General features: G+C 38.2%; 44 protein-coding genes and 3 pseudogenes. 25 read left to right on the plus strand and 22 right to left on the minus strand.

Going from position 1 to position 41,393, the window contains the following annotated elements; all coding sequences use genetic code 11:
- Positions 1 to 143: 143 nt before the first annotated feature.
- Positions 144 to 923, minus strand: coding sequence for an APH(3')-VI family aminoglycoside O-phosphotransferase (locus GA693_RS00205; RefSeq protein ID WP_002011642.1), 780 nt, complete (start codon positions 921 to 923; stop codon positions 144 to 146).
- 104 nt (positions 924 to 1,027) lie between these two features.
- Positions 1,028 to 2,160, minus strand: a protein-coding gene (locus tag GA693_RS00210; protein WP_223155595.1) for an IS3-like element ISAba14 family transposase whose coding sequence is annotated in 2 segments (ribosomal slippage) — positions 1,028 to 1,908 and positions 1,908 to 2,160 — 1,134 coding nt in all. Because the reading frame shifts where the segments join, the coding sequence is not laid out codon by codon here.
- Between the two features lie 107 nt (positions 2,161 to 2,267).
- Between GA693_RS00210 and GA693_RS00215 the strand changes: the two genes are divergently transcribed.
- On the plus strand, positions 2,268 to 2,705 hold the full coding sequence (locus tag GA693_RS00215; protein WP_017480454.1) for a hypothetical protein: 438 nt from the start codon (positions 2,268 to 2,270) through the stop codon (positions 2,703 to 2,705).
- Between the two features lie 61 nt (positions 2,706 to 2,766).
- Here GA693_RS00215 and GA693_RS00220 read toward each other — a convergent pair whose 3' ends face one another.
- The 3 genes from GA693_RS00220 to GA693_RS00230 are packed head-to-tail and all read right to left on the minus strand — an operon-like array spanning position 2,767 to position 7,401.
- Positions 2,767 to 3,219 carry a hypothetical protein gene (locus GA693_RS00220; protein ID WP_004993232.1) on the minus strand — a complete coding sequence of 151 codons (453 nt, stop codon included), beginning with the start codon at positions 3,217 to 3,219 and terminating at the stop codon, positions 2,767 to 2,769.
- Between the two features lie 10 nt (positions 3,220 to 3,229).
- On the minus strand, positions 3,230 to 4,474 hold the full coding sequence (locus GA693_RS00225; RefSeq protein WP_015060702.1) for a DUF1173 family protein: 1,245 nt from the start codon (positions 4,472 to 4,474) through the stop codon (positions 3,230 to 3,232).
- A gap of 14 nt (positions 4,475 to 4,488) precedes the next feature.
- Positions 4,489 to 7,401 carry an AAA family ATPase gene (locus GA693_RS00230; RefSeq protein WP_017480453.1) on the minus strand — a complete coding sequence of 971 codons (2,913 nt, stop codon included), beginning with the start codon at positions 7,399 to 7,401 and terminating at the stop codon, positions 4,489 to 4,491.
- Positions 7,402 to 7,932: 531 nt separating this feature from the next.
- Between GA693_RS00230 and GA693_RS00235 the strand changes: the two genes are divergently transcribed.
- The gene (locus tag GA693_RS00235; RefSeq protein WP_015060720.1) at positions 7,933 to 8,469 is read left to right on the plus strand and encodes a conjugal transfer protein TraD; all 537 of its coding nucleotides are present in this window, start codon (positions 7,933 to 7,935) and stop codon (positions 8,467 to 8,469) included.
- A gap of 223 nt (positions 8,470 to 8,692) precedes the next feature.
- Here the strand turns inward: GA693_RS00235 and GA693_RS00240 are convergent, their stop codons facing one another.
- The 8 genes from GA693_RS00240 to GA693_RS00275 form a co-directional block, all read right to left on the minus strand.
- Positions 8,693 to 8,923 (minus strand): hypothetical protein, encoded by a 231-nt coding sequence (locus tag GA693_RS00240; protein ID WP_017480467.1) that lies wholly within the window; start codon positions 8,921 to 8,923, stop codon positions 8,693 to 8,695.
- Complete coding sequence (locus GA693_RS00245; RefSeq protein WP_015060719.1) at positions 8,910 to 9,332, minus strand: hypothetical protein; 423 nt, start codon at positions 9,330 to 9,332, stop codon at positions 8,910 to 8,912. Before GA693_RS00245 ends, GA693_RS00240 begins: the two co-directional genes overlap by 14 nt.
- A gap of 160 nt (positions 9,333 to 9,492) precedes the next feature.
- Positions 9,493 to 9,729 carry a hypothetical protein gene (locus GA693_RS00250; RefSeq protein WP_015060718.1) on the minus strand — a complete coding sequence of 79 codons (237 nt, stop codon included), beginning with the start codon at positions 9,727 to 9,729 and terminating at the stop codon, positions 9,493 to 9,495.
- Between the two features lie 61 nt (positions 9,730 to 9,790).
- A complete protein-coding gene (locus GA693_RS00255) occupies positions 9,791 to 10,618 on the minus strand; it encodes a DUF3560 domain-containing protein (protein ID WP_015060717.1) in 828 nt (275 codons plus the stop codon).
- Between the two features lie 233 nt (positions 10,619 to 10,851).
- A complete protein-coding gene (locus tag GA693_RS00260) occupies positions 10,852 to 11,325 on the minus strand; it encodes a hypothetical protein (RefSeq protein ID WP_015060716.1) in 474 nt (157 codons plus the stop codon).
- A gap of 230 nt (positions 11,326 to 11,555) precedes the next feature.
- On the minus strand, positions 11,556 to 12,149 hold the full coding sequence (locus GA693_RS00265; RefSeq protein ID WP_017480466.1) for a hypothetical protein: 594 nt from the start codon (positions 12,147 to 12,149) through the stop codon (positions 11,556 to 11,558).
- A gap of 310 nt (positions 12,150 to 12,459) precedes the next feature.
- A complete protein-coding gene (locus tag GA693_RS00270) occupies positions 12,460 to 12,855 on the minus strand; it encodes a hypothetical protein (protein WP_005000189.1) in 396 nt (131 codons plus the stop codon).
- A gap of 225 nt (positions 12,856 to 13,080) precedes the next feature.
- Positions 13,081 to 13,386 (minus strand): hypothetical protein, encoded by a 306-nt coding sequence (locus tag GA693_RS00275; protein WP_005000193.1) that lies wholly within the window; start codon positions 13,384 to 13,386, stop codon positions 13,081 to 13,083.
- Between the two features lie 387 nt (positions 13,387 to 13,773).
- Between GA693_RS00275 and GA693_RS00280 the strand changes: the two genes are divergently transcribed.
- The gene (locus GA693_RS00280) at positions 13,774 to 14,802 is read left to right on the plus strand and encodes a hypothetical protein (protein ID WP_005000195.1); all 1,029 of its coding nucleotides are present in this window, start codon (positions 13,774 to 13,776) and stop codon (positions 14,800 to 14,802) included.
- Positions 14,803 to 15,442: 640 nt separating this feature from the next.
- On the opposite strand, the gene GA693_RS00290 is transcribed toward GA693_RS00280, so the two are convergent.
- From GA693_RS00290 to GA693_RS00300, 3 genes are read right to left on the minus strand one after another with little or no spacing between them, the layout of a single operon-like run.
- Positions 15,443 to 15,847, minus strand: a complete 405-nt coding sequence (locus tag GA693_RS00290; protein WP_005000449.1) for a hypothetical protein — start codon at positions 15,845 to 15,847, stop codon at positions 15,443 to 15,445.
- A complete protein-coding gene (gene parA / locus GA693_RS00295; RefSeq protein ID WP_005000446.1) occupies positions 15,844 to 16,533 on the minus strand; it encodes a ParA family partition ATPase in 690 nt (229 codons plus the stop codon). The genes GA693_RS00290 and parA overlap by 4 nt, the downstream gene beginning before the upstream one ends.
- A gap of 16 nt (positions 16,534 to 16,549) precedes the next feature.
- Complete coding sequence (locus tag GA693_RS00300) at positions 16,550 to 16,789, minus strand: hypothetical protein (protein WP_005000443.1); 240 nt, start codon at positions 16,787 to 16,789, stop codon at positions 16,550 to 16,552.
- Positions 16,790 to 18,410: 1,621 nt separating this feature from the next.
- Here GA693_RS00300 and GA693_RS00305 point away from each other — a divergent pair.
- The 18 genes from GA693_RS00305 (at position 18,411) to GA693_RS00390 (ending at position 33,697) form a co-directional block, all read left to right on the plus strand.
- Positions 18,411 to 18,782: a hypothetical protein gene (locus tag GA693_RS00305; RefSeq protein ID WP_005000442.1), complete on the plus strand. Its 372-nt coding sequence runs from the start codon at positions 18,411 to 18,413 to the stop codon at positions 18,780 to 18,782.
- The gene (locus GA693_RS00310; RefSeq protein WP_005000439.1) at positions 18,769 to 19,188 is read left to right on the plus strand and encodes a hypothetical protein; all 420 of its coding nucleotides are present in this window, start codon (positions 18,769 to 18,771) and stop codon (positions 19,186 to 19,188) included. The genes GA693_RS00305 and GA693_RS00310 overlap by 14 nt, the downstream gene beginning before the upstream one ends.
- Positions 19,189 to 19,195: 7 nt before the next feature.
- The gene (locus tag GA693_RS00315; RefSeq protein WP_005000437.1) at positions 19,196 to 20,281 is read left to right on the plus strand and encodes a type IV secretion system protein; all 1,086 of its coding nucleotides are present in this window, start codon (positions 19,196 to 19,198) and stop codon (positions 20,279 to 20,281) included.
- Positions 20,281 to 21,069, plus strand: a complete 789-nt coding sequence (locus GA693_RS00320) for a VirB8/TrbF family protein (RefSeq protein WP_005000436.1) — start codon at positions 20,281 to 20,283, stop codon at positions 21,067 to 21,069. The genes GA693_RS00315 and GA693_RS00320 overlap by 1 nt, the downstream gene beginning before the upstream one ends.
- 14 nt (positions 21,070 to 21,083) lie before the next feature.
- On the plus strand, positions 21,084 to 21,821 hold the full coding sequence (locus GA693_RS00325; RefSeq protein ID WP_005000435.1) for a TrbG/VirB9 family P-type conjugative transfer protein: 738 nt from the start codon (positions 21,084 to 21,086) through the stop codon (positions 21,819 to 21,821).
- Between the two features lies 1 nt (position 21,822).
- On the plus strand, positions 21,823 to 23,202 hold the full coding sequence (locus GA693_RS00330) for a TrbI/VirB10 family protein (protein ID WP_005000433.1): 1,380 nt from the start codon (positions 21,823 to 21,825) through the stop codon (positions 23,200 to 23,202).
- Positions 23,203 to 23,217: 15 nt separating this feature from the next.
- On the plus strand, positions 23,218 to 24,255 hold the full coding sequence (gene virB11, locus GA693_RS00335) for a P-type DNA transfer ATPase VirB11 (RefSeq protein WP_015060713.1): 1,038 nt from the start codon (positions 23,218 to 23,220) through the stop codon (positions 24,253 to 24,255).
- Complete coding sequence (locus tag GA693_RS00340; protein ID WP_004999338.1) at positions 24,224 to 24,553, plus strand: hypothetical protein; 330 nt, start codon at positions 24,224 to 24,226, stop codon at positions 24,551 to 24,553. The genes virB11 and GA693_RS00340 overlap by 32 nt, the downstream gene beginning before the upstream one ends.
- A gap of 3 nt (positions 24,554 to 24,556) precedes the next feature.
- Entirely contained in the window at positions 24,557 to 25,009 is a 453-nt protein-coding gene (locus tag GA693_RS00345; protein WP_004999340.1) for a hypothetical protein, read from the plus strand.
- Positions 25,010 to 25,090: 81 nt separating this feature from the next.
- The gene (locus tag GA693_RS00350) at positions 25,091 to 26,338 is read left to right on the plus strand and encodes a lytic transglycosylase domain-containing protein (protein ID WP_017480463.1); all 1,248 of its coding nucleotides are present in this window, start codon (positions 25,091 to 25,093) and stop codon (positions 26,336 to 26,338) included.
- Entirely contained in the window at positions 26,335 to 27,852 is a 1,518-nt protein-coding gene (locus tag GA693_RS00355; RefSeq protein WP_015060710.1) for a type IV secretion system DNA-binding domain-containing protein, read from the plus strand. Before GA693_RS00350 ends, GA693_RS00355 begins: the two co-directional genes overlap by 4 nt.
- A gap of 18 nt (positions 27,853 to 27,870) precedes the next feature.
- Positions 27,871 to 28,071 (plus strand): hypothetical protein, encoded by a 201-nt coding sequence (locus GA693_RS00360; protein WP_004999346.1) that lies wholly within the window; start codon positions 27,871 to 27,873, stop codon positions 28,069 to 28,071.
- 44 nt (positions 28,072 to 28,115) lie between these two features.
- Positions 28,116 to 28,826 carry a lytic transglycosylase domain-containing protein gene (locus GA693_RS00365; protein WP_017480462.1) on the plus strand — a complete coding sequence of 237 codons (711 nt, stop codon included), beginning with the start codon at positions 28,116 to 28,118 and terminating at the stop codon, positions 28,824 to 28,826.
- A 10-nt stretch (positions 28,827 to 28,836) separates the two neighbouring features.
- Positions 28,837 to 29,130, plus strand: coding sequence for a TrbC/VirB2 family protein (locus GA693_RS00370; RefSeq protein WP_017480461.1), 294 nt, complete (start codon positions 28,837 to 28,839; stop codon positions 29,128 to 29,130).
- An 11-nt stretch (positions 29,131 to 29,141) separates the two neighbouring features.
- On the plus strand, positions 29,142 to 31,853 hold the full coding sequence (locus GA693_RS00375) for a VirB4 family type IV secretion/conjugal transfer ATPase (RefSeq protein ID WP_015060708.1): 2,712 nt from the start codon (positions 29,142 to 29,144) through the stop codon (positions 31,851 to 31,853).
- Positions 31,850 to 32,491, plus strand: coding sequence for a type IV secretion system protein (locus GA693_RS00380; protein ID WP_004999358.1), 642 nt, complete (start codon positions 31,850 to 31,852; stop codon positions 32,489 to 32,491). Before GA693_RS00375 ends, GA693_RS00380 begins: the two co-directional genes overlap by 4 nt.
- Before the next feature lie 62 nt (positions 32,492 to 32,553).
- Positions 32,554 to 33,015: a hypothetical protein gene (locus GA693_RS00385; RefSeq protein ID WP_015060707.1), complete on the plus strand. Its 462-nt coding sequence runs from the start codon at positions 32,554 to 32,556 to the stop codon at positions 33,013 to 33,015.
- 199 nt (positions 33,016 to 33,214) lie between these two features.
- On the plus strand, positions 33,215 to 33,697 hold the full coding sequence (locus GA693_RS00390) for a thermonuclease family protein (RefSeq protein WP_015060706.1): 483 nt from the start codon (positions 33,215 to 33,217) through the stop codon (positions 33,695 to 33,697).
- On the opposite strand, the gene GA693_RS00395 is transcribed toward GA693_RS00390, so the two are convergent.
- Both GA693_RS00395 and GA693_RS00400 read right to left on the minus strand, forming a co-directional pair.
- Positions 33,694 to 35,406: a zeta toxin family protein gene (locus GA693_RS00395; protein ID WP_015060705.1), complete on the minus strand. Its 1,713-nt coding sequence runs from the start codon at positions 35,404 to 35,406 to the stop codon at positions 33,694 to 33,696. The genes GA693_RS00390 and GA693_RS00395 overlap by 4 nt on opposite strands.
- Before the next feature lie 183 nt (positions 35,407 to 35,589).
- A complete protein-coding gene (locus GA693_RS00400) occupies positions 35,590 to 35,814 on the minus strand; it encodes a hypothetical protein (RefSeq protein ID WP_015056389.1) in 225 nt (74 codons plus the stop codon).
- Between the two features lie 151 nt (positions 35,815 to 35,965).
- On the opposite strand from GA693_RS00400, the gene GA693_RS00405 reads away from it, so the two are divergent.
- From GA693_RS00405 to GA693_RS14850, 4 genes and pseudogenes are all read left to right on the plus strand, one after another.
- The gene (locus GA693_RS00405; RefSeq protein ID WP_004993315.1) at positions 35,966 to 36,613 is read left to right on the plus strand and encodes a recombinase family protein; all 648 of its coding nucleotides are present in this window, start codon (positions 35,966 to 35,968) and stop codon (positions 36,611 to 36,613) included.
- A 390-nt stretch (positions 36,614 to 37,003) separates the two neighbouring features.
- Positions 37,004 to 37,081, plus strand: coding sequence for a hypothetical protein (locus GA693_RS14980; RefSeq protein ID WP_233148753.1), 78 nt, complete (start codon positions 37,004 to 37,006; stop codon positions 37,079 to 37,081).
- A 4-nt stretch (positions 37,082 to 37,085) separates the two neighbouring features.
- Positions 37,086 to 37,460 (plus strand): annotated as a pseudogene (locus tag GA693_RS14845) (protein-disulfide reductase DsbD domain-containing protein); the annotation flags it as partial.
- A 90-nt stretch (positions 37,461 to 37,550) separates the two neighbouring features.
- Positions 37,551 to 38,117, plus strand: a pseudogene (locus tag GA693_RS14850) (hypothetical protein); the annotation flags it as partial.
- A 10-nt stretch (positions 38,118 to 38,127) separates the two neighbouring features.
- Here the strand turns inward: GA693_RS14850 and GA693_RS00415 are convergent.
- From GA693_RS00415 to GA693_RS00430, 4 genes and pseudogenes are all read right to left on the minus strand, one after another.
- Entirely contained in the window at positions 38,128 to 38,766 is a 639-nt protein-coding gene (locus GA693_RS00415; protein WP_004201168.1) for a phosphoribosylanthranilate isomerase, read from the minus strand.
- A 4-nt stretch (positions 38,767 to 38,770) separates the two neighbouring features.
- A complete protein-coding gene (gene ble / locus GA693_RS00420; protein WP_004201167.1) occupies positions 38,771 to 39,136 on the minus strand; it encodes a bleomycin binding protein Ble-MBL in 366 nt (121 codons plus the stop codon).
- Positions 39,137 to 39,139: 3 nt separating this feature from the next.
- Positions 39,140 to 39,952, minus strand: a complete 813-nt coding sequence (locus GA693_RS00425) for a subclass B1 metallo-beta-lactamase NDM-1 (protein WP_004201164.1) — start codon at positions 39,950 to 39,952, stop codon at positions 39,140 to 39,142.
- A gap of 99 nt (positions 39,953 to 40,051) precedes the next feature.
- A pseudogene (locus GA693_RS00430) lies at positions 40,052 to 41,076 on the minus strand (IS30-like element ISAba125 family transposase).
- Positions 41,077 to 41,393 lie beyond the last annotated feature (317 nt).

Consider the following 41,393-nt stretch of genomic DNA (forward strand, 5'->3'; position numbering starts at 1 on the left):
ATAAGCTCATTTTAAAAACCAAAATTTAGATTTATTGGTGATATAAAACTTTAAATCAATAGCTCCACTAACGCTCTTCACTTATTTATTTAAAATTTAGCGACGTAAAAAGACAATTAAGTATTTTTAGATAATGCTTGGAATCAATTCAATTCATCAAGTTTTAAAAAATAATTCCTTTTGTCAGGTCTATCATTTTTTAAATGCTTTAAAAATATTTTAGCAGTTTCCTCCGATGCATCCTCTCTTAGGCAACGTTCAACAAAGGATATATCTACAAATTCATCTGCTAACCCAGCACGGCCAAGATCTAAAAAATAAATTTCATTGAATTTATCTATAAAAATATTACTATCCGTGATATCGCCATGAGAAAAAACCAATCTTTCTTCAACACGAGTCTCAGTTAACTCATTCCATAGACTTAGGTAAGTTTTATGGTCTCCCCATAATTCAGCGTCAAAATCATCTTGATCTATATCGTCAAGGAGTTGGTTATCAATAAAAAATTTTGACTCTTTTAACCGATGATCAATGTTTGAAATAAATGGACAATCAATAATAGCAACTGAATTTAACAGATTGAGTGCCTCCTTATAGATAGCAAGCAATTCTTGGTCTGTTAAAAAAAGCGCTGAAATTGGTTTTGCATTGATCGCTTTAGTGATCATGAATTCAAACTGCTCATCCTGAAAAGTCATGATGAGTTCAGGCACCTTTAATTTCTCAGAGAGCCAACTCAACATTTTCGCTTCGCGAGAGACACTGTATGTGGTCTCTGTATATAAAGTGCTAGATCGCTTAAGAAAAAAAGTTTCATTATTTCGATTAAAAGAATAAACATCCGATGGCGACTGACCAATTTTATTTGGCTCTAAAACACTGTTTCCAATAAATTGTTGAATAATATTGGGCAATTCCATCAAGTTTTCCTTTTATTCAGCATTAAAACCCCGCAAATGCGAGAGAGGTGGTCCCACTTGTTTGAACAACTAAAAGCGTATTTATAAGTGATATTCCGCTCTAGTTAAGCCACCTTGTTTTGTTGGGGTAGCTGATCATAGTAAAACTCATTTGGTGTCATTTTGTCTAGACTCGAATGAGGTCGTTTCAAATTATAAAACTCAAAATATGCACTTAATTGCTTTTTCGCATCTGTGACACTGCTATAAGCTTTGAGATACACCTCTTCATATTTAACGCTCCGCCATAATCGTTCAACCATCACATTATCTACCCATCGACCTTTACCATCCATACTGATTTGAATGCCATTTGATTTCAATACATCAATAAATGCATCACTGGTAAACTGGCTGCCTTGGTCTGTATTAAATATTTCAGGTCGACCATATTTTTCAATCGCTTCATTTAAAGCCGAAATACAAAAATCCACCTCCATACTAATCGATACTCTATGCGCAAGTACCTTGCGGCTATGCCAATCAATCACAGCACATAAATAAACAAAGCCTTTTGCCATAGGGATATACGTTATATCCGTAGACCACACTTGATTACTGCGCTGAATAGCCAATCCTTTGAGCAGATATGGATATTTACGGTGAGCTTGATTAGCCTGGCTTAAATTTGGTTTGCAATATAACGCCTGAATACCCATTTTCTTCATTAAAGTACGTGTATGACGTCGTCCTATATGATGTCCTTGACGATTCAACAAATCACGCATCATACGACTGCCTGCAAAAGGATATTGCATATGTAATTCATCAATACATCGCATCAGCTTCAGATCTGATGCACTCACAGGTTTTGGGCGATAGTAATAACAACCACGGGAGACTTTCAGCAGCTTAGCTTGCTTAGATACTGAAATCTGAAGTGAGTCGTCGATTAACTTTTGTGGTTGAAGCGGCCCAGTTTCTTCAACACACCTTCTAAAAAATCAATTTCTAATGCCTGCTCACCGATTTTTGCATGTAGTTTTTTTAGATCGATGGGTGGTTCTGTTGGAGCTTTTGATTGATCGAAAGCTTGCGAGGAAGCTGAGATCAATTGATTTTTCCAGTCAATAATTTGGTTTTGATGAACATCAAACTCAGCACTCAATTCAGCAAGTGTTTTTTCTGCTTTAATCGCAGCAAGTGCTACCTTAGCTTTAAAATCATTTGAATGATTTCTTCTTGGTCTACGTGCCATAAAATACTCCATATATTGATGTTTATAACATCATTTGAGGAGCAGAATATCACTTATAGGAGTTGTTCAAATTTACGGATCCATCTCTTCTAAACATACTGAAAATTTTGATTTTCGTTGTAGCTTTAGTTATTTTTATTAAATTCATTATAAGTGAATACTTAGGTGTAATTTTTAGCAAAGAAATTACAGTTTTTGCGGGGATGTTTTTAGCACTCGCAATTCTTGTTTATGAAATTATTTCAATTTGTATATCTAGACTAATTAATAAAATTCACTATGACGCAGATCAACGTGAAGCTATTGAAACATTTGAAAAGCATCAACTTAATGTTGGCTTTATCGTAGCTGACTTGCCAAAAGATCAAAAAAACAATGAGTTAAAAGATTGTGTTGAAGCTTATATCACTCTAGCGAAACAAAATTTACCATTTGTTTTGATTAATTCAGACAATGTATCTACTTCAGGAATATATTTTTCAGGGCAACGTGGAAAGCGTGACCATAATAAATACAAAATCATCATTAAAAGAAACTTAGACTAAAAACAACCTTTTAGAAAAATAAAAAAGCCAGTATAGAACTGGCTTTTTTTGCTTAGTACGCTTAAAAATAATTTTCTTCAGGATACCTAATTCTTTGTAGAACAACTCCAATTAAGCCCGCTACAAGCATGTAAACCGCTTTCATATACCACATGCCCCACATAACGGTAATTGTGGTCGCTGAAAATTCTTGTACTGGCTGACCAAGAAAATTAGTTGTTTGATTAAATGATTTTTCTGAAGCTTCAAGCGCATAATAATTTAATGCAGGGAATAAGCAGACAACCAATAAAACAGCTACCGTAGGGTAAAGCATAGCTTTAGGTATATCCCATTTGATAGCAAAGTACAGCGCCACTACCAAAGCAATTAAGCCAACACTAGACTTCATTCCAGTGGCAAAATCTAAACCTACGGCACTTGAGCCTTTCCATACTAGAAAGCAAAAAACAGCTATCAGAAAAGCGACAAAGCCCGCAAAAATTTTAAATTGTTCCTGTTCTTGGTAATCCATATATGAATCCTTAACTATTAACTGCGGTGTCAGTATGATTGTTATAGCCTAACAACGGTTTATTTTCAGGTGGTGGAATGTCTACAACGTCCCGATCGACATTGACCAGAATTGATGTGAACTCACTTGAAGCAATCAATTCCTTTGCTTCAGTAATATAAGAATCTTCAGTCTGATCATTGATTAAGTAAAATGCCGTTGGTGGGTTGGTGTCTGTAAGCAATACGTTTGCAATTGGACTTTTAGGGCTTAGATTATATCGCAAGCACTTAATGAATGACCTATTCTGCATTGTAAGCGTGTCTAAGAGTTCTTTTTCACCCAAGCTCTCAAATGGTAGCCAAGTTTGATTTAAAGGCACTAGAGCAATTTCTTCAATCTTTGCGATACCACTATCCGCAAATCCAAAAGTCCCAATTGCTAATAGGTTTACATCGTCTTGATAATGCGCCTGCTCAAGCTCGGCTTCAAAGCGTTTATTAACTCGGCTATACATTTTTGCATCCATAAATAAATGCAAGGTTGGGGCATGTTTTAGAATGATTCTGCCCCCATCAAAACGTGCATCTTCAATAGACTTAATCACACCAATAAATATTTTTAATGGGCGTTTATTGCCTTTAACTTTCAGGTCTGCCAACTCTGCTTTTCTTCGGGCTTCAATCTCATTGTGTTTGGTTTGGTCGTAATATTCAGGGATATAAACCAATCCACTTAAATCATCTTTTTTATTCTTTTTATCATTCAAAGCTACTTTTAATGCCTTGCGAAATTGAAACCAATTATGCTTCATGTTCGGTTGGTGGCGGTTTAACAAAGCTTCTTCAAGCAAGTAATCTAACGTCCCTTTTAAGGTCAATTTTGTTGTTTCAGCTTTTACAGTATCTTTAGGTGTATCACTTGGCGTAGGCGCTTGTTTGGATACATTGCTTTTTGACAAACTGAACTCAAACTTTAAAACACTTGCCCCTGTTTCATCTGTCTTGATAGCTTCCCCAATAACCTCGCCTAGTCCTGAAATTTCAGTAGGTGGCTCATAGCTTAGGCAACTAAAGTCGTGCTGATCTGCGCTGTTAGGCATACGCTTTAAAACAAAGTTTTCGCCAATTTTAGCGATATACATTTCAATGTTTTTTTGTGGCAGACAAGCGCAAATAGGTCTAATCCCTTTTTGATAACACTCTTGCAAAATTGCCTGTGTTAATACTTCATCATCAGGACTAACAATTTTTCCATTATGTATAAAATTATTCATAAAACCGCCCTCATTTAATATTTAGGTGTGTTTCGATTAGGCGTATTTGGGTTTTTAATACGCTGATTAGGTGCATTCAAATTGTCTTTTGGTGCATTCGCTTTTTGCTTTAAAAGCTGTTCTCTAAACTCTGTATAGACTTCAGTTTTATGCCGTGAATCGAATCTAGCTTTTGACTGGTCTTTAAACTCATTAAAGTATTTATCTGAATATTCAAGATTCAATTTATTGAAAGGAATCTCGTATTCTTCATTTTTAATTCGTGCTTTCATTACTGGCTTATCTTTAACTTTATAAGCATCAATAACTTTTAATTCAGTACCTTTTTCAAAAGTTACCTTTTTAAATAGTCCTGTTTTAATCTCAAGATCATTAGTAAGTTTTACAAGCTCACCTTTTGCTATATTCATATTGCCGTTAAACTTAACGATCTCGTCACCAAGTAAGGCTTTAGATTTCAAACTTGCTCTAACTTCAGAAACGATTTCTTCTTTAGTGAATGTTTTATTTTCACTGGTCAATGAATACAGCTTGCTATTTATTCCAAACAATTCACGCTTATTCTCTAAATGCAATCTATGATCATTTAAATAAGACTTCATTAAATTATCTTTAGATTCTACAAGTGTGAAGTCTGTAGAGAACTCTTTAGTTTCTGAACGTCCAAGTACCTTTTTGAAGTTTTCAAAAGCCGTTACTTCTCTTTCTACTGGTTTGTAATTATGGTCATAAGAAACTTTACCGTCAGGGGTCTTAACAGTTTCTTTTTCATTAGTTGCAAAAGTTAAAGCACTATAATTGATTTGAATATTTTGCTTATGTCGAGTTAAAGCAACATAAGTTAAATTAGCATTCATATTTTCACTAGCTACAATATAAGCACTATCTACAGTCATACCTTGTGATGAGTGAATAGTATTTGCATAGCCATGTTTGAACTGGTCATATTCCTTTAAATCAACTCTAACAATTCTGCTATCACTTTCCATTTGAACCATCATAGCTTTAGGATTATTGAATTTATCCTTTTCAAAACCTATTACTTTAGCCAGTTCACCATTACTAACTTTCATCTGTGAATTATTTTGTTTGAATACAATTTTCTCACCGATGGAAATATCTAAATCACCTTGATAGTTTTTCACAGAAACACTTTCAGGATTAAGCTTACCTTGTTTGATAAGCAATGCTCTAGCCATTCGATTTAGTTCATTCACATCACTATTTGAATGAGCAAGCATTAATTTACTTTCGCTAGAATCTTCACTCCATGACTTAACAGTTTTAGCTAAAGCTAGATCATGAGATTCGTATTCATTAACCATATTAATAGATTTATAAATATCTATTGCTTTACCTACTTCATGCTTAGAAAGATATTTAGATGCTTGAATCATCTTGTCAGATTCTTTGGCATGTTTCTGACGTTGAATATCCTCTAGTGAAGCAATATTTTTCTTATCTAAGTTTTCTTGAATATTTGCAAATACATGACCCGCACTTACTGCACTTAACTGGTAACTATCACCAACTAATTTTATTTGTGCATCGTGTTTTTCTACAAGCATAAGCAAGCGTTGCATATCTCTTGAACCGACCATGCCTGCTTCATCCAAGATCAATACAGTTTTATTATTTATTTCTAAATTACCGCTATCATACTTAGACAAGAAAGAAGCAATTGTACTACTTGGAATATCACAATCATTCGCTATAGCCTTAGCTGTAATTGCCTGTAATGCGATTCCATATACTTGATAATCAGATTCTTTATAGGCTTCAGAAACGGCACTTAGAACGTATGATTTACCTGTGCCCGCAGAACCATTCAACAATGTAATCCGATCGGTAGAAGTTAAGGTATAGAATGCTTTTTCTTGCTCACTATTAAATGTTCTTGTTTCAGCAACACGTACCGCATTTAAAGGTAATTTCTCAACTAGATTAAATGGTTTTTGAATACGGCTTTCCTCATTAGCATTATAGATAAATGTTGAGATTGATTCCTCAATACCTACAAGCTCTTTAGAAGAAAATACGACTTTATCTTTACCATATAAAGTAGCCATATCAGGGCAAGTTATTACCGATTCATAAGCTTTTAAATATTGTTCTTCACCATCTGTATGAGCCATTAAAAAACGCTCTAGCTCACGCACTGAAAAAACAGATTGATTAGAAGTTAATGCTTTAATTGCTTCGCTTGGGCGCTCAATTATTATTTCACCATTTTGATGACGTACTTGCTTAATATTTTCATTGATATGGTATTTGTGACTGCTAACGTAATCAGCTCTAAAGTTTTGGCTAGACAATTCAATACCTTGCTCTTTAAAACTTCTATGATCAATACGTGCATCAATACCTAAGTTTTCACAAAAATCATTTACATGGTTAGCCCATTCTAGGCGGGTATCAACCACAAACATTTTAGAAGAAAAATAACGATCTTTACCCGCACCGCCCTTTTCAGGGTTTACTGGATTATAACGCTTAAAATGCTTTACTTCGTCACGCTCTATACCGTCTAATTTTCTTTCAGAAAACATAAGGTGAACATGCGGGTTTTGCTGACCATCACTAGCTAGAGGACTATGAATTGCATAAGAATAAGTGAAGTTTTCACCTAAAGTTTTTTCAACAAATTTCTCTACTAATTCTTCTCTTTGTTCTTTATTAAGTTCTCTAGGTAATGAAATTTCTAATTCAGTATAAACACGCCCATTAATACGCTCATTCTTATCTGCTGACTTCCAAAAGTGTTTTGCATCAGTAGCCCATGACGGTAAATTTCCAGATTTAATATTTTCTAAATCATCTCTTTTATACTTTCCATCACGGTTAATGTAGGCGTAATGATTTGCGCCACGAGTTCCTGTAGAACCGTATTGCCTGCCTGTCTTAACTGATAAGTGATAGATCGCCATTTTATGCCTTTTTTGCTTTTGCTTTTTCTGTTTCTCGGAGAGAAACGCGGAAGCGTGCATTCCTACTGCTATAGTCATGATAACCTCTCTATATATTCGCTACAAGTGACAAAACAAATGCTTGCATTTGTCCGATTTTGAAGCAATGCAAGGCATTGATTTTAAAAGCGGTTTTTGGGGCTGATTTTTGGCTTTTTTTGTAATTTATTTTTATATAGATATGGGGTTTCACCCCAAGCCCCACATAAGGGAATAATTCCCTTATGAATCCCTACACTTCGCCAGTGGGTCATCGGGGGTAGACACTTCGTTTACACCCCCTTTAGGATTAGTGTGTTTTTTTGATTTTTGCTGATCAATATGTTTTCAGATGAGCCGTGAGCCTATGGCTTCCGTTCAGTCTGAAAAATATTGACAGTGCTATTGCCTTTGCGAACTCTTATAGTTTTTTGTTGCTTTGTATTTTTTTGGGATTTTTTAATTTTTCATTGTGATATTATTTGATCACCTTATAACTTTTGGATTAAGAAAATGAATATTGAGGATTTTAAATTTACTGAAGATCAAAAAAAATTCGTCACTGAAGAAATTGATCGTTTAAAAAAACTTGAGAACAAAAGTCAAACTGAAGAAATTATCTTAACTTTAGTTTCTAACATTGAATCAGGTACGCCAACGAAACAGCAAATTAGTTCTTTTGAACGGATTATGAAAAATGAGTTTAAAAAATATAAAGCTCGTTTAGAACTGGAAAAAATCAAGGAGGATGAAAAAAAACTTCTTGCAGGTTTAAAAAAAGAAGTCCAAGTTGCACAAGCTAAAGATCGAAAAAAACGTGAACACAAGCTTATTACAATTGGCGCTCTTTTTGAAATGGTAGACTTCCCATCTGAAGATAAAGGCATTATCACTGGGATGCTTTTAAGTGCTATTGAAAATGCAAAAAATAACCCAAGTTATTTTGATAGTTTGAAAGCTTCAGGTGACAAATTTATTAATGATCGTGAACAAGCAAAAAAATCAAAAAGCACTTTAGTTGATAATTCAGGAAGTGTTACTGCTGAATGACTAAAATTGAAATATCTTATATTTTGTCGCAACCCTGCGGGATTGCTTTGTAAGTCCCGCTTAGGGGCAAAGGGGAGTAGTTGCGGTTCTGCGGTCAGCTCGACAAAATCACAGATTTTGTCGGCTTCGCTTGAACCTTGCAACGGTAATCAGGGAGGGAAGAATTTTTATATTTCTTCAGTTCGCAAAGTAGACACTTTGCTCTATTGATACCGCCTAGAGTTTAGTTTTTAATATCATCTTTAAAAATATATAAGCAGGCAGTACCAAATAGCAAAGTTGTAGCTAGATTAAAAAATATTTTAATCATTTCGTAAAAATCTTGATTTGGTTGTCCAAGATCATTGTACCAGTGGCTACTTATAAAATTCCCAATGTTATACCCTGCCAACATTCCTACAAGTGTATAAATAATTATCATCAGAATTTTAGATTTATACTTAGTGTTTTTCATTAAAATTTTCCATTTGCTCTATGTTCTCATAGTAATCTAATTCAGTTACTTTCAACTCTAACAATATTGAGTGATAAAAGTTTAATGGTAGATTCAAAAGTTCATTGTGTACCGCCCATAAATCAACTTCAGATTTAAAAAGCTTAGTGTATCTTGGTTTGCCTTTTTGGATTCTTTCGCTTTCTTCTGCAATTAGTTCGGCTCTAATTTTATTTAACATATTGATCATATCTATAGCTGTTTGATCTATTGTATAGATATATGAAGTTTTGCCATTCATCCATAATTGAGCATCACGCTTATTGAACTTTGTATTTTCTTCATAGACTACATTATAAAAATCTATAACCTGTTCCCGACTGTATAAGCCATTCTTAAAGCATTCTATTTTGAACTGTGCATTATTCATATTAGTGACCTCAATAACTTTATGTTAGCTCTTACCTGTTAAGACTATGCTTTTTTGCATATCCATAAATTTGATTCGCAATGAACCGCAATTTTTTTGCTTCATTGGAATATCACCCGCAAAAAAATTGCGGGCGACTTTATCACCACTTTTTTGGTTTCTATATTTGATTTAAAACCAGTAATGTTGATTCTAAATCTTCAATATGTACACCTAGTTTTTGGGCTAGTCTGTGCATGTTTTTATCATCAAGTATTCTTAGCGCTTTGTGTAATGATGCATAATTATTTAATGTAGAAAACTCCTCTATTTTATCATCAATGTAAACTTGATCTAACCCAGCATCTTTAAAACACTCGATCACCTTTAGCCCAACAAAAGATAATTTTTCAATCATTTTAACCTTTCCTTAAATTGCTTCATTGATTAGTAAAGAAAGCCCCGCAGGGCTTACTTTATTATATTTGATCTATAAGGCTTATTACTCGTTTAGATGCGTATATCCCATTTGCATTTAACTGGCGTACCCAAGCGCCCCGACTTGGCGACCATTTAAAACCATTACTTTTTAAAATTTGGCGTATTTCTTCCGTAGGTTTACCATCAAATATAAACATGCAACGGTTTTCTATTTTGCATTCTGTATATTTATAAAGATCGTTCTCAACTTCATTTGAAGTTCTATTTTCAAGTGTTTGCAATTCTGCAATACGCTTTTTCAAGCGGTTAATTTCAGCATTATTATTCTGAAGTGAATAGCTTGCAAAACCAATTGAGCCATATTTAGGATTTAATACGTCTATAGCTTTTTCTTCAGAGAATCCAAGTTCAATTAATCCCTCTAAACGTGCATTGTGTTCGGGAAATTTTTTAATTAACTTGTTAGCCTTTTTCATTAACTCTTGCGCCTGCTGTAACTTCTCAAGCTTGCTTTTAAGTTTTTCTATTGCATTAGGGTCGTCACTTGAAATACCGCCCTTGCCTACGCTATCAGCTTTATTTTGATAGTATTCGGCTTTCTTCATTTCCTGAACTGATTTACCCATAATAGAGTGAATTTTAGAACGAAAGTTTCTATCTCGTTTTTCACTATGATGACCAACTAAAACTGGCTGTCCAAACGGTATACATTCAACCATTTGATTTGAACGTGTCGCCAATACTGTGCTTTTTACTGTTGCTTTATCAGCTAAAGCTTCATAACGATCTAAGCGGTTTTGTTGGCGTTCTTCATAACGGTTTAAGCGTTCTGCTTTGATTGCATCATTGTTATTTTGGTCGTTCATAATTCAATACCTTTTTAATTTAAGTCGCCAATCGACTTAATAAAAACATTATACCTAAATTGATTTGTTAGTACAAAACAATATATGTAAACAAGTGTAATTTTTATTGTGTGTCTTGAATGCTTCAGATTTGCGCTGTAGCGGGTTGTTTCTCTTTCCTGTGGTTTTGGTCACTCCCGATCTGAACCAAGCCCGCAGGCATTAAAAAAGCCCCTTGCGGGGCTTCTTTTCTTTTAATAAATCAATTTATAAATTGCTGTAGTATCTAAAACATTCCTATTTTTATGTATAACGTCTTTTATGTAATCACTAAAAAAAACGGCTCTGCGATTGATTGCAGGTTTTGAGCTGTATGTCATCATTGCAATTTTAGACAATGCAAATAAATTTACCACAATTGAAAATTCTAGGGCATTCAGGTTAAACGCTTCGTCCCATCCATTTTCCATATAAAAAATTGAATCAGATTGCAAAGTCCAAAAGCCGTTTTTAGTTTCCCATACTCCCCCGTCATAGCTTTCACATAATCGGCTTGCTTCTTGATATAAGATATTTTCCCATACATAAATTGTATGAGCCATTGCAACTGTATAGCGTGGAAATTCGCTTTCTTGCATTGACTGCATAGCAACTAGGTCGGTTTTATTAAAGCTGTCATAGCTCATGTCTGCGATTTCTTCATCAGTCAACAAAACTAAATCAGTCATTTTTTAATTCCTTTGTATGAGGTCGCCAATCGACCTGATAAATACATTATACCTAAATTGATTTGTGAGTACAAAACAATATATGTAAACAAGTGTAATTATTATTGTGTGTCTTGAATGCTTCAGATTTGCGCTGTAGCGGGTTGTTTCTCTTTCCTGTGGTTTTGGTCACTCCCGATCTGAACCAAGCCCGCAGGCATTAAAAAAGCCCCTTGCGGGGCTTCTTTTAATTATGCGTATGATGAAACATAACTGCGCTTATAAACCTTTGTGCCTGTTGCTAGTGTTTCGTATTCGTGCGGTGTCGCTCTGATATAGCTTGTGATCATGATATAGCCGTCTAAAATTTTCTTTTTAATTGGTTCTCCAATAAATTCGTTTTGCTTTGGTGATACTTCACTTTGCATAAAAGCCGTATCATGTGAGCGTTTAGCAATTTCCCGAACTTCACAAAATGCGCCTTTCTTAGATACCACTTGATAAAATTCTACGTTGGTTTGTTCATAGCCCCAGCATGTAGATAAAATATCGCCTACCTGTAGTTCTTCACGGAATTTTTTTAAACGCTCTGCGGTTTTTTCTTTGTTCTGTAATTTTTGCTCATATCTTGCATTACATGATTGGATACTTTCCCCAACGGCTTGTTTTAAACGCTCAATTGTTCTGTAGTGAGTATTGATAAATGGTTTTTTTGCTTTTGCTCGATACGCCTTACATACAAGCATTTCAGTTGATACAAAAAAAACCGAACCGTCTTTAGCAGTTAAAACCAAACTGCCCTCATAGAACATTTGACCTTTTTCATTTTGAGTAAAATTTTTCATTTTCGAGTACCTTTTGTATGAGGTCGCCAATCGACCTGATAAATACATTATACCTAAATTGATTTGTGAGTACAAAACAATATATGTAAACAAGTGTAAAACTCTAGGCGGTATCAATAGAGCAAAGTGTCTACTTTGCGAACTGAAGAAATATAAAAATTCTTCCCTCCCTGATTACCGTTGCAAGGTTCAAGCGAAGCCGACAAAATCTGTGATTTTGTCGAGCTGACCGCAGAACCGCAACTACTCCCCTTTGCCCCTAAGCGGGACTTACAAAGCAATCCCGCAGGGTTGCGACTAGGGCAGGGGGTTAATAATCCCAACGGCTTGCAACTGATCTAAAGTAAATTGATTTTTCATAGCCTAGTTTTCTTTCTACTGAAAACTTCCAACGGTTTACCGATGGCTTATCTATTCCTGAAAAATAAATAGGGTTAAAATTTGGTACTCGATAAACCTTTCTTTTTTTACAGCTCGGAATGCAATTTAAAATTTCATCTGCAATCATTTCATTATCACATTCAAAAATTGCATCACTGCCCGCTTTAATCACTTTGCTTTTTTCTAGTACCCCATACCAATTAAGGAGAATATAAAAGCGGTATATATGGGAAATATCAACGCTATATAGCCCTTTCATATCTTTGTATGATTGAGCTGTTTCAACTATAGGCAACTCTAACGAAAGTTGTTCTTTACTGGTCATAACTCAAAGCCTTTTTTATTAGATCGCCAATCGACCTGACAAATATATTATACCTATATTGATTTGTGAGTACAAAACAATATAGGTAAATTAATGTAATAGCGTTATGCGCCCTGATTGCTCTTATTTTTCGCTGTAGTGGGTTGTTTCCCTTTCCTGTGGTTTTGGTCACTCCCGATCTGAACCAAGCCCGCAGGCATTAAAAAAGCCCCTTGCGGGGCTTACTTATGTTTGCTTTAGATAGGTAAAGTAAAAGTCTAAAATTTGTTTAAATAGATTAATTGCTTCGTGATGTGCTTCAGCAATATTGGAATGTTCATGGGTGAAATAAAACTCATGTGGTGCTTTATCTATGTAGATAGTAATAATGTTTGCATCTTGCATTTGACAGTTTCCAAAGGACACGCAAAATGTACCTTTTGGACTTTCAAGATAGGCTCTTGAGTAGTAATCGAAGTTTGCTTTTTCAAAAGCATTTAGTAGTTCAATAACTATTTTTTTAGTATCCAACTTTGTGAAAATATTGTTCATAATTAATCACCTATTATTTAAGTCGCCAATCGACTTAATAAATACATTATACATATAATGATTTGTGAGTACAAAACAATATATGTAAACTTTTGAAATTATTATTACTGCTATACTAATTAACATTAATACGCATAATATGATTTGTGAGTACAATACAACTTAGGTATAATATTAGCTCGAAAGTTTACGCACGTATTGGGAATGCTTCAGCATACCCAATGCTAAGTAAAGCTTTGAGCAATCAACCGACTGTAGGCAAGGGCTACCGTTCTCGCAGGCATAGAGGGCGATAGTAGAAACACTATATATAGTGGCTAGTAGGTATGAGATCCGCACTAGATATAGTGTTATAGAATTACTTAATTAAAAGCAGGGCAGGGCTTCATGGCGAACTTATCTAATGAATTTGCAATACCTTTAAAGGTCGTTACTGCACGTTGCCAACACTTGAAAGCAAGTTTTAAGGGTATCTTTAATAAGATTGAATCAAAGGCTATCAAGTATAAAAACGATGATAAAAAAATTAGTTCTTTGGTCACTTGGGATGATTGGATATATGCAGGCTTAGACTGCTATGCTCCAGACTGGCAGAAAGGTTTAAATGTTGGTGATGCAATTCCCGATCATCTAATCAATAATTTGCCTTGTCCTACTGGTGAACTGGTCACGCTCGGTTCTTGGATGCTGACAAAGAATATTTATAGATTTGAAAATGAGGTAGCAACTGAACTAACAAAAAGTAAATTTGAGGGCAATTTGCCAAACTTTTTGATCAATGTTCCTGAGCTGTGCATTTACGTTCAAACTGATAATTTTGATTTGCACTTTCAGCAATCTAAAATTTATGGAGTGATATTTACCTTAACTGAACTTTGCTATCAAAAAGTTTTAGTATCTACGATTTTTCTTGATACTGGTTTAACTCGAACAATCGTCTTATTAGTCAATGAAGAAAAAGCTATAGAAGATTGTTTATCAGATTTCATAGATGAATTTCATGATGACCGTTCAATATTAGATGAAAATGAAATAGATCAATACCAATCCCTACAAAAGCAACTTATCAATATTTTGCTTTGGTTCAGTTTATCTAAGCCTGATTATGTCCCATTGCTTCCTGACAACCATAAGGAAAGGGTAGGCGTTCAGACCGTAAAGCGTGTGCCTAGATTATTTGAAGCCCAAAAGTACAAGCCTTTTATTGCAGGCAAGGAAATGTCTAAGCAGATTAAAGCCGTAAATGATCAATTAACTGAATATTCTAAACAATCATCAAAAGTACACCGCAGACCACATTTAAGGCGGGCGCACTATCACTTGTATTGGTATGGGGCAAAAGGTAGTTATGAACGATACGATTTTAAATGGATACCTATAACTTTAGTTGGCGGTACTATAAAAAATATGGACTGACCTTTTTGACATTTCCCCCGCACTCATAACCCACTTAAATCATTCAATAAAGTAGATGCCTGGTCAAGACTGCATACTTGCAGTTTTGACCAAGCATCGGAATATGATTTTTCACAGTAAGAGTTTTGGCCAAGTATGGACCAAGCAATGAAATTGCAAGTCCATACGTGCTAAAACGGTTTTAATTAATAGGGTAGGGCGGTTTTAATGGCGGGAAAACATAGAAGATAGACTGGCATAAGTAATGCCCAAAAGTAGCAAAATTCCACGTATTCGCAAAATTAGAAAACAGAATACAAGCATACTTAACCAAAAAAACTTAGTCCCAGTTAAGCTAGGGAAAAAGAACATAATAATTGCAGGCATTAAAAAGCCAGTGATGATAAGTACCCTGATTATAATTTTCTGCATGTCAGTCCCTCCAAAGACAAATAAGCCCCACTTATTGGCGGGGCGGTATTTCTAGCAACTTAAAAATATTAGATAGATAGGGTCGCTTATTTTGGCTCTCCAATTCATTTATAGCGTACTCAATTGCAACCTGATCTACCTGTGTAATTAGGTAATCAAAGTTTTTTTGATCAATTTCATTATTTATGATCACCTTATTTTTTAGATCATTTAGGTTCATATCAAGCCCTTAATTTTCATCAAGCTTTAATAAGTTTTCATTGATAAGCCAAGCCGATAATGCCTGTCTAATTTGGTCACTTCGGTTGATACCATGAACAGCCTTAAAGCTGTTTATCTTCACATCATACAAGTGATTAATGGTGTAGATTAATTGCTTAGAATTACCCTTACTTAATTCTTCACTGTATGGCGCACTTGGATTGTTTAAATAGAAGTCCAAAGCCGATCTAGCAATATCTGCTAGTACGACTTTTCTTTTATCCGCTACTTTCTCGATCTTTTTGTATAGATCGGGATTGATCTTAATTTTTTGAATTTTGTCAAAGTTCAAAGAATTAACAATGTGAGCCTTTTCATTTGCAATATGGGCATTGCTACTGGTCACAGTAGCATTGCCTTTAGGTGCTTTCATTCAGTCATTCCCTCACGTTGTAAAATTTCATCAATTAAAGCATCGACTTCGGCAATTGCTTTCTTATCCTGTTTCCCATGATCATCTTTATATTCATAGATAGACAAGCCCTCGCCCAATGAACGTGAAAAAGCAGTTCGTAACGCAATCTTAGTGTCCAAAATTGGTAAAGGGTAACTTTCAGCTAACCACTCTTTAACCTCATTAAAGACCTTAGTTTGTGGGTTTACGCCACTCAATAAAAAGTAAGCTGAAAAATCACGATAGCCCTTAATTTCATTGATTGATTTTAAGGTTTCTTTAGTAGCCCAAGCATCCAATGGACTTGTCGTATTTGGAACGATCGCAACGTCACAAGCTACAATAGCAAGGCGTGTTAATTCTGACTGTCTGCCTGCGCTGTCAGTGATTACAAAGTCATATTTTGATTTAATTTTAGCAATCTCTTTGGCTAAGTTGGTTTTTGGTACACCAATAACAGTAAAGCCTAAATCAATATCTGCTTCTTCACGTACAGTAGCCCAGTCAAGTGAACTAGCTTGCGGGTCACCATCAACTAACAGTACGTCATACCCACGTAGAGATAAGCCCATAGCTAAATTAATTGAAGTCGTTGTTTTAGATACACCGCCTTTCTGATTAACCAATGCTATTACTTTAGATAATTTTTCAGTGTTATTGCTCATGTTCTTTTCCTTTAAATTAAGTATTGTCTGTTGTTTTTACTGATCGTCTGCTTTCAGGAAGAATGCCTTTATCGACCATTGAATTAATTAAAAAATCTGTTTGGCTTAAATTGTTATCTTTGCAGAATTTAATAAGTTTCAACTTATCTTCATGGTTCATACGTGTTTGAAATCTATCTTCTTTGACAACTTCTTTAACACTGTTTTGATTACCAATCATTGTTGATCTTGTCTTACCTTTAGTAGATTTAATCATAGGTATATTCCCTAACTATTTATACATATATTAATTTGTACTCACAAAACAATCAAGGGGTATTTTAGATACTTTTGTAATTGTTCTCTATTGTTCTAATAGTTTGTTATTTAAAGTCTTTATAAGTAAAACTATATATAAGCAATACTTATATATGTACTGGGAATAGGCGCTATTACAATAAGGCGCTTATCTGCTTCAACCTCACAACCTTAGTCGTTTTCGCTTCGCTTCAACCGCCTTGCGGTTGGTGAGATTGAGCAGATTTCGGCAATATTCACCCTAGATAGCCTAAGCAAAAAAAATTGCTTAAAATGGCTATCTTGAATATTGCCGTTGTAGCATTGCTGTCGGAGCCGACATCGCTTTCAATCGACACTGTATGCCAATGTAAGGGCATAACAGCAAGTGAGTATTTAGAGCCTTACAGCTCCCCTGCACACGCATTAGCTCACTCACTAGGTCGGCAATCTCAAGGAGGGTTTCCCCAACGTCTTATTTATGCCAGTTCCTAGCGTATTCCCTGCGTCCCCGCCTATTGTGCGTTCATCAGCAAGCGGGCGTTTTACACTGGCTAGGTGCTTAACTCTTGCGTTGGTGATACTGCCGTCACTTGTATCCTCCTGCTACACCAACCGTCTTTAAAACTCTATGCCATTGTTGACCCATTTAAGGCAATGCACTTACAAACATAAAGTTTTATAAAACACAGGAGTAGACGAAGCTCGGCAAATAAACAATGCGCTTATTTGATACACGAATAGACACTAAATTAACGAAGTTTTTTCATTGTATGACTTGCAAAATCTAATATAAATGCAATAATAGAGTTCAGGTACAAGCCTTTCAGGTGAAATCATAACGGTCGCCAAACCTTATGATCTTCGTTAGATGATGTTTACCGCATCAAATAACTGTGTACCGAAGAATATAGAACATAGCCCCGATAGTTGCAAGACTATCGGGGCTTTTTCTTTGTGCGCTATTTCACAATTTCCCTATAACAATCAAAAACTTTTTTTTGCTATTTATTGAAATATCATAGAGTTATAACTCTAAATCACCCTAAATAAAGGGTATCACCACACGCTTAATTATTATTCATAAAATCAAAATAAATTAACTATCGCCCTCTGTGCCTGCGGGAACGGTAGCCCTTACCTACAGTCGGTTGATTGCTCAAAGCTTTACTTAGCATTGGGTATGCTGAAGCATTCCCAATACGTGCATAAACTTTCGAGCCTTTATACTCAATAGTAAAAAATTACAATTAAGTGATTGAATATGAATACTTAATAATAAGAGTGTTATCTTTTTGTTTACCATTTAAAACAGTTGAAATGGTTAGATTTTAGTAAACTTGTTCTATTTTTAAACTTATAGAGTTATACTGTTATAACTCTATAACCGATAAGGCTAGAACTATGAAAAAAATCTTCGTCACAATGGGCATTTTGAGCCTAACAGCACTTACAGCCTGTGCCACAAATACATCATCACAAAAGGGATTAAAAAAATCACCATGCGCTTGCGTATATCAACCAATCCCAAGCGCTGAAAATCAAATCTCTGACCCATTCGCTCAAGTAACTAAAACGGTAAAAACTGGGGGTAATGTCGTATGAAAAAACTATTACTTCCGATCGCTACGGCTTTAGTTTTGACGGCTTGTTCTGACGAGCCTAAAGCGCCTGAAGTGAAAGGGGATGACTATGTAGGCGTTTGGATGAACCCAATAGGGCAACAATCGCAATCAGCAAATGACGTAATTATCAATGATCGAATCATTATTGATAAAAGCACAACTAAAGACGTTTACACCGTCACTATTTTAGCTAAAGGCGTTTTTACAGACATGAAGTTTAAACCTGATAACGGTTTGCTTTGTGCGCCTAACGATGCTTGTTTTCAGCTTGTAGATGGAAAGCTAAAGCTTGGTAGTGAAAGCGGTGTTCTAACTTATGAGAGAGAACAGCAAAATGGAAATCAATAAAATTAAACTCGGTCTAGCTTCTGCGGTTGTCGCTTTAGGTCTAACTGGCTGTTTCACTTCTAAGCCTGACATTTCAGGCGTATGGGTTCCCGAACACACTCCAAAATCTGAATTTTTTTATTCGTACTATGTGATTTCTGAAGCTGATAAACAGGGCAATTTCCCAGTAAAGAAAGTCAATTATCAAATCCAAAACATGAACCAATATAACCCTGCAAAGTTGCCTAAATTTACTGGTGAATCAAGCGGGGTCTTAACATTCGTTAAAGACGATACATATTGCTATGAAGGCTCTTTGGCTAGTGATTGTTTTGTCTATTCAGACGGAAAATTAAGAAAATCAGATACACAAAACTTTTTCTTAAAGACTTCAAAAAACCCGCCCGAAATTCCAGTAATTCGCTGAGGTCACTATGAAAAAGATTATCTATGCTTTCTTGCTTCTGTTTAGTTTTTTTAGCTTTAGCTCGGCTTATGCGGTCGATAACTTTACCAATCCACAAGATTTAGGCAATGGCAGTACACCTACTGGGACGACTGGCGGTTCTAACGGTGCGTATAACTCTAATCAAATATCGCAGAATGTATCTGAAGTTACCAAAAATGGTATGTCTGAATTAGACAAGGTTGTTGATAGTCTGATTACTGGTGTTGATAAAAACATTAAAGACAATTTGCAAGGTTACTATCAGAAAGTCACAGCTCCAATCATTCCAGTTTTTGCAGGCTTTATCATTATTTGGATTTCGTTCCAAGCTATTAAAATGATGTTAGGCATGGCTGTAGAAATTCAGGGTGTGATAGCCACTTTCGTTATTATGCTGTTGATTTGGTCAATCGTATTTTCATGGGATGCTTTCTTTCCATACGTTGCTGAAGTATTCCTCGATGATGTACCGAACCTGATTACTGAAATGACAGGTACAGATTCAAAAACAACATTGCAGTCTTTTGTATCTATTATCTTTGAATCTATCGCATTAGCTTTTAATAACATTGATACAGGTATTACCAATGTCGTTTCGGGCTTCTTCTTTGTCCTGATCTATAGCTTGATTTTTGGTTTAGCCTGCATTGTCTGCGGTTTATTCTTCTTAATTTGGATTATCTGTAAAGTCATTATTGGCATTCTAATCGCAGTTGCACCGATTTTTCTTGCATGTGCAATGTTCCCTGCAACTCGCAGATATGCCACAAACTGGCTACAAGCAATTTTAACCCCTCTTGTTGTTCTTCTTTTGCTGATTGTGAGCTGTGACTTAGTGCTTACTTCAGTTGTCGCAGGCATTCAAAACCTTAATGAAAACGGCAGTACGTTTACTGGGGCTTTCATCATGGTAATTGTTTTGATCGTTGTTATTGGGCTGTTTTGGCTTGTTCCAAAAATTGCAATTTCTTTGGTCGGCAGTGGCTTTGAAGCTTCAACCAGTGCGACTTCAAGTATCACCAGTTCAGGCACCAATATGGTTAAAAGTTTTGGTCGTGGAGGTAAACGCTAATGACACCACAAGAAAAAGCGCAGTTAGACGCTCAAATTAAAGAGATTCAAGACAATACTAAAAAGTCTGAAAATCGTAACGGTAAAATCACTATTTGGGTTCTTGGTTTGGCGACCGTTCTAGGTATAGGTAATGTTGCTCAAGGTATCGCAATTAAAGGATTAACACCTTTAAAACAACCAGTTCCTATGATTGCTGTAATTGATTCTGAAACTGGAATTATGACCAGTGTAGAAAAGTTTGATTCAACTACTGACCCTAAACTTATTGAAAAATTAGTGACCTCCTACTTTTGGGACACTATCAGCAATCGCTATGGCTATTACGGCAAAGTTGGTAAAGACCAACTTTCTGCACAGTACAGCAAAGCTTCTATTTTCTTAGATAGCCAAGATCGTACCGACTTTGAAAATGAAGTTAGCGGAATGAATCAAAACTCACCTTACAACCAACTAGGTGAAACTGGCTCAATCACTCCTAAAGTTATTGCTGTCAACTTTCTTGGCAACAATAAAGTTCAAGCCAACTTTAAAACAACCGTTATTAAAGGTGCTGAAATTCGCCAGTACAGCTACACAGTGACGGCTGACTATATCACTGACAACTTTGACGATCTCAACGTAAAAGATCGTTGGATTAACCCATTTGGCGTGAAGTTTAAGAACTGGAACTTAACGCAAAACTCATCAAATGATGCGTTAGTTACTCAAAACCCAGTTACTCAACCATTGCCTAAACCTGAAGCAAGCACTGCTTCTGAGCCTGTGGCACAGACTTCTAATAATTAATAAGGTAATCGGATATGAAAAAGACCCTTATAAGCATTTTACTTACAGCAACGTGCATTGCTTCAGCGCCAACTTTTGCTCGTCAAATTCCTGTTGGTTTGAAAACGGATAACCGCATTAAAGTTGTTCCGTATTCTGAAAGCCACGTTGTTGAACTATCAACGACTTTTGGTATTTCAACTACTGTCGAGTTTGGAAATGAAACTATCCAAACTGTTGCTTCAGGTGACACGATTGGATGGCAAATAATCCCACAAGGTAATCGTCTATTCATCAAGCCTGCGGAAAAACCACAAGCAGGCATGAACCGTACAAACTTAACCGTAATCACTGATAAGCGAAATTATTACTTCAATCTATTCAATAGTTCACAACCAGTTTATGTACTGCGCTTTAACTATGCAGATGCCAATAGAACTAATCGTTTATTGGCACAACAAAATGCACCTCGTCCCGCTTTAGGTGAACTGCCTATGACAAGCCAAAAATGGGGAATGGATGCCACTAAAAGCAAATCTATTAAAGTTCTTGGCGTAAGTGATGATGACCAATTCACATTTATTCGTATTGCGAAAAATTCACCTCGTCCCGCAGTTTATGCGGTTAATGGTGAGGGATACGAAGAACTTACCAACTCAAGACAAGAGGGGGATGTAATCGTGATTGAGAAAGTAAACGATGCTTTCACTCTGCGACTTGGCAAAGAATACGTTTGTATTCTCCGTAAACCTGAAGTGATTGGAGGAAAATAAAATGACAAATGAAAATAAAAATTTGGGTAACGATGACTTTAAAACCCAAGATAACTTCAGCACTGAAAATCATGTTTTCCATGATGAAAAAAAAGAACATGGTAAAGATGATTTTGAACGTCAAGATGCTTTTGAGAATAAGCCTAAAACGTCTGTTAAAAATATAGACATAGGCAAATTGGTTAAGTTCGGTGGCTTACTAGCCCTCATTATTGGCTTGGTAATTTTTGGCGTTTATCTGAAATTGCAAAAGAACAAAGAAAGCCGTGTAGAAAGCGGTGTAGAAAGTGCTGTTGCTAAACCAGTAACAGGGATGGACGGCAGTAATTTTAATGGCATGGATAGATTCGGATTCGGAAATCCGCAACCAATCCCAACTGCGACTACCCCTGACCCTGTAAACCCTACTGAAAAAAGCCCTGAACAGCTCGAAATGGAGCGTCAATTAGCTGAACAGCAACAACAACTAGCAATGCAACAAGAGCAGGCTAGACAAGATGCTATGGCTAAAGAACAAGCCCTTTTAAACGCCCGCTACAAGTCTGGAATCATGGTTAATGAGAATGGCGGTAAAGGTGGCGGTGTTAGCCCTAATGGTGATGCTAGTGCAATGGCAGGCATACCGCCTGAACTTGCACCGTTATTTATGGGTATGCAAGCTTCACAACAATCTAATGCCAATGGCAACCAAGCGGGTGCAAGCAATGTAAATCCACGCATTGCAAATAGCACTGCGGGTTCTATGGGTGGTCGTTTTGATTCAAGCACTTCTAATCAAAAAGCGCCTATTGCTCATGCAAGTTATAACGCTGATCGTAGAATGCTTATACAACAAGGCAAGATCGTAGATGCAGTTTTAGAAACTGCTGTTAAAAGCGATTTACCAAGCAACATTATTGCTCGTGTAACTAATGATGTTTATAGCGAACAAGGACGTAATCGTTTACTGCCTGCGGGTACTCGTTTATTCGGTCAATACTCATCAATTGTTAATGACGGACAAGCAGAAATCGGGGCGGTTTGGAATCGTGCAATCACACCTAATGGCGTAGAAATTATGCTCGATAGCCCAAGCACTAACAGTCTTGGTATCGCAGGCTTAGGCGGTAAAGTGAACAACCATTATGGGCGCATATTCGGAACAGCTACTTTACTTAGCATTATTGGTGCGGGTGTAAGTAATGCAGGTGTTAGCAGTAGCGACCAAAACAATGCTTCACAGACTTATCGTACTGAAGTTGCAAACTCATTCGGCAATCAAGCTGACCGTGTTCTACAACGTAACTTGTCAATTCCTCCGACTATTACAGTCGCTCACGGCACACGCATTAAAGTTCTAGTTGCTAAAGACTTGGACTTTTCAACTATTTTAAACCAATAAGAAAGGCGCTTAATTATGTCAATCCTTGTACTTGAAGATTTGAAAAAAGCTTTTGGTGATGATCTTGATAATGATCAAATTACTGAAATTTCAGTTAATAAGCCTTTGGAATATTTCATTGCTATGAAAGGTACAAGGGACATGATTAAAAAAGAGAATCCTAACCTTACCTATGCGCTTTTGAAGCGATTAGCCGAAGGCATTGCAACTGAAACCAATCAAACAATTTCAGAAGCACAGCCTTTGCTTTCTGCTCAAATTGCATCACCGCAACATGAGGGTTTATTTTTCCGTATTCAATTTGTCCGTGACCCTGCCGTAACTGGCGGGTCGATCGGCTTATCTATTCGTAAACCAAGTATTTTAAGTCTGCCATTTTCAGCTTATGAGGAAGTTTTAAATTCTGTTGAACCATTTGCAAAAATCACTGCAAAAGATCAAGAGCTATTCGATTTATACGAAGCCCGAAACTTTCATGAGTTCATTCGTAAAGCGGTGGGTTATGAAAAAAATATCATTATTTCTGCGGGTACAGGTTCAGGAAAAACAACTTTTTTTAACTCCATTATTCATGACTGCATACCACTGGGCGAACGACTAATCACTATTGAAGATGCTAAGGAGTTACGCCCTCCGCATGAAAATACGTTGCAACTTTATTATTCAAGAGGTGGACAGGGTAAAGCTAAAGTCGATGCACAGTCATTAATGGAAGCTTGCCTGCGTTTGTATCCAAAACGCATTTTACTGGGTGAGATTCGAGGTGCTGAAGCATTCACTTATTTAAACCTAATTTCTTCAGGGCATGGCGGTTCAATTGCGACATTACATGCCAATGACCCACTTAATGCTATTGAGCGTTTAACGCTTATGGTTCTTATGGCAGGCACTACATTAACCAGTGACCAAGTTAAATCTTTTGTTAAACAAAGTGTAGACATTATTGTTCAACTTGGAAGAACAGAAACAGGCGGTTATGGCTGTTCAGCTATTTATTTTAAAGCTTATGAGGATTTCAAAAATGAAAAAACACATTTTTCTAGCGTTGCTTAGTTTAGCTAGTGTTGCCTGCTCATCTAAGGGCTTGGACGGACAATACAATCGTATTGATCAAACAGCATTTGAGAAAGAACAAGGCATGAGTAGCGGGCTTATCGTTGCCAATAAAGGTACTCAAGTTACCTTAAAAAACTCATGGGGTGATGTTGCATTATCGGCTGTAGAGAAAGATAAAAAAATGGTTGTTCAATATAACAATCAAGACGCTTTCTTAATGGAACAAAAGGGCGGTGTTATTACTCTGACCGATGTTGATAACCCAAGCCAAGCATACAAATTTAAAAAGGACTAAGCCATGAAAAAAACAACTATTGCTCTTTGCGCCTTAATTAGTTTGTCTGCTGAAGCACAGTTACCGCAGACATTTACCCAAGTTCTTCAGTCATTTGCTCAAAGCAATAAATTAACTTATGTGCCTGAAGCTCCCAATCAAGGGAACTATGTCACTTATAAATTTTCAAGTGATGCCAGTTGCCAAAACGAAGCATGTGCCGATCTTAAAGTTTATTACAGCATTGACCCTGCTTGTGTACCGCAAGAAGTGGGGTTATTTGGTGAATTGCCAGTAAGCATCCCTAACGCAAAAGCATTGTTTGTATCTCCGACCATTTCTGACAATACAAGCCAAGCTCACGACTTCATGCGAGTTCAAGCAAATGGCGGGTGCTATGAGTTATCAATGGGTGAACAAGGCTCACACTATAAAACCTTAGTTGATCTAGCTAACCGTTTGGCTGTGGCTAAGTGATGAAATAGCAACGGGCCAAGTTTAAACAGGTAACGTAGTTCCTGGTTAAACTGTCCTCGTTGCGGTAGAGGAATAATGAAAATGAAATTAAAAAAACTATCGCTACTGGTACTGGTAGGTTTAAGCGGGGCAACTATTGCTTCAAATTTACCTTACAACGATATTGTGACTTCAGCTTCAGCTAAATATGGATATGACCCGCTTTTAATTCATGCAGTAATTCAAAAAGAATCTTCGCATAACAATACTGCTAAGTCAGGCGTAGGCGCTCAAGGTTTAATGCAACTTATGCCCGCAACGGCTCGTTCTTTGGGCGTTACCAATCCCAATGACCCCACACAAAATGTTAATGCGGGTACTCGTTACCTGAAGCAATTAAATCAGCAATTCGGCAACATGCCCCATGCACTCTATGCCTATAACTGGGGTATGGGTAATTTACGTTCGTATCTGAAAGGTAATAAAAAAGTTATGCCTAAAGAAACGCAAGACTATGTGCCTAAGATCGCCCAGTTTTATAGAAATTATGGCGGTACTGGTTCATATTTTGGTGGCAACGTAATTAAAGGCGGGACTACTTCAGGTGGCAAGCCTGCAACGACTGGCATAGAAAACAGTAATCAGAAGAAGATACAAGCCAAGCTAGAAACACAAAGCGCATGTAAGCCTGTAAAGCTACCTGAAGCAGAACAAGTTGATATTGATTCACCTATCAACCTACCGCCTGTTCCCCCTGTAACTGGTGGCGTAGGTAAAACAGTTTTTGACCCGACAAAAAATGCCGATGCAGTTCTACAAGTTCAAGAATTAATGAAGCAGATTCAAGTCTTGAAAGGGCAATATGACAGTGTGACTAAAGGGCTTGCAGGGCTAGGACTTCTTACCAATGTGATGCAAATTGCAGGCTTTGAATTGCCTAATGGCTTTGATGCTCAACCGACTAATATTTTCAATACACCTAAAGAGCAAAACGCCTACAACGAATTGCAACGTCAAATTGCGACCAATACTGGTGTATATGCAAGCAAGGAATTGGCACAGATTCAAAACATAACTGCAAGCCGTGTAAACACAGCTTATGTAGACGCTGAAGTAGCTTGGACACAAGTAAATTGTAATATGCAAAACCTAAAGTCGTTGGCTCAAGTAAGTACCAATACGTTAAAGCAATCAAAAGACTTGGCGAATGCCCTTGCTATTGAAAACAGTATGTTGGTAGCCAATCAAGCGAAGCTTAAAGCTAACATGCTCATGATGCAGTCAAGCATGGATTCTTATAAGGTCGCTTCCCATCAAGCCGTTCAAAAATTCTTGGGGACAGTAAAATGAATGATCAATCGCAAAAAATCTTCGGTCACGCTGTTTTAGCTGTTGTAATCACTGTGATTACAACATGGGCTATTTTTTTACCGAAGTTTTTTATTATCCCAAAAGATCATAAAGTCCAAGCTATTCTTTATGCAATTCCATTGACGTTTAAAACGCCTTTATACGTTTTAATATTGCTGTTGGCTTTGGTTATTAGTAGTGCTTTGGCTTGGTTTTATTTTCAAAACAATAAAACACCTTTTGGGGGCGAAAGATACGTTCGTGTTCTTCGGGGCTTGCAATTAGTAAGCCCATTCAAATTAAGAAGAATGACCAAAGAAAAAGATTACCAAATCCGTTTTTGCGGTATGCCTGTTCCTAAAGATTTAAAATATAAACACTTCCTTTTAACTGGTGGTACTGGTCAAGGTAAGTCAGTTTCAATCAGTGATTTTTTAGATTCTTGTGTTGCTGATTCTCGCAGTAAAACCCGCTTAATTGTGGTTGACCCTAACGGAACTTACGCAAGTTTATTTGCTAAGAAAGGTGATGTTATTTTCAACCCTTTCGATGCTCGATCAGTCCATTGGTCAGTGATTAATGAAGTACAAAATTCTTATGACATTGAAACATATTCAATGACAATCATTCCTAAATCTTCAGACGCAAATCACGAAAATTTTAATACGATGGCTCGTACTATTGTTAAGTCTGCCATGACCAAAGTTTTAGAAATGGATGAACTTACTAGAGAACAGCAGACACAACAATTTTTAGAAATTTTATTAATTTCAAGTGACGATAAACTCAAAGAGTTTTTAGTAGGTACTCAAGCTTACAGCTTACTTGGCAACTCTGAATTAGTCGGTACTTTACGCAGTATTGTTACTACATATTTAAGCCCTCACACTCATTCTAAAATTGGTGATTTTTCGTTTAGGGATTATTTAAAGCATGGTACTGGCAATATTTTTATTACTTGGCGTGAAGATCAATTAACTGCATTGCAACCATTAGTTAGCTGTGCGACTGACGTTATTTGTAGTTCTTTATTATCTGACTTTGATAACTATTCTGATTTTATATTCTGCCTAGATGAACTCGGCTCTTTGAACCGTTTATCGTATCTCGAAGCAGTATTAACTAAAGGACGTAAACATAGACTTATTGCTTTAGCAGGCATTCAAAGTCTGGCTCAATTAATCACGATCTATGGAGAAAAATTCTCTATTACGCTACGTGGTTGTTTTTCTTCTTTTGGTGTCTGTGCTGTCAACTCTCAAGACACTTATACACCCCAAGAATATGAAAAAGCTTTCGGTGCAATTGAAGTATTAAGGAAAATGAAATCTGCAAATAAAGATTCAAGACCTGAACTTGTAAAAGAAAAAGAAAATGTAGTTAAAGCTGAAGAAATAAGCAGTCTTAAACCTCTGCACTTTTATATGAAGTTTTCAGGACATTACCCGCCAACTTTAGTAACGATGAAATACCGCACCTATGCTAAAGTTTCGGATTCTTTTTTGGCTGTATAGAAATTTTAGGGACAAGTTATGAAACGTGAACAACTTTATGTAAGTGATGAATTTTTCGCAGAAATGGACGAACACTTTTTGAGATATAAGCGTGGTGAATTAAAAGTTCCTGAAGAATTTAAGAACCGCAGACTTACCAAAAACTTAATTTATCTTATCGCTTTAGACCAGTTCTTTAAAGAGAAACATAAATTTTCAAATAGACCATTTATTGATTAAGCTAGTAGAGTTATACTGTTATAACTCTATAAGGAATAATGACAATGTTTAAAAAACTTATAATCGGTTTAGCTTGCAGTACGCCACTGTTTGTATATGCGTCACCTTATGATGATCTTATTCACAAACATTCTGTAGCCAATGGTTTAGACCCTAATTTAGTAACGGCAATTATGGCAAGAGAAAGCGCCTTTAAGCCAAATGCTCGATCACATAAAGATGCTAGGGGTTTGATGCAAGTCATTCCCTCTACAGCTCGTTTAATGGGTGTAGACCCTAGCCGATTATATGAACCTGAACAGTCTATTATTGCGGGTACTCGTTATCTCGCTTTCCTGAATAAAAGATTTAATGGTGATCTTACAAAAATGATTGCTGGATACAATGCAGGGCATGGGGCAGTTGAAAAGTTTGGAGGTATTCCCCCTTACCGTGAAACACAAAACTATGTACGCCTTGTATCCAGTAAATACCAAACACTAAATGGGGGTGGTTCATTTAAAACTTACACTGCAAATAATAACCCTACTGAAGCCAGTCGAAAAAGTGACATTCTAGTTCTCGCTTCATGGCAACAAAATCAGTACCCGCAATACTCCGCAAGTCAAAATCAAAGTACAGAAAACAATAGCTATTCAGCACAATCTGAACCTGTGCGCCTGCGTGTAAATAATCAACCAAGCAATCAACCAAACGTGCAACAAGCATCGTTTGTTCAAACTCTTAACAAAGGGCAATACGTCCAAGTATTTTAAGGAATAGATCATGAATCTTTTAAATAAACTCAATCCTAAGCAATACGCAATTGTCTTATTTGCTGTTTTTTATGCTCAATTGGCAAATGCTGCGTTTGGTCAAAAATTTGCTCAAAAGCTTAACCAATTTAATGATGAATTAGTCATTATCGCAGCAGTCGCTTTCGTGACTGGTGTTATTTGTTTGGCAATCACAATGCTTGGCGGTGGTAGTGAGAAAGTTAAGCGTTGGGGTATCGGCTTAATCGTTGCAGGTATCCTTGTTTTCGTTGCCCCTGATCTTGGTAATTTCTTCTTTAACTAAATAGGTGAGCCATGAGCAAAACCACTGAAAAAAACGAAGAAAAAGACTTGCTGTTTGCGGGTCTTGCCCGAACTGCAAGGGTGGCAAATATACCTGTAGATATTTTCACTTACTTTTTCCTAATTTGTGGTTTTGCTACGTGCTTTTTAGCACTAATTGGCAACCTAAAATTAGGATTAATAATATCGGGAATAATCTATTTATTGTTGGTTGTAGTGACCTACCAAGAAGATAGAGGGATTCAATATTTATGGTTTTCGATCAAACGTAGACTTCAGCGAACTAAAGTTTTTGGTGGCTATAGTTTTGATTCTCACGCAAAAGCTGACGATAAAAATATTGAATATAGTCAAAAGAAATTAGCGGGTGCTGAACAAATGGAAATCAATAATTTACCTTATCTAAGCCCAATCAATGAACATGATATTAAGCTAGTTAATGGTGATATTTTTACGGTTTTAAAAATTACTGGCTTTCCGTATGAAACTAAAAGCTATGCTCAATTAAAGACTTTAAAAAAATATCGTGCAGATATGTTTAAACAACTTGGCTCTCGTTTTGTTGTTAGCGTTTATTATGATCGTCACGAAGTTAAAACCGAAATACCGCCTGCAAATGGCAATGAATTTTCAGATAGTTTTAACCAAAAATATTATGAAAAACTATCTAATGAACGCATGTTTCAAAATGATATTTATGTGTCGTTGCTTGTCCGAAAATCTAACCCAAGTGACCCGCCTTTAACTCGTCTTAAAAATCTGTTTTTCAGAAGTGATAATGAAGAACAAATGATTGCCGAATTAAATAATGCAGTAAGTATGTTTAAAGAGTATCTGCAAGATGCGAACCCAAGACAGCTAGGCACTTATTCAAAAGATAGCGTTTTGTATTCTGAAACAGTGAATTTTCTCGGTTATTTATTAAACTTAGAAAAAGCAGAAATTCCACTTCATCCAACTGAAATCAGAAACTACTTAGGCTATACACGTAGAGTTTTTGCGCCTGATGGAACTATTAAATTCTATCACCCAAGCGGTGAATTAACGGCAGGGGCAATCTATAGTTTGCCTACTCCTAGCTATCCAGAGGGTAGCGATCACACCATGTTAGATGAATTTCTAAAAGTTGATCATCCTTTAATTATTTCTCAAACTTTCATGATGATGGACAGACGTAAATCTATCAGCATGAGTACAACTCGTCAGAACCAATTAAAAAATGCTCAAGACAAGTCAGAATCTCAAATTGAAGCGATTAATGTTGCCATTGATGACTTAGCTTCAGGGCGTATCTTAAACGGCATTTATTCATTAAATGTTTTAGTTACCTCTAAGACCCCATCTGAATTTAAAGAAGCAATGCAGAAAACTAGCGGGGCATTTCAGCGCAATCACATGATACCTAAAAAAGAAGATTTAATTTCTGAACCTACTTTTTACTCTATGTTGATTGGCAACTATCACTTACTCCAAAGACCCGCAACTATTAACACGACTAACTTTGCGGGCTTTGCCAGTATGCACAATAGTTCTACTGGCAAAAAAGATGGCAACCATTGGGGTGAGAATGTCATTCAGCTTAAAACGACAAGTAATACGCCTTACTACTTCAATTTCCATGAACATGATGTAGGTCATACTCGTATCACGACTGGTACTGGTGGCGGTAAGACTACTGTAATTAATACGCTTTTGACTGCTTCAGATAAGTTTAAGCCTTATATTTTTCATTTTGATTTTGAATATTCAGCTTCAGTTTGGATTAAAAGCATGGGCGGGCGACATACTGTTTTAAGTGAAATGGTTAAAACTGGTTGGAATCCATTGCAGTTAGATGACACGGAACAAAACCGTTTGTTTCTAAGAAATCTATTTTCTTTTATGGCTCAAGACTACAACGATAATGGTAATCCAAAGCCTTTAAGCACTGCTGAAGAAAACAAGATCAAAGACGTTGTAGATGCTGTTTATAGCTATGAAAAGCACCTTAGACGGCTTAGAAACTTTATTGGCTTGTTTGGTATGGCTGAAGATAACAACATGGCTGAACGCATGTCAAAATGGGTTAATGATGGGGTTTATGCCAATATTTTTGACAATGAAAGTGACAATTTCTCAATTGATGGCGCTCGAATTTTCGGCTATGAAATGAAAAATGTCATTGATAATGATGTGGTGTTAGGCGCTATGTCTATGTATATCTTCCATCAAATTGATATATCCATGTCTGAGGGCAAGCCCTTTATTGTTGTTGTCGAAGAAGGTCAAAGATATATCAGCAATCCGATTAACTTAGCATGGCTTAAAATCATGCTAACCACGTACCGTAGACGTAACGGTATGATGATCTTTGTTACGCCAACGCCTGAAGTCATTACAAGAGATGACGATCTGATCGGGCAGTTTAAAACATCAATTCTATTGCCGAATGATAAAGCGAATGTCGCTACATATATGGGTAATGAGAAAAATAATGGCTTAGGCTGTACTCAAGCAGAATTTGATTGGGTTGTGAATACACCGCCTTATTTACGCCAATTTATGATTAAAAACTCGCATGATTCAGTTATTAGCAAATTAGATTTAAGCAATATGTCTGAAATTATCCCAATACTTTCAGGCAATGAGTTAAGACACAATATTCTTGAGGAAATATTGAGTAAAGATGAAAACTTGACCTACTCCCAGTGGGTACACGAATTTAACGAAAGGGTGAAATCATGAAAATGAATAAAATAAAAATGTCGGCTGTAGCTTTTGCTTTAGCCTTTACTGCCAACACAGCAAACGCTTGGGACGTTGTATTCGACCCGACAGCCGTTGCAAATATGGTCAAGCAATTGGTTCAAATGCAACAGCAATACGAGATCATGAAGAAACAATATGAAAGTACGACTGGTAATACTGGTATCGGAACTTCAGGCGTTAAGAATGTGCAAGACGTTGTTTCAGGCTCTTGGCAAGACGTAGTAGCCAATCAAAAGACTGGCTCATTTGGTAATGCTCAAAAGGCTTATGACAAAGTGCTTACTACCATTGGTTCAGATGGTATGAATCAATTGCTAGGCAATGATCAATACAAGCGAAATTACAACACGGTTAAGACTGGCTTTGCTTTCAGTGATGCTTCCTATAATGCTTTAAATGAGCATGTAGCAAACTTAACCACACTGAAGAACAAAATTAACTCGACCCGCAATATTAAAGAAGCCCAAGACTTAGCAAATGCCATTGCTATTGAACAAGGTTATATCAACTCGATTGGTGCTAAATTGTCGGCTGTTCAAACTAACCTTGCATCTAACAATGCTTCAAGCGGTGTGACCAGTACGCAAAGCTTTAAATCGTGGTTTGGTAACTAATTTCATCACAAGCTAACAATTCAGGTTGTTAGCTTTTTTTTGTCTAAATTTTAGGATTATCTATGAAAAAAATCATAATCCCTGTATTAGCCTTAATCGCTTTCAATACATACGCTGAAACAGCACAGAATGGCACAGAAACGCCAGTTGCTATAGAGGCTAGTCATACATCACTGACCACTAAAAAAGGCGAAATAGAGGTTAAAAAAGACGGAAAAACTGTATCTGTTTCTAAAGTACCTGAAAGCCCTTTAATTAATACAGTCACAACTACACAAACAACTTCAAAAGCGCCTGAAGCTAAAAAAGTAGTAAAAGAGATCCAATCTGAATCAGTCAAAGAACCTGTAGTGATTTATCAAGCCAGTGAAATTATGCCTGAGCTTAGTCAAGCCGATCTTGACTATATCAAGGCTGTAAATTCAAACGATAAAATCAACTCAATTGAAAGCAAGATCGTTAATAACGAAGCGATTAGCAAAGAAGAATTGAAGATTTTACGCCAAAAGAATCCAAACTACTGATTGACCTTTTTGACAATTTCCTCGCACTCATAACCCACTTAAATCATTCAATAAAGTAGATGCCTGGTTAAGACTGCATACTTGCAGTTTTGACCAAGCATCGGGATATGATTTTTCACAGTAAGAGTTTTAGCACGTATGGACCAAGCAATGAAGTTGCAAGTCCATACGTGCTAAAACGGTTTTATGGTGAACCAAAATGAATAAGCTTTTTTGTATTACCCTTTTTTTGTTTTCAGCATACTGTCACGCTGATTATTACGGCAAAGTCACTTACGTTTTAGACGGTGATACTGTGAGTATCACAAAACCAAACAACACTAAATGGCGGGTTAGACTGTCATTCATAGATGCCCCTGAAGTTGCCAATAATGCTAAAAATTCGCCTACACAGCCTTATGGTCAACAATCGAAACAATATTTAATGTCTATGGTCTTAAACAAAACGGTACTCGTTAAAGAGCATGGAACTGATAACAATGGTAGGTTTCTTGGTGAGCTGTACTTGAATAAATTAAATGTGAATAAAGCAATGGTCGCCAGTGGCTACGCTTGGGCTTATCGCTACAATCTTCCTGATAGAACATACATAGATTTAGAGAATAATGCTCGATCAAAAAAAATCGGGTTATGGAAAAGTCCTAACCCGATTAACCCCTATGACTGGCGAAAGAAATATTAAAATTTCATGCCTGAAGTGGGCTTATCCTGCTTTGGGCTTGACTGGCTTAACTCCTGTACCCTTGAAGCAGATAAAGATTTAAATGTTGTTTGCTGTGCTATCACTCTCTGATCTACAGCCTGTTTTACTTCAGGATTGGTTTCATAGCGTTTCACATATTGATCACCATAGCGGGCTTCAACACTTCTGATTTTTAACTCTACATTTGAATTGTTATGAACGCCTGTTGCATAGGTTTCACCTTTTTTAGTTGTGTGACCTGTGATTTTAATTTCAGCGTCTTTAGGTAAATTAGTGGTTTTAAATAAACCATCTTTTTGACTGTATGCTTCATTGAGCTTGATATAGTCACCATGAGCAACGGATAGCCCATTAGCTGACTTAGCAAAATCAGCACCCAATTTCCCCTCTTGCTTTAGCTGTATTCGGACTTCTTTAATGATTTGGTGTTTATCTAGCTCTGGGGCTTTGCTTTGAAATTGAGATACTTCAGCCTTACTATCTCCTTTCACTTCAGGCGCTTTAGGTTTATTTGATAGCTGTTCATCTACTTTCATTAAAATTTTATTTTCAAGGTTATTTAACTTTTCTTTAACCTCCATATAAACCTGTAATGCCGTAGATTCAGGTTGTTTTGAATCATGATTACCGATCGGCTTATCGAGCATCATTTCATTTTTAGTAACATTGATTAACTCAAGATGATCTCGATTTTGACGGAACATAACTAAATTGTCCTCGCCATCAACTTTGATATTTTTAGATAAATAACCATCTTGTTTTTCAAAATCATCTTTGGCAACAAGTAAGTTGCTAGTTAAGTTACTGACTATTTTTACGTCCATTTTCTCACCTGTACTTTCATCAACTTGGGTCACTTCACTAACCAGTTTTTGATTATTCAATTTAAGTCTGTCACTTTCCTGAAGCCCCTTTACAATCTCAACCTCTGTATATGGGGCAAAGCGTGTTTGCATTGCTTCTATTACTTTGAACCATTTATATTCATGCTGTTGGCGCTCCTGATCTGAAAATGGTCTTTCCCTTTCAGCTTTAAAGTCCTTTTGTTCAATAGCGTTATAGTGACGGTCATAAACGGTTAGCTTGTCTACTATGGGTTCATCTTTTAACTGTTCTATTGTGTTTTCTAGCTTGTGATAAATTTCACTATGAATATCAATATTGACGAAACGCCCAGTTTCATACAGCGCCTTTTCCATTTCATAACGATGGTATATACCTTGTCGTGATGTAATTTCAGGCACAGCCATTATTTTTAATTCAACGTCTTTGTAGCCTTTATCTCTGAAATTTTGAACTGTATTTTTTAAGGTTTGAAAATCTGCACTTGTTTGGTCAAGAACAATATTTTTCTTATGGCTTATAGCTTCTTCAATTAATTCTAAACTCCACTTTTTAGCATCATGGTGGGTGAATCCTGAAGATGTTTTATCATCCAATTTTTGCAGTTCATTATACTTGGGGTGATAGGCTCTTAATTGATCGGGGTCAATAATTACACTCCCGCCTTTATCTTTGAACTGATCTATAGAATCTCTTGCCAACTTGCCTTTACCCGATGCAGGCTGACCGCCAGTAATGACGACTTTAGGGCTGACTATAGACAGTGAGTTATTCAGAAAATCAGCTTTAATTTTCTCAAATACAAGGCTATGTTCTTCGTCACTTAGTTTGTATTGGTTGTCCATTGATCACCCTTTCATTGTGCCTTAAAGAATGTTCCAACAAACTTATAAACTGTAGGTAGTAATATCAGTCCACAAAATCCAATAATGCCTACAGTGTTATCTGATAAGTTCTCTGAAACAAACACTACGCCCAAGCAACCATAAATCACGACTAGACTTATAATTAGCTTCAGCAAAAAATTTTCATTCCTGATTACTCTGCTCGCTTTTATAGGCTTCACTATGTTTCTTGATTGATTGTATCAACTGTTCTCTATCTTGCTCGTACAAGCCCTGAAGCTCCATTGAAAGAGCCTGTCTATCATCTTCAGGCAAATGTCCTGAAGTACGCAATCCTATACGGTTTGATATGCCAGTCTGTGCAATCCTTAATAATTCAGATTCGCTTAGATCATTAAAATTAATCATCGTTATTTTTCCTTATACCTGAAGATATATAACAATAGGGTATACCCTATTGTTATATAATAATACACCCTAAAAACCCTATAACAATAGGGTTGTTTTGTTAATCTAATGTGATATAACATTGAGGTTATCTAATTTTGTTATACTGGTTATGGAAAAAGAAAATTTAGATATTGAAGATCAAATTAAAAACACACCCTTTCAAAGAGTGGGGTATATCCGTGTATCCACTAAAGACCAAAACCCTGAAAGACAGCTCCATGATCTACCCTTTGAGCTAGATAAAACTTTTATTGATCATTTTAGCGGAAAGACTGCCAAACGCCCTGCACTTCAGGAAATGTTCGATTATGTCCGTAGTGGGGACATTGTGTACGCTCATGATGTTTTTAGATTGGCACGTAGCTTGATTGACCTTGTAACCATTGTTCAAAAGCTAAATAAAAAAGGAGTGTCTGTTCATATTGTCAAAAATAACCTGAACTTTACCCCCAATTCAGATGACAAGTTCGATAAGTTTCAACTCCATGTATTAGGCGCTGTAGCTGAACTTGAAAGGGGTATTATTAGTGAGAATCAAGCAGAGGGAATTAAATTAGCTAAAAAAAAGAAAGGTAAATACAAGGGAAGATCGCCTGCGATTACAGAAGAAAAACTAAAAGAGTTAATTCATACCCTTAAAAATAAGGACGATTCATACCCTTTCACTCAAATAGCTAAAGATTATGGTGTTAGTTATATGACTTTAATTCGATATAGGAAAAAGTATGCAAAACAAATTAACGCCCAGTCTGATTGACCTTTTTGACAATTTTCTCGCACTCATAACAAAAAATAAAGGAAAATTTTAAGATCAATTGGATTTAAGATATACAACAATTATGTTTAAACCTATATAAGAAAACACATTAAGCTTCTTTTATAAGGCATTTTTAAAATGATAATTCAACATAAAAGTCCCTCATCCTCGCCTTCTTTCAAAGTGAGAAGGCGATTTCAATAGCAATATGAATCACTCATTATAAACATTCATTCAGTTTAGAAATAATCTAGAGATATTATGATTAACAGCAGAATTATCGATAAAATCAAATAAGTATTGATATTATTAAAGCTCTTAAGATAATTTAACATTCGTCATTTCCCATAAGAATTTAATAAAATACTATATCCCTACGAACTCCCGGAGCTGCTCGCGGTCGAAGCCGCGTCCGGCCTGCCCGAATACCTGCAATGGCTGGCCGCCGAGAGCCGACCGGTAAACTGAGCCAATGACCGCATCCACGATCCGCCTGCGCCGCTGGCTGGCCGGGCTCGCCCTGCTGCTTGCGCTGCCCGCGACCTCGGCCGTCGCCCAGGACTTCGAACTGCCGCCGGTCGACGAGGTCTTCGTCCTGTCCGCGCAGGCCACCGCGCCGGACCGCATCGAGGTGCGCTGGCGGATCGCCGACGGCTATTACCTGTACCGGCACCGCACCTCGGTCAAGGCCGATGCCGCCTTCACCGGCGCGACCATGGCGCTGCCGAAGGGCAAGGCCTACCGCGACGAATTCTTCGGCGACGTCGAAACCTACCGCAAGGAATTGCTCGGCACCCTCACCGGCACGCCCGCGGCCGGCGCGAGCGCGACCACCCTGACCGTGAAGTACCAGGGCTGCGCCGATGCCGGCGTGTGCTACCCGCCGCAGACCCGCACCCTGAAGGTCGCGTTGCCGGGCGAAGCGGGCGCTGGCGGCTTCGGCTGTAAGGCGCGCGGGCTGCATGATTATGTCGTCAAGAACGGCTCTGCCGATCATCCCAACGCCGAGGTGAAATTCGCACTGGGTGATGTGGTCAACACCATGATCGGCTGCACTAATGGTGAAACGATCATGCTGTGCCACGACACCTCGCTGCCGCGCCCCTATTCTCTCGGCTTTCGGGTGCAAGGCACCGAGGGGCTGTGGATGGACGTCAACAAGTCGATCTATCTGGAGGGCAAGAGCCCACAGCCGCACCGCTGGGAGCCTGCCGAGGGCTGGTTTGCGAAATACGATCACCCGCTATGGAAACGCTACGCCGATCTGGCGGCAGGGGCCGGGCATGGCGGGATGGACTGGTTCGTGATCCACGCTTTTGTCGAGGCGCTGAAGGCCAAGGCCCCGATGCCAATCGACATTTACGACGCGCTGGCCTGGAGCGCGATCACGCCTCTGTCGGAACAATCGATTGCTGAGGGCAATCGCACGTTAGATTTTCCCGACTTCACCCGAGGGCAGTGGCGCACCCGCAAGCCGATCTTTGCGCTGAACGACGCCTATTGATCGACGCGATTTAGGCCAAGCGCACCGCAAAGGCGAAATTGGTAATCTTGTCGGTATCCTTGACGCCCGGCGCGCTTTCGACGCCGCTGGAGGTATCGACCAGCGGCGCTCCGGTGCGCGCAATCGCCTCGGCAACATTCGTCGGATTTAGCCCGCCTGCCAGCCCCCACGGCAAGGCACCGCGATATCCGGCCAGCAGCGACCAGTCGAACGCCAACCCCATGCCGCCGGGCAGCGCGCCTTTGGGGGTCTTGGCGTCGAACAAGATCAAGTCCGCCGCCCCGGCATAGGCTGCGGCGCGTGCGACATCGCTGGCGCTGGCGACGGGCAGCGCCTTCCACACCGGCTTGCCAAACCGCGCGCGCAACTGGGCCACGCGTTCGGGCGATTCCGAACCGTGCAGCTGCAGCGCGTTCAGCTTGGCTGCCACCAGTGCGTCGGCGATGACAGCATCATCCGCATCGACGAACAAACCGACCATGGCGATCTGGCCAGCTGCGCGCGATGTCAAAGCGCCCGCGACATTCGACGTAACCGCACGGGGCGACGCTGGATAGAACACCAACCCGGCATAGTCCGCCCGCGCCGCGATGGTCGCATCGAGCGCCTCGGGTGTGCTGATCCCGCAAATCTTGATTTTCGCGGGCATGCGGTCAGTCGGGGTTCTGGATCAGCCGCACCAGCGTGCAGTCGGGATCGATCAGGTAGCCGATCCTCAGGCCGCTCGCCTCCAGTTGCGGAGCTTTGAAGCGCGGCCAGCCGGTGCTTTTTTCCTCGGCTCCCGCCGCGTTCACCAATGCCACCATGGCATCGAGATCATCCAACCGCAGGCAACAGCCGAACGAGCTCGTAGCTGGGTCGAGGTCAGGATAGGGGAAGAATTCGAGCTGCAAACCGCCGCGCTGCAGGATCATCCAGCCGCGATCCTTCCAACTCGTCGCAAAGCCCAGCTTCGCATAAAACGCCTCTGTCACATCGAAATCGCGCGATGGCAGATTGGGGGTGACGTGGTCAGCCATGGCTCAGCGCAGCTTGTCGGCCATGCGGGCCGTATGAGTGATTGCGGCGCGGCTATCGGGGGCGGAATGGCTCATCACGATCATGCTGGCCTTGGGGAACGCCGCACCAAACGCGCGCGCTGACGCGGCGTAGTGCTCAGTGTCGGCATCACCGAGATTGCCGAGCGACTTGGCCTTGCTGTCCTTGATCAGGCAGCCACCAAAAGCGATGTCGGTGCCGTCGATCCCAACGGTGATATTGTCACTGGTGTGGCCGGGGCCGGGGTAAAATACCTTGAGCGGGCCAAAGTTGGGCGCGGTTGCTGGTTCGACCCAGCCATTGGCGGCGAAAGTCAGGCTGTGTTGCGCCGCAACCATCCCCTCTTGCGGGGCAAGCTGGTTCGACAACGCATTGGCATAAGTCGCAATCCCCGCCGCATGCAGCGCGTCCATACCGCCCATCTTGTCCTGATGCGCGTGAGTCACCACCGCCAGCGCGACCGGCAGGTTGATCTCCTGCTTGATCCAGTTGAGGATCTGGGCGGTCTGGTCATCGGTCCAGGCGGTATCGACCACCAGCACGCGGCCGCCATCCCTGACGATCAAACCGTTGGAAGCGACTGCCCCGAAACCCGGCATGTCGAGATAGGAAGTGTGCTGCCAGACATTCGGTGCGAGCTGGCGGAAAACCAGATCGCCAAACCGTTGGTCGCCAGTTTCCATTTGCTGGCCAATCGTCGGGCGGATTTCACCGGGCATGCACCCGCTCAGCATCAATGCAGCGGCTAATGCGGTGCTCAGCTTCGCGACCGGGTGCATAATATTGGGCAATTCCATCAAGTTTTCCTTTTATTCAGCATTAAAACCCCGCAAATGCGAGGCCTAGTAAATAGATGATCTTAATTTGGTTCACTGTAGCAAAAATATGGGGCGAATTCAAACATGAGGTGCGACAGTTTCAAAAGCCATATGATAATCAACAAGCTGAGCAAATTTCTCTAATGGTGTAAGCCAATCTAACGCCTTTCTAGGACGAGTATTCAGTGACATGGCAACTTGATTTAAATAATGCTGATCTGCCTGATTTAAATCAATCCCTTTAGGTAAATATTGCCTAATTAAACCATTCATATTTTCGCATGTGCCTTTTTGCCAGGGTGAATGTGGGTCACAGAAATATACATCTATGCCTAAATCTTCTTCGAGTATTTTATGTTCTGACATCTCACGTCCACGGTCATAGGTCAACGTTTTACGCAGTTCTGCAGGTAAATATTTCAGAGCTTCAGTTAAAGCCTTGCGCACTGATTCTGCCTTTGCATCAGGTAATGTTGCCAAGATACAGAGCCGTGTATTTCGTTCAATAAGTGTTGCTATCGAACTTTTATTGTCTTTACCTTTAATTAAATCAGCTTCCCAATGACCCGGTATTTTTCTTTCTTGAACTTCGGCTGGGCGCTCATGAATAGTTTTAATATCCTGTAATATAGAATCTTTTTTAGGTTCACCGTTAGCTTTTCGCTTTTTATTTTCATGACGTAGACAGGATAATAAGTCTTTTTTCAACTCACCCTTTGGTAATGCTCGTATCGTTGAATAAATCGTTGTATGGCTTACATTCATTGTTTGATCCAAATCAGGAAATGTCTTTAAACGCTTTGCTATTTGCTGAGGAGACCATAAACAACGGATCGCTTCAACAATAAATTTCCAGAGGATTGAATCGATTTTGAGTTTTCTGTGACCACGTCTACGTCTAGCGAAGGTGTTATCAGAAGCATATCGAGCTTGATAAACGTCATTGATGCTATTTCTTTTAAGCTCACGATAGATCGTACTAGGATGTCTTTTAATGAGTTCAGCAAATTTTCTGGCTGAAAGCCTTCTTTTCTTGACTCAAGCATTAATGCAGTACGATCTTCAAAGTTAAGATGATGGTATGACAATTTTATATACTCCATAAACCCTTTAAATTAATTAGGTGGTTTATGTCGCACTTCAAGTTTTACTCTGCCAAGTATTGATATTATTAAAGCTCTTAAGATAATTTAACATTCGTCATTTCCCATAAGAATTTAATAAAATACTATATGGCTGACAGATAGATAAAAGACTAAGAAAAGAAAAGCAGACAAAAAAATACCATCGATAATAAAATTGGTTAAAAATGTTGCACGATGAAATTTAAATAAACTTGCAAAGCTAATAAATTAACACTTTTATATTCAAAAAAACTTAAATCACAAGTTAAGCTAATAAACAGTTTTAGCTATTTTAA

Source organism: Acinetobacter indicus, from assembly GCF_009914475.1.
In the GTDB taxonomy this organism is placed as follows: domain Bacteria; phylum Pseudomonadota; class Gammaproteobacteria; order Pseudomonadales; family Moraxellaceae; genus Acinetobacter; species Acinetobacter indicus.

What these genes read in the sequence shown, in the direction of transcription:
- GA693_RS00375 (WP_015060708.1), top strand. Translation starts at nt 29,142, where the DNA reads ATGAGCAAAACCACTGAAAAAAACGAAGAAAAAGACTTGCTGTTTGCG.
- GA693_RS00390 (WP_015060706.1), top strand. Translation starts at nt 33,215, where the DNA reads ATGAATAAGCTTTTTTGTATTACCCTTTTTTTGTTTTCAGCATACTGT.
- GA693_RS00330 (WP_005000433.1), top strand. Translation starts at nt 21,823, where the DNA reads ATGACAAATGAAAATAAAAATTTGGGTAACGATGACTTTAAAACCCAA.
- GA693_RS00275 (WP_005000193.1), bottom strand. Translation starts at nt 13,386, where the DNA reads ATGAACAATATTTTCACAAAGTTGGATACTAAAAAAATAGTTATTGAA.
- GA693_RS00235 (WP_015060720.1), top strand. Translation starts at nt 7,933, where the DNA reads ATGAATATTGAGGATTTTAAATTTACTGAAGATCAAAAAAAATTCGTC.
- GA693_RS00370 (WP_017480461.1), top strand. Translation starts at nt 28,837, where the DNA reads ATGAATCTTTTAAATAAACTCAATCCTAAGCAATACGCAATTGTCTTA.
- GA693_RS00245 (WP_015060719.1), bottom strand. Translation starts at nt 9,332, where the DNA reads ATGAATAATGCACAGTTCAAAATAGAATGCTTTAAGAATGGCTTATAC.
- GA693_RS00205 (WP_002011642.1), bottom strand. Translation starts at nt 923, where the DNA reads ATGGAATTGCCCAATATTATTCAACAATTTATTGGAAACAGTGTTTTA.
- GA693_RS00340 (WP_004999338.1), top strand. Translation starts at nt 24,224, where the DNA reads ATGAAAAAACACATTTTTCTAGCGTTGCTTAGTTTAGCTAGTGTTGCC.
- GA693_RS00220 (WP_004993232.1), bottom strand. Translation starts at nt 3,219, where the DNA reads ATGGATTACCAAGAACAGGAACAATTTAAAATTTTTGCGGGCTTTGTC.
- GA693_RS00425 (WP_004201164.1), bottom strand. Translation starts at nt 39,952, where the DNA reads ATGGAATTGCCCAATATTATGCACCCGGTCGCGAAGCTGAGCACCGCA.
- GA693_RS00415 (WP_004201168.1), bottom strand. Translation starts at nt 38,766, where the DNA reads ATGCCCGCGAAAATCAAGATTTGCGGGATCAGCACACCCGAGGCGCTC.
- GA693_RS00250 (WP_015060718.1), bottom strand. Translation starts at nt 9,729, where the DNA reads ATGATTGAAAAATTATCTTTTGTTGGGCTAAAGGTGATCGAGTGTTTT.
- GA693_RS00395 (WP_015060705.1), bottom strand. Translation starts at nt 35,406, where the DNA reads ATGGACAACCAATACAAACTAAGTGACGAAGAACATAGCCTTGTATTT.
- GA693_RS00290 (WP_005000449.1), bottom strand. Translation starts at nt 15,847, where the DNA reads ATGAAAGCACCTAAAGGCAATGCTACTGTGACCAGTAGCAATGCCCAT.
- GA693_RS00325 (WP_005000435.1), top strand. Translation starts at nt 21,084, where the DNA reads ATGAAAAAGACCCTTATAAGCATTTTACTTACAGCAACGTGCATTGCT.
- GA693_RS00300 (WP_005000443.1), bottom strand. Translation starts at nt 16,789, where the DNA reads ATGATTAAATCTACTAAAGGTAAGACAAGATCAACAATGATTGGTAAT.
- GA693_RS00365 (WP_017480462.1), top strand. Translation starts at nt 28,116, where the DNA reads ATGTTTAAAAAACTTATAATCGGTTTAGCTTGCAGTACGCCACTGTTT.
- GA693_RS00380 (WP_004999358.1), top strand. Translation starts at nt 31,850, where the DNA reads ATGAAAATGAATAAAATAAAAATGTCGGCTGTAGCTTTTGCTTTAGCC.
- GA693_RS00230 (WP_017480453.1), bottom strand. Translation starts at nt 7,401, where the DNA reads ATGGCGATCTATCACTTATCAGTTAAGACAGGCAGGCAATACGGTTCT.
- GA693_RS00315 (WP_005000437.1), top strand. Translation starts at nt 19,196, where the DNA reads ATGAAAAAGATTATCTATGCTTTCTTGCTTCTGTTTAGTTTTTTTAGC.
- virB11 (WP_015060713.1), top strand. Translation starts at nt 23,218, where the DNA reads ATGTCAATCCTTGTACTTGAAGATTTGAAAAAAGCTTTTGGTGATGAT.
- GA693_RS00240 (WP_017480467.1), bottom strand. Translation starts at nt 8,923, where the DNA reads ATGAAAAACACTAAGTATAAATCTAAAATTCTGATGATAATTATTTAT.
- GA693_RS00265 (WP_017480466.1), bottom strand. Translation starts at nt 12,149, where the DNA reads ATGAAAAATTTTACTCAAAATGAAAAAGGTCAAATGTTCTATGAGGGC.
- GA693_RS00355 (WP_015060710.1), top strand. Translation starts at nt 26,335, where the DNA reads ATGAATGATCAATCGCAAAAAATCTTCGGTCACGCTGTTTTAGCTGTT.
- GA693_RS00360 (WP_004999346.1), top strand. Translation starts at nt 27,871, where the DNA reads ATGAAACGTGAACAACTTTATGTAAGTGATGAATTTTTCGCAGAAATG.
- GA693_RS00320 (WP_005000436.1), top strand. Translation starts at nt 20,281, where the DNA reads ATGACACCACAAGAAAAAGCGCAGTTAGACGCTCAAATTAAAGAGATT.
- GA693_RS00400 (WP_015056389.1), bottom strand. Translation starts at nt 35,814, where the DNA reads ATGATTAATTTTAATGATCTAAGCGAATCTGAATTATTAAGGATTGCA.
- GA693_RS00350 (WP_017480463.1), top strand. Translation starts at nt 25,091, where the DNA reads ATGAAATTAAAAAAACTATCGCTACTGGTACTGGTAGGTTTAAGCGGG.
- GA693_RS00345 (WP_004999340.1), top strand. Translation starts at nt 24,557, where the DNA reads ATGAAAAAAACAACTATTGCTCTTTGCGCCTTAATTAGTTTGTCTGCT.
- GA693_RS00280 (WP_005000195.1), top strand. Translation starts at nt 13,774, where the DNA reads ATGGCGAACTTATCTAATGAATTTGCAATACCTTTAAAGGTCGTTACT.
- GA693_RS00405 (WP_004993315.1), top strand. Translation starts at nt 35,966, where the DNA reads ATGGAAAAAGAAAATTTAGATATTGAAGATCAAATTAAAAACACACCC.
- GA693_RS00385 (WP_015060707.1), top strand. Translation starts at nt 32,554, where the DNA reads ATGAAAAAAATCATAATCCCTGTATTAGCCTTAATCGCTTTCAATACA.
- GA693_RS00255 (WP_015060717.1), bottom strand. Translation starts at nt 10,618, where the DNA reads ATGAACGACCAAAATAACAATGATGCAATCAAAGCAGAACGCTTAAAC.
- GA693_RS00305 (WP_005000442.1), top strand. Translation starts at nt 18,411, where the DNA reads ATGAAAAAACTATTACTTCCGATCGCTACGGCTTTAGTTTTGACGGCT.
- parA (WP_005000446.1), bottom strand. Translation starts at nt 16,533, where the DNA reads ATGAGCAATAACACTGAAAAATTATCTAAAGTAATAGCATTGGTTAAT.
- GA693_RS00225 (WP_015060702.1), bottom strand. Translation starts at nt 4,474, where the DNA reads ATGAATAATTTTATACATAATGGAAAAATTGTTAGTCCTGATGATGAA.
- GA693_RS00310 (WP_005000439.1), top strand. Translation starts at nt 18,769, where the DNA reads ATGGAAATCAATAAAATTAAACTCGGTCTAGCTTCTGCGGTTGTCGCT.
- GA693_RS00270 (WP_005000189.1), bottom strand. Translation starts at nt 12,855, where the DNA reads ATGACCAGTAAAGAACAACTTTCGTTAGAGTTGCCTATAGTTGAAACA.
- ble (WP_004201167.1), bottom strand. Translation starts at nt 39,136, where the DNA reads ATGGCTGACCACGTCACCCCCAATCTGCCATCGCGCGATTTCGATGTG.
- GA693_RS00260 (WP_015060716.1), bottom strand. Translation starts at nt 11,325, where the DNA reads ATGACTGATTTAGTTTTGTTGACTGATGAAGAAATCGCAGACATGAGC.